This is a genomic window from Pseudomonas sp. NBRC 111124 (genome assembly GCF_001320245.1).
Lineage (GTDB): Bacteria > Pseudomonadota > Gammaproteobacteria > Pseudomonadales > Pseudomonadaceae > Aquipseudomonas.
The window spans coordinates 1-50,245 of record NZ_BCBA01000030.1; the positions used below are offsets into that span (position 1 = coordinate 1).

40 protein-coding genes and 1 pseudogene are annotated in these 50,245 nt (G+C 63.5%); 26 read left to right on the forward strand and 15 right to left on the reverse strand.

What is annotated here, in order from left to right:
- The first annotated feature begins 79 nt into the window (after window positions 1–79).
- The 12 genes from APH28_RS12515 to APH28_RS12570 all read left to right on the forward strand — a co-directional run bounded on the left by APH28_RS12515 (window position 80) and on the right by APH28_RS12570 (window position 11,875).
- A complete protein-coding gene (locus tag APH28_RS12515) occupies window positions 80–649 on the forward strand; it encodes a YqgE/AlgH family protein (RefSeq protein WP_060509726.1) in 570 nt (189 codons plus the stop codon).
- A complete protein-coding gene (gene ruvX / locus APH28_RS12520) occupies window positions 649–1,086 on the forward strand; it encodes a Holliday junction resolvase RuvX (RefSeq protein WP_060509728.1) in 438 nt (145 codons plus the stop codon). The genes APH28_RS12515 and ruvX overlap by 1 nt, the downstream gene beginning before the upstream one ends.
- Before the next feature lie 59 nt (window positions 1,087–1,145).
- On the forward strand, window positions 1,146–1,664 hold the full coding sequence (pyrR, locus tag APH28_RS12525) for a bifunctional pyr operon transcriptional regulator/uracil phosphoribosyltransferase PyrR (protein ID WP_060509730.1): 519 nt from the start codon (window positions 1,146–1,148) through the stop codon (window positions 1,662–1,664).
- A gap of 13 nt (window positions 1,665–1,677) precedes the next feature.
- Window positions 1,678–2,682 carry an aspartate carbamoyltransferase catalytic subunit gene (locus tag APH28_RS12530; protein WP_016395343.1) on the forward strand — a complete coding sequence of 335 codons (1,005 nt, stop codon included), beginning with the start codon at window positions 1,678–1,680 and terminating at the stop codon, window positions 2,680–2,682.
- Window positions 2,679–3,950, forward strand: a complete 1,272-nt coding sequence (locus tag APH28_RS12535) for a dihydroorotase (protein WP_060509732.1) — start codon at window positions 2,679–2,681, stop codon at window positions 3,948–3,950. Before APH28_RS12530 ends, APH28_RS12535 begins: the two co-directional genes overlap by 4 nt.
- A gap of 183 nt (window positions 3,951–4,133) precedes the next feature.
- The gene (hslV, locus tag APH28_RS12540; RefSeq protein ID WP_027920652.1) at window positions 4,134–4,664 is read left to right on the forward strand and encodes an ATP-dependent protease subunit HslV; all 531 of its coding nucleotides are present in this window, start codon (window positions 4,134–4,136) and stop codon (window positions 4,662–4,664) included.
- A 76-nt stretch (window positions 4,665–4,740) separates the two neighbouring features.
- Window positions 4,741–6,084 (forward strand): ATP-dependent protease ATPase subunit HslU, encoded by a 1,344-nt coding sequence (gene hslU / locus APH28_RS12545; RefSeq protein WP_060509734.1) that lies wholly within the window; start codon window positions 4,741–4,743, stop codon window positions 6,082–6,084.
- 87 nt (window positions 6,085–6,171) lie between these two features.
- Window positions 6,172–6,549, forward strand: a complete 378-nt coding sequence (locus tag APH28_RS12550; RefSeq protein WP_060509735.1) for a gamma-butyrobetaine hydroxylase-like domain-containing protein — start codon at window positions 6,172–6,174, stop codon at window positions 6,547–6,549.
- Between the two features lie 352 nt (window positions 6,550–6,901).
- Window positions 6,902–8,581, forward strand: coding sequence for a class II poly(R)-hydroxyalkanoic acid synthase (gene phaC / locus APH28_RS12555; protein ID WP_060509737.1), 1,680 nt, complete (start codon window positions 6,902–6,904; stop codon window positions 8,579–8,581).
- A 63-nt stretch (window positions 8,582–8,644) separates the two neighbouring features.
- Window positions 8,645–9,496, forward strand: coding sequence for a poly(3-hydroxyalkanoate) depolymerase (gene phaZ / locus APH28_RS12560; RefSeq protein WP_060509739.1), 852 nt, complete (start codon window positions 8,645–8,647; stop codon window positions 9,494–9,496).
- Window positions 9,497–9,564: 68 nt separating this feature from the next.
- Window positions 9,565–11,247 (forward strand): class II poly(R)-hydroxyalkanoic acid synthase, encoded by a 1,683-nt coding sequence (gene phaC / locus APH28_RS12565; protein ID WP_060509741.1) that lies wholly within the window; start codon window positions 9,565–9,567, stop codon window positions 11,245–11,247.
- A 13-nt stretch (window positions 11,248–11,260) separates the two neighbouring features.
- Window positions 11,261–11,875, forward strand: coding sequence for a TetR/AcrR family transcriptional regulator (locus APH28_RS12570; RefSeq protein WP_060509743.1), 615 nt, complete (start codon window positions 11,261–11,263; stop codon window positions 11,873–11,875).
- A 105-nt stretch (window positions 11,876–11,980) separates the two neighbouring features.
- Here the strand turns inward: APH28_RS12570 and APH28_RS12575 are convergent, their stop codons facing one another.
- Complete coding sequence (locus APH28_RS12575) at window positions 11,981–12,760, reverse strand: phasin family protein (protein ID WP_060509746.1); 780 nt, start codon at window positions 12,758–12,760, stop codon at window positions 11,981–11,983.
- A gap of 10 nt (window positions 12,761–12,770) precedes the next feature.
- On the reverse strand, window positions 12,771–13,190 hold the full coding sequence (locus APH28_RS12580) for a phasin family protein (RefSeq protein WP_060509748.1): 420 nt from the start codon (window positions 13,188–13,190) through the stop codon (window positions 12,771–12,773).
- A gap of 182 nt (window positions 13,191–13,372) precedes the next feature.
- Between APH28_RS12580 and APH28_RS12585 the strand changes: the two genes are divergently transcribed.
- Window positions 13,373–18,052: a DUF6543 domain-containing protein gene (locus APH28_RS12585; protein WP_060509750.1), complete on the forward strand. Its 4,680-nt coding sequence runs from the start codon at window positions 13,373–13,375 to the stop codon at window positions 18,050–18,052.
- A 29-nt stretch (window positions 18,053–18,081) separates the two neighbouring features.
- On the opposite strand, the gene APH28_RS12590 is transcribed toward APH28_RS12585, so the two are convergent.
- On the reverse strand, window positions 18,082–18,357 hold the full coding sequence (locus APH28_RS12590) for a polyhydroxyalkanoic acid system family protein (protein WP_060509752.1): 276 nt from the start codon (window positions 18,355–18,357) through the stop codon (window positions 18,082–18,084).
- A gap of 124 nt (window positions 18,358–18,481) precedes the next feature.
- Between APH28_RS12590 and ubiE the strand changes: the two genes are divergently transcribed.
- The 12 genes and pseudogenes from ubiE (at window position 18,482) to APH28_RS29485 (ending at window position 28,610) form a co-directional block, all read left to right on the forward strand.
- Window positions 18,482–19,252 carry a bifunctional demethylmenaquinone methyltransferase/2-methoxy-6-polyprenyl-1,4-benzoquinol methylase UbiE gene (gene ubiE, locus APH28_RS12595; RefSeq protein WP_060509754.1) on the forward strand — a complete coding sequence of 257 codons (771 nt, stop codon included), beginning with the start codon at window positions 18,482–18,484 and terminating at the stop codon, window positions 19,250–19,252.
- A complete protein-coding gene (locus APH28_RS12600; RefSeq protein WP_060509756.1) occupies window positions 19,252–19,875 on the forward strand; it encodes an SCP2 domain-containing protein in 624 nt (207 codons plus the stop codon). The genes ubiE and APH28_RS12600 overlap by 1 nt, the downstream gene beginning before the upstream one ends.
- Complete coding sequence (ubiB, locus tag APH28_RS12605) at window positions 19,872–21,494, forward strand: ubiquinone biosynthesis regulatory protein kinase UbiB (RefSeq protein ID WP_060509757.1); 1,623 nt, start codon at window positions 19,872–19,874, stop codon at window positions 21,492–21,494. Before APH28_RS12600 ends, ubiB begins: the two co-directional genes overlap by 4 nt.
- A 72-nt stretch (window positions 21,495–21,566) precedes the next feature.
- Entirely contained in the window at window positions 21,567–21,959 is a 393-nt protein-coding gene (gene hisI, locus APH28_RS12610) for a phosphoribosyl-AMP cyclohydrolase (protein WP_027592414.1), read from the forward strand.
- A 1-nt stretch (window position 21,960) separates the two neighbouring features.
- Window positions 21,961–22,284, forward strand: a complete 324-nt coding sequence (locus APH28_RS12615) for a phosphoribosyl-ATP diphosphatase (RefSeq protein WP_060509759.1) — start codon at window positions 21,961–21,963, stop codon at window positions 22,282–22,284.
- A 90-nt stretch (window positions 22,285–22,374) separates the two neighbouring features.
- Complete coding sequence (locus APH28_RS12620; RefSeq protein WP_060509761.1) at window positions 22,375–22,647, forward strand: twin-arginine translocase TatA/TatE family subunit; 273 nt, start codon at window positions 22,375–22,377, stop codon at window positions 22,645–22,647.
- Between the two features lie 3 nt (window positions 22,648–22,650).
- Window positions 22,651–23,028 carry a Sec-independent protein translocase protein TatB gene (gene tatB / locus APH28_RS12625; protein ID WP_060509763.1) on the forward strand — a complete coding sequence of 126 codons (378 nt, stop codon included), beginning with the start codon at window positions 22,651–22,653 and terminating at the stop codon, window positions 23,026–23,028.
- On the forward strand, window positions 23,025–23,816 hold the full coding sequence (tatC, locus tag APH28_RS12630; RefSeq protein ID WP_060509765.1) for a twin-arginine translocase subunit TatC: 792 nt from the start codon (window positions 23,025–23,027) through the stop codon (window positions 23,814–23,816). Before tatB ends, tatC begins: the two co-directional genes overlap by 4 nt.
- A complete protein-coding gene (locus APH28_RS12635; RefSeq protein WP_060509767.1) occupies window positions 23,813–24,520 on the forward strand; it encodes a 16S rRNA (uracil(1498)-N(3))-methyltransferase in 708 nt (235 codons plus the stop codon). The genes tatC and APH28_RS12635 overlap by 4 nt, the downstream gene beginning before the upstream one ends.
- 99 nt (window positions 24,521–24,619) lie before the next feature.
- Window positions 24,620–26,536 (forward strand): methyl-accepting chemotaxis protein, encoded by a 1,917-nt coding sequence (locus APH28_RS12640; protein WP_060509769.1) that lies wholly within the window; start codon window positions 24,620–24,622, stop codon window positions 26,534–26,536.
- A gap of 133 nt (window positions 26,537–26,669) precedes the next feature.
- Window positions 26,670–27,707 (forward strand): annotated as a pseudogene (locus tag APH28_RS29480) (methyl-accepting chemotaxis protein); the annotation flags it as partial.
- Window positions 27,708–27,905: 198 nt separating this feature from the next.
- Window positions 27,906–28,610: a methyl-accepting chemotaxis protein gene (locus APH28_RS29485; RefSeq protein WP_371263080.1), complete on the forward strand. Its 705-nt coding sequence runs from the start codon at window positions 27,906–27,908 to the stop codon at window positions 28,608–28,610.
- 110 nt (window positions 28,611–28,720) lie between these two features.
- Here APH28_RS29485 and APH28_RS12650 read toward each other — a convergent pair whose 3' ends face one another.
- The 7 genes from APH28_RS12650 to pip form a co-directional block, all read right to left on the reverse strand.
- The gene (locus APH28_RS12650) at window positions 28,721–29,455 is read right to left on the reverse strand and encodes an amino acid ABC transporter ATP-binding protein (protein WP_060509794.1); all 735 of its coding nucleotides are present in this window, start codon (window positions 29,453–29,455) and stop codon (window positions 28,721–28,723) included.
- Window positions 29,448–30,410, reverse strand: a complete 963-nt coding sequence (locus tag APH28_RS12655) for an amino acid ABC transporter permease (RefSeq protein ID WP_060509773.1) — start codon at window positions 30,408–30,410, stop codon at window positions 29,448–29,450. Before APH28_RS12655 ends, APH28_RS12650 begins: the two co-directional genes overlap by 8 nt.
- A gap of 79 nt (window positions 30,411–30,489) precedes the next feature.
- Window positions 30,490–31,287, reverse strand: coding sequence for a transporter substrate-binding domain-containing protein (locus APH28_RS12660; RefSeq protein WP_060509796.1), 798 nt, complete (start codon window positions 31,285–31,287; stop codon window positions 30,490–30,492).
- A 255-nt stretch (window positions 31,288–31,542) separates the two neighbouring features.
- Complete coding sequence (gene mdoH / locus APH28_RS12665; protein WP_060509775.1) at window positions 31,543–34,116, reverse strand: glucans biosynthesis glucosyltransferase MdoH; 2,574 nt, start codon at window positions 34,114–34,116, stop codon at window positions 31,543–31,545.
- Complete coding sequence (locus tag APH28_RS12670) at window positions 34,109–35,845, reverse strand: glucan biosynthesis protein G (RefSeq protein ID WP_218186519.1); 1,737 nt, start codon at window positions 35,843–35,845, stop codon at window positions 34,109–34,111. Before APH28_RS12670 ends, mdoH begins: the two co-directional genes overlap by 8 nt.
- Before the next feature lie 263 nt (window positions 35,846–36,108).
- Window positions 36,109–36,546 carry a D-aminoacyl-tRNA deacylase gene (dtd, locus tag APH28_RS12675; RefSeq protein ID WP_060509779.1) on the reverse strand — a complete coding sequence of 146 codons (438 nt, stop codon included), beginning with the start codon at window positions 36,544–36,546 and terminating at the stop codon, window positions 36,109–36,111.
- Entirely contained in the window at window positions 36,543–37,514 is a 972-nt protein-coding gene (gene pip / locus APH28_RS12680; protein WP_060509781.1) for a prolyl aminopeptidase, read from the reverse strand. The genes dtd and pip overlap by 4 nt, the downstream gene beginning before the upstream one ends.
- Before the next feature lie 169 nt (window positions 37,515–37,683).
- On the opposite strand from pip, the gene APH28_RS12685 reads away from it, so the two are divergent.
- Window positions 37,684–43,203, forward strand: coding sequence for a dermonecrotic toxin domain-containing protein (locus APH28_RS12685; protein ID WP_256249263.1), 5,520 nt, complete (start codon window positions 37,684–37,686; stop codon window positions 43,201–43,203).
- A gap of 60 nt (window positions 43,204–43,263) precedes the next feature.
- Here APH28_RS12685 and hutG read toward each other — a convergent pair whose 3' ends face one another.
- The 5 genes from hutG to hutU all read right to left on the reverse strand — a co-directional run bounded on the left by hutG (window position 43,264) and on the right by hutU (window position 50,111).
- Window positions 43,264–44,067: an N-formylglutamate deformylase gene (gene hutG / locus APH28_RS12690; RefSeq protein WP_060509783.1), complete on the reverse strand. Its 804-nt coding sequence runs from the start codon at window positions 44,065–44,067 to the stop codon at window positions 43,264–43,266.
- A 10-nt stretch (window positions 44,068–44,077) separates the two neighbouring features.
- Window positions 44,078–45,283, reverse strand: a complete 1,206-nt coding sequence (gene hutI, locus APH28_RS12695) for an imidazolonepropionase (protein ID WP_060509785.1) — start codon at window positions 45,281–45,283, stop codon at window positions 44,078–44,080.
- Between the two features lie 15 nt (window positions 45,284–45,298).
- Entirely contained in the window at window positions 45,299–46,690 is a 1,392-nt protein-coding gene (locus tag APH28_RS12700) for an amino acid permease (protein WP_060509787.1), read from the reverse strand.
- A 144-nt stretch (window positions 46,691–46,834) separates the two neighbouring features.
- On the reverse strand, window positions 46,835–48,367 hold the full coding sequence (gene hutH / locus APH28_RS12705; RefSeq protein ID WP_060509789.1) for a histidine ammonia-lyase: 1,533 nt from the start codon (window positions 48,365–48,367) through the stop codon (window positions 46,835–46,837).
- Window positions 48,368–48,437: 70 nt separating this feature from the next.
- Window positions 48,438–50,111 carry a urocanate hydratase gene (hutU, locus tag APH28_RS12710; RefSeq protein ID WP_060509791.1) on the reverse strand — a complete coding sequence of 558 codons (1,674 nt, stop codon included), beginning with the start codon at window positions 50,109–50,111 and terminating at the stop codon, window positions 48,438–48,440.
- Window positions 50,112–50,245 lie beyond the last annotated feature (134 nt).

Sequence of the window (50,245 nt, forward strand, 5' to 3'; positions counted from 1 at the left end):
TTTGCCCGCGAACAGGCCGGCACATCTGACACATATCCGCACCTTGTCAGCCTCGCCACCTGGCGCCACACTATCCTCCATGAAAACCCTCACCCCGAGCTACCTCAAGCATCAGTTCCTGATCGCCATGCCGCACATGGCCGATCCGAACTTTGCCCAGACCCTCACGTACATCGTCGAGCACAACGCCAATGGCGCCATGGGCTTGGTGGTCAACCGACCACAGGAGCTGAACCTGGCCGACATTCTCGAGCAGTTGCGTCCGGACGAGGTACCTCCAGCCAGCACCTTGCAGGTCCCCATCTACCAGGGTGGCCCGGTGCAGACCGACCGCGGTTTCGTATTGCACAGCAGCGAATGCAGCTACCAGGCCACGGTCGAACTGCAAGGCCTGTCGCTGTCCACGTCGCAGGACGTGCTGTTTGCCATCTCCGAAGGTGTGGGGCCGCAAAAAAGCCTGATCACCCTGGGTTATGCCGGCTGGGAAGCGGGCCAGCTGGAAGCTGAACTGGCTGACAACGCCTGGCTCAACTGCCCGTTCGACCCGGAGATCCTCTTCGGCATGGCCAGCGAACAGCGCCTGAGCGCCGCAGCCCGCAGCCTGGGGATCAACCTCAGCTTGCTGACCAGCCAGGCGGGGCACGCCTGATGGCCGAACCAAACCCTCAGTTACGCCTACTGCTGGGCTTCGACTACGGCACCAAACAGATTGGCGTCGCCGTCGGCCAGGTGGTTACCGGCCAGGCCCGCGAGCTGTGCACCCTGAAGGCACAGAACGGCGTGCCGGACTGGGCCCAGGTGGAAAAGCTCATCAGCGAGTGGAAGCCCGATGCCATCGTCGTCGGCCTGCCGCTGAACATGGACGGCACGCCGAGCGACATGAGCGAGCGCGCGGAAAAATTCGCCCGCCGCCTGAACGGCCGCTTCAACCTGCCCGTGCACACCCACGACGAACGCCTGACCACCTTCGAGGCCAAAGGCGAGCGCCTGGCCCGTGGTGGCCAGCGCGGCAGCTACCGTGACAACCCGGTCGACGCCATCGCCGCCGCCCTGCTGCTGCAAGGCTGGCTGGAGGCCAATACCTGATCTTTCCGCGTCTACGTCGGGGCAATCACAACGCCCCCGGCGCCCCCAGGAGATACGCAATGAGCCTACCCAATCCCGCCGAGCTGATCCGGCAGATGGCTATCGACCTTCGCGCCCATCTGGCCCGCCGCAACATCACCGAGCCACGCTTCATCGGCATCCGCACCGGCGGCGTCTGGATTGCCCAGGCTTTGCAGAAAGAAATGGCCGACCAGAGCCCGCTCGGCACCCTGGACGTGTCGTTCTATCGCGATGACTTCAGCCAGAACGGCCTGCACCCGCAGGTGCGCCCGTCAGAGCTGCCGTTCGAGGTCGAAGGCCAGCACCTGGTGCTGATCGACGACGTGCTGATGAGCGGCCGCACCATCCGCGCCGCCCTCAATGAACTGTTCGACTATGGCCGCCCGGCCAGTGTCACCTTGGTCTGCCTGCTCGACCTGGATGCCGGCGAACTGCCGATCCGTCCCAATGTGCTCGGCGCCACCCTGTCGCTGGCTGCCCATGAACGGGTAAAATTGACCGGACCCGCGCCGCTCGCCCTCGAGCGCCAGGACCTCGCCACCGCTTCCGCCCTTTAAGAGTCCCCTCGCGATGACGCCAATCGACGCCAAGCGCCCGCTGCAGCTCAATGATCAGGGCCAGCTGCGCCACTTCCTCTCGCTCGACGGTTTGCCCCGCGAACTGCTCACCGAGATCCTCGACACCGCCGACTCGTTCCTCGAAGTCGGCGCCCGGGCCGTGAAGAAAGTCCCGTTGCTGCGCGGCAAGACCGTGTGCAACGTGTTCTTCGAGAACTCGACCCGCACCCGCACCACCTTCGAACTGGCCGCCCAGCGCCTGTCGGCCGACGTGATCAGCCTGAACGTGTCGACCTCCTCGACCAGCAAGGGCGAGACCCTGTTCGACACCCTGCGCAACCTCGAAGCCATGGCCGCCGACATGTTCGTCGTGCGCCACTCCGACTCTGGTGCCGCGCACTTCATCGCTGAGCACGTGTGCCCGGATGTTGCGGTGATCAACGGTGGTGACGGCCGCCACGCGCACCCGACCCAGGGCATGCTCGACATGCTGACCATCCGCCGCCACAAGGGTAGTTTCGAGAACCTCTCGGTGGCGATCGTCGGCGACATCCTGCACTCGCGCGTGGCCCGTTCGGACATGCTGGCGCTGAAGGCGCTGGGCTGCCCGGACATCCGCGTGATCGGCCCGAAAACCCTGATCCCGATCGGTATCGAGCAGTACGGCGTGAAGGTCTACACCGACCTCGCCGAAGGCCTGAAGGACGTCGACGTGGTGATCATGCTACGCCTGCAACGTGAACGCATGGCCGGCGGCCTGCTGCCCAGCGAAGGCGAGTTCTACCGCCTGTTTGGCCTGACCACCGCACGCCTGGCCGGCGCCAAGCCCGATGCCATCGTCATGCACCCAGGCCCGATCAACCGTGGCGTGGAAATTGAATCGGCGGTGGCCGACGGCAAACACTCGGTGATTCTCAACCAGGTCACCTACGGCATCGCCGTGCGCATGGCTGTGCTGTCCATGGCCATGAGCGGGCAGAACGCGCAACGTCAACTCGACCAGGAGAACGCCCAGTGACCATCAGCATTCTTGGCGCCCGGGTGATCGACCCTGCCAGCGGCCTGGACCAGGTCACCGACCTGCACCTGGACGGCGGGCGCATTGCCGCCATCGGCGCCGCCCCAGCCGGCTTCAGCGCCAGCCGCACGATCGAAGCTGACGGCCTGATCGCCGCGCCGGGTCTGGTCGACCTTGGCGTCTCGCTGCGCGAACCGGGTTACAGCCGCAAAGGCTCGATCGCCAGTGAAACCCGCGCCGCCGTAGCCGGCGGTGTCACCAGCCTGTGCTGCCCGCCGCAGACCAAGCCGGTGCTGGACACCTCGGCCGTGGCCGAGCTGATCCTCGACCGCGCACGGGAAGCGGCCAACAGCAAGGTCTACCCGATCGGCGCCCTGACCAAGGGCCTGGAAGGCGAGCAACTGGCCGAACTGGTGGCCCTGCGCGATACCGGTTGCGTGGCCTTCGGCAACGGCCTGAAAGAGATCCCCAACAACCGTACCCTGGCCCGCGCCCTGGAGTACGCCGCCACCTTCGACCTGACCGTGGTGTTCCACTCCCAGGACCGCGATCTGGCCCAGGGCGGCCTGGCCCACGAAGGCGCCATGGCCAGCTTCCTCGGCCTGCCGGGCATCCCGGAAAGCGCCGAAACCGTGGCCCTGGCGCGCAACCTGCTACTGGTGGAACAGTCTGGCGTGCGTGCGCACTTCACCCAGATCACCAGTGCCCGCGGCGCACAGCTGATCGAACAGGCTCAACAACGTGGCCTGCCGGTGACCGCCGATGTGGCGCTCTACCAGCTGATCCTCACCGACGAATCGCTGCGTGAGTTTTCCAGCCTGTACCATGTGCAGCCACCGCTGCGCACCGCCGCCGACCGCGACGGCCTGCGCGCGGCGGTGAAGTCGGGTGTGATCAATGCGATCTCGAGCCACCACCAGCCCCACGAGCGTGATGCCAAGCTGGCACCGTTCGGCGCCACCGAACCGGGCATCAGCAGCGTCGAACTGCTGCTGCCGCTGGCCATGACCCTGGTCGAGGACGGCCTGCTCGACCTGCCGACTCTGCTCGCCCGCCTGAGCAGCGGCCCCGCCAAGGCCATGCGCCTGCCGGCCGGTGAACTGAAAGTCGGCGGCGCGGCCGACCTGGTGCTGTTCGACGCCAAGGCCTCGACGATTGCCGGCGAGCAATGGCTGTCGCGTGGCGACAACTGCCCGTTCATCGGCCACTGCCTGCCGGCGGCCGTGCGTTATACCTTGGTCGATGGGCATGTCTGCCACCAGGCCTGAGTAAGGCCCTTCGCGGGCTCGCCCGCTCCCACAGGCTCAGCGCAGGCCATGGCCTTGCGACAAACCTGTGGGGGCGGGACCTGCCAAGCGCGACCATTCATCCCCCGCGGTTGAAATCTTGCCCCCCACCCCCATATGAGTCTGCATCAGGCAATTTTGCCCCGCTGCGTGGAGACTCTCCCCTTGACCACCATCGTTTCTGTCCGCCGTAACGGCAAAGTCGTCATGGGCGGCGACGGCCAGGTATCCCTCGGCAACACCGTGATGAAAGGCAACGCCAAAAAAGTCCGTCGCCTGTACAACGGCGAAGTGATCGCCGGTTTCGCCGGTGCCACCGCCGACGCCTTCACCCTGTTCGAGCGCTTCGAAGCCCAGCTGCAGAAACACTCCGGCCACCTGGTGCGTGCCGCCGTCGAACTGGCCAAGGAATGGCGTACCGACCGCTCCCTGAGCCGCCTGGAAGCCATGCTGGCCGTGGCCAACAAGGACGCATCGCTGATCATCACCGGCAACGGTGACGTGGTCGAACCCGAAGACGGCCTGATCGCCATGGGGTCCGGCGGCGGCTACGCCCAAGCCGCGGCCCGCGCCCTGCTGAACAAGACTGACCTGTCGGCCCGGGAAATCACCGAGGCCGCCCTGAACATCGCCGGCGACATCTGCGTGTTCACCAACCACAACCTGACCATCGAGGAGCAGGACCTGGCCGAGTGATCAGCTGTTCTGGCGCCCCATCCCGGCGGTGGGGCTTTTCCACGCTGACACACTCTGCCTCAGGACCGTATTGATCATGTCCATGACCCCCCGCGAGATCGTTCACGAACTCAACCGCCACATCATCGGCCAGGACGACGCCAAGCGCGCCGTCGCCATCGCCCTGCGCAACCGCTGGCGCCGGATGCAGCTCCCCGCCGAGCTGCGTGCCGAGGTGACGCCGAAGAACATCCTGATGATCGGCCCTACCGGCGTCGGCAAGACCGAAATCGCCCGCCGCCTGGCCAAACTGGCCAACGCGCCGTTCCTCAAGGTCGAAGCCACCAAGTTCACCGAAGTGGGCTACGTTGGCCGCGACGTCGAGTCGATCATCCGTGACCTGGCCGATGCCGCGCTGAAGATGCTGCGCGAGCAGGAAATCGTCCGTGTGCGCCACCGCGCCGAAGACGCCGCCGAAGACCGCATCCTCGACGCCCTGCTGCCCCAGGCACGGGCCAGCAGTTTCAGCGAGGAAGCCGCACAGACCAGCACCGATTCCAACACCCGTCAGCTGTTCCGCAAGCGTCTGCGCGAAGGCCAGCTGGACGACAAGGAAATCGAGATCGAGGTTGCCGAGAACACCGGCGTCGAAATCGCCGCGCCACCCGGCATGGAAGAGATGACCAACCAGCTGCAGAGCCTGTTCGCCAACATGGGCAAGGGCAAGCGCAAGAGCCGCAAGCTGAAGGTCAAGGAAGCGCTGAAGATGGTGCGCGACGAAGAAGCCAGCCGCCTGGTCAACGAGGAAGAGCTCAAGGCCAAGGCGCTGGAAGCGGTCGAGCAGCACGGTATCGTGTTCATCGACGAAATCGACAAGGTGGCCAAGCGTGGCAACGTCGGCGGTGCCGATGTATCCCGTGAAGGCGTGCAGCGCGACCTGCTGCCGCTGATCGAAGGCTGCACCGTCAACACCAAGCTGGGCATGGTCAAGACCGACCACATCCTGTTCATTGCGTCCGGTGCGTTCCACCTGAGCAAGCCGAGCGACCTGGTGCCGGAGCTGCAAGGCCGCCTGCCAATTCGTGTCGAGCTCAAGGCGCTGACCCCGGAAGACTTCGAGCGCATCCTGCAAGAGCCACACGCCTCGCTGACTGAGCAGTACAGCGCGCTGCTGAAAACCGAAGGCCTGAACATCGAGTTCGCTGCCGACGGCATCAAACGCTTGGCCGAGATCGCCTACCAGGTCAACGAGAAGACCGAGAACATCGGTGCCCGCCGCCTGCACACCCTGCTCGAGCGCCTGCTCGAAGAGGTGTCGTTCAGTGCCGGTGACCTGGCCAGCACCCACGACGAAGCACCGATCATCATCGATGCCGCGTATGTGAACGGCCACCTGGGTGAGCTGGCGCAGAACGAAGACCTGTCGCGCTACATCCTGTAAAACCGCACGGGGCCGCTTCGCGGCCCCCTTGCACAATGGCCTGAATCACTCGAAGCTTGCACCATCCGCTCCCGAGAGATTCAGACCATGGCCCGCCTGCCCACCGCCATCAACCTGCACAAAGCCTCCAAGACCCTCAGCCTCACTTACGCCCCGGGCGAGGTCTATCAGCTGCCCGCCGAATTCCTGCGGGTGCACTCCCCCTCCGCCGAGGTCCAGGGCCACGGCAACCCCATCCTGCAATTTGGCAAGATCAACGTCGGCCTCATCGGCCTGGAGCCTGCCGGCCAATATGCACTGAAACTGACCTTCGACGACGGCCATGACAGCGGCCTGTTCACTTGGGAATACCTTGAGCAGCTGTGCCTGCGCCAGCAGCAGTTGTGGGCCGAGTATCTCGATGAACTGCACAAGGCCGGCAAGTCCCGCGACCCAGCCGAATCGGTGGTCAAACTCATGCTCTAGCTCAAGCCCTCCAGGCTTTAGAGCGCATTTTCTAATCTCATCTGTTTGAATGCCTTACAGACAACTCTTGAACGGGCTGTCTTGCGCATTACATGAAAGTCGGGTAACCAATGGAGCTGGCAAGTTCCCTGCATCGCCTCGAAGGCAATCAGGCACTGGCCGGTATGTAAAGGTCGCGAGCGAAAGCAGGCTGTCTTCACACGTAGAACCTCCGCAGCTCATCGCCAGACACATCCGGCCCGCAGCACCGCTGTTCCTTATCACTGGTCACCCGAGTAGCAGTACCGGGCTGTCCGCTGTGCCTTGCGCCACAGCAAACCGGTACTCGTCTCAGGACAACGGAGCGTCGTAGATGAGTAACAAGAACAACGATGAGTTGCAGCGGCAGGCCTCGGAAAACACCCTGGGCCTGAACCCGGTCATCGGCATCCGCCGCAAGGACCTGCTGAGCTCTGCGCGTACCGTGCTGCGTCAGGCCGTGCGCCAGCCGCTGCACAGTGCCAAGCATGTGGCGCACTTTGGCCTGGAGCTGAAGAACGTGCTGTTGGGCAAGTCCAGCCTCGCCCCTGCCGGTGACGACCGTCGCTTCCAGGACCCGGCCTGGAGCAAGAACCCGCTGTACCGCCGTTACCTGCAAACCTACCTGGCCTGGCGCAAGGAGCTGCAGGACTGGATCGGCGACAGTGACCTGTCGCCCCAGGACATCGCCCGCGGGCAGTTCGTCATCAACCTGATGACCGAGGCCATGGCGCCGACCAATACCCTGTCCAACCCGGCGGCGGTCAAACGCTTCTTCGAAACCGGCGGCAAGAGCCTGCTGGATGGCCTGTCCAACCTGGCCAAGGACGTGGTCAACAACGGCGGCATGCCCAGCCAGGTCAACATGGACGCGTTCGAGGTCGGCAAGAACCTTGGCACCAGCGAAGGCGCCGTGGTCTACCGCAACGATGTGCTGGAGCTGATCCAGTACAGCCCGATCACCGAGCAGGTGCATGCCCGCCCGCTGCTGATAGTGCCCCCCCAGATCAACAAGTTCTACGTCTTCGACCTGAGCCCGGATAAGAGCCTGGCGCGCTTCTGCCTGCGCTCGCAGCAGCAGACCTTCATCATCAGTTGGCGCAACCCGACCAAGGCCCAGCGCGAGTGGGGCCTGTCGACCTACATCGATGCATTGAAGGAAGCGGTGGACGCGGTACTGGCAATCACCGGCAGCAAAGACCTGAACATGCTGGGTGCCTGCTCCGGCGGCATCACCTGCACGGCACTGGTCGGCCACTACGCCGCGCTGGGTGAACAGAAGGTCAATGCCCTGACCCTGCTGGTCAGCGTGCTCGACACCACGATGGACACCGAGGTTGCGCTGTTCGTCGACGAGCAGACGCTCGAGGCTGCCAAGCGCCACTCCTACCAGTCCGGGGTGCTCGAAGGCAGCGACATGGCCAAGGTGTTCGCCTGGATGCGCCCCAACGACCTGATCTGGAATTACTGGGTCAACAATTACCTGCTCGGCAACGAGCCACCCGTGTTCGACATCCTGTTCTGGAACAACGACACCACGCGCCTGCCCGCTGCCTTCCACGGCGACCTGATCGAGATGTTCAAGAACAACCCGCTGATCCGCCCGGGTGCCCTGGAAGTGTGCGGCACCGCCATCGACCTGAAGAAAGTCCAGTGCGACATCTTCAGCGTCGCGGGCACCTCCGACCACATCACCCCGTGGCAATCGTGCTACCGATCAGCGCACCTGTTCGGCGGCAAGATCGAGTTCGTGCTGTCCAACAGCGGCCACATCCAGAGCATCCTCAACCCGCCCGGCAACCCCAAGGCCCGCTTCATGACCGGCGCCGACCGCCCGGGTGACCCGGTGGCCTGGCAGGATAACGCCGAGAAGCATGCCGACTCCTGGTGGTTGCACTGGCAGAGCTGGCTGGGCGAGCGCGCCGGCGAACTGAAAAAGGCACCCACGCGCCTGGGCAACCGTGCCTATGCCGCCGGCGAGGCTGCACCGGGGACGTACGTCCACGAGCGTTGAGACGCAATGCCGTGGCCGCTTGGAGCGTGCCACGGTACATTTTCAAGCCACAGAGCCACGCGCATGCCGCTACCCTACATATTCCGCACCGTCGAACTGGACGACCAGTCCATCCGTACCGCGGTGCGCCCGGGCAAGCCGCACCTGACGCCACTGCTGATCTTCAACGGCATCGGCGCCAACCTGGAGCTGGTGTTCCCGTTCATCGAAGCACTGGACCCGGACCTGGAAGTCATTGCCTTCGACGTCCCCGGCGTCGGAGGTTCGTCCACCCCACGCCATCCGTACCGCTTTCCCGGCTTGGCCAAGCTGACGGCACGCATGCTCGACTACCTGGACTACGGCCAGGTCAATGTCATCGGTGTGTCCTGGGGCGGCGCCCTGGCCCAGCAGTTCGCCCACGACTACCCCGAGCGCTGCAAGAAGCTGGTGCTGGCGGCTACCGCTGCCGGTGCAGTAATGGTGCCGGGCAAACCCAAGGTGCTGTGGATGATGGCCAGCCCCCGGCGCTACGTGCAGCCATCGCACGTCATCCGCATCGCGCCGCTGATCTATGGCGGCGGTTTTCGCCGCGACCCGGACCTGGCCATGCACCACGCGGCCAAGGTGCGTTCGGGCGGCAAACTGGGCTACTACTGGCAACTGTTCGCCGGCCTTGGCTGGACCAGCATCCACTGGCTGCACAAGATCCAGCAGCCAACCCTGGTGCTGGCCGGCGACGACGACCCGCTGATCCCGCTGATCAACATGCGCCTGTTGGCCTGGCGAATTCCCAATGCCCAGCTACACATTATCGACGACGGCCATCTGTTCCTGATCACCCGGGCTGAGGCCGTCGCCCCCATCATCATGAAGTTCCTGCAGCAAGAGCGTCAGCGCGCGGTCATGCACCCCAGTCCGGCCTCTGGTGGCTGAATTGTTGCTTGCTGTTGCACGAGCACGACTGATGAGTACGACCGTGGCCTGACAAGGGAGTTGTTGCCATGAAAGAAAAGCCGGCCAAAGGATCGTCAACGCTCCCCGCCACCAGCATGAACGTGCAGAACGCCATCCTGGGCGTGCGCGGACGCGACCTGATTTCCACCTTGCGCAGTGTTGGCCGCCATGGTCTGCGCAACCCGCTGCACACCGCCCGCCACCTGCTGGCCCTGGGCGGACAGCTGGGCCGGGTGATGCTCGGCGATACGCCCTATCAGCCGAGCGCGCGTGATGCCCGCTTCAGCGACCCGACGTGGAGCCAGAACCCGTTCTACCGACGCGGCCTGCAGGCCTACCTGGCGTGGCAGAAACAGACCCGCCTGTGGATCGAGGAAAGCCACCTGGACGACGATGACCGGGCCCGTGCACATTTTCTGTTCAACCTGATCAACGACGCCCTGGCACCGAGCAACTCGCTGCTCAACCCGCTGGCGGTCAAGGAACTGTTCAACACTGGCGGGCAGAGCCTGGTGCGTGGCGTCGCTCACTTGCTCGACGACTTGCGTCACAACGACGGCCTGCCGCGTCAGGTCGATGAGCGCGCGTTTGAAGTCGGCGGCAACCTGGCCGCTACCCCCGGCGCCGTGGTGTTTCGCAACGATCAGCTGGAGCTGATCCAGTACAAGCCGATGAGCGAGAAGCAACACGCCCGGCCCGTGCTGGTGGTGCCACCGCAGATCAACAAGTTCTACATCTTCGACATGCAGCCGACCAACAGCTTCGTCCAGTACATGCTCAAGAACGGCTTGCAGGTGTTCATGGTCAGCTGGCGCAACCCCGACCCGCGCCACCGTGAGTGGGGCCTGTCGAGTTATGTACAGGCCTTGGAAGAAGCCCTCAACGCCTGCCGCAGCATCAGCGGCAGCCGTGACCCGAACCTGATGGGCGCCTGCGCTGGCGGCCTGACCATGGCCGCGCTGCAGGGCCACCTGCAAGCCAAGCACCAGCTGCGCCGAGTGCGCAGTGCCACTTATCTGGTCAGCCTGCTCGACAGCAAGTTCGACAGCCCCGCCAGCCTGTTCGCCGACGAGCAGACCATCGAGGCGGCCAAGCGACGCTCGTACCAGCGTGGCGTGCTGGACGGTGGCGAGGTGGCGCGGATCTTCGCCTGGATGCGGCCCAACGACCTGATCTGGAACTACTGGGTCAACAACTACCTGCTCGGCAAGACCCCGCCAGCCTTCGATATCCTCTACTGGAACGCCGACAGCACGCGCCTGCCGGCGGCCCTGCATGGCGACCTGCTGGACTTTTTCAAGGTCAACCCGCTGACTCGCGCCGCAGGCCTGGAGGTGTGCGGCACACCGATCGACCTCAAGCAGGTCGACCTCGACAGCTTCACCGTGGCGGGCAGCAACGACCACATCACCCCATGGGACGCCGTGTACCGCTCGGCCTTGCTGCTCGGTGGCGACCGGCAGTTCGTGCTGGCCAACAGCGGGCACATCCAGAGCATCATCAACCCGCCCGGCAACCCCAAGGCGTACTACCTGGAAAACCCCAAGCTATCGAGCGACCCGCGCGCCTGGTTCCATGACGCGCAGCGCCGCGACGGCAGTTGGTGGCCGCTGTGGCTGGACTGGATCACACCGCGCTCTGGCCCTCTCAAGGCGCCACGCACGGAGCTGGGCAACGCCACCTATCCACCGCTGGGCCCTGCGCCAGGCACCTATGTCCTGACCCGATGAGCACGACGCCTGGATGAAGACCCGCGACCGTATCCTCGAATGCGCCTTGCAACTGTTCAACTCGCAGGGCGAACCCAATGTCTCGACCTTGGAGATCGCCAACGAACTGGGCATCAGCCCGGGCAACCTGTATTACCACTTCCATGGCAAGGAACCCTTGATTCACGGACTGTTCGAGCGTTTCGAGGAAGCGTTGATGCCGCTGCTCGACCCTCCGCTGGAGGTGCGCCTGGGGGCCGAGGACTACTGGTTGTTCCTGCACCTGATCGTCGAGCGCATGGCCCAGTACCGGTTTCTGTTCCAGGACCTGTCCAACCTGACCGGGCGCCTGCCCAAGCTGGCGCGCGGCATGCGCAGCCTGATCAACGCGCTCAAGCGTACGCTGGCGGCACTGCTGGCCAGCCTCAAAGGCCAGGGGCAAGTGGTCAGTGAGACACAGGCGTTGGGACAGCTGGTCGAGCAGATCACCCTGACCTTGATGTTCTCGCTCGACTACCAGCGGGTGCTGGGGCGCGAGGGGGATTCAGGGATCGTGGTGTACCAGGTAATGATGCTGGTGGCGCCGCATCTGCAGGAACAGGCACGGACGGCGGCAGAGGGGTTGGCTGTGCGGTATCTGGAGGGGTAGGCCTGCCGGATCGGTGATATGGCCTTCGCGGGACAAGCCCGCTCCTACAGGTCCTTCACACACCTATAGGAGCGGGCTTGCCCCGCGAAGGGCGTTACACCGCTATCAGAGCAGAGTGCCAGTGCTGGCCGGAGCTGAAGGCGGGTTGCTGGCCGGAGCCGCGGTAGCTGCCGGCGTTGCGGTAGCGGCCGGAGCGGCGCTGGCCGCTGGTGCCGCCGGCTTGGCGGCTGCCGGTTTGGCCGGAGCCTTCTTCACTGCCGGCTTCTTCGCTGCGGCTGGCTTGGCTGCAACAGGCTTGGCAGCCGGTTTAGCTGCGGGCTTGGCCGCTGCAGTCTTGGCAGCTGGTTTAGCTTTAGGAGCTGCAGGTTTGGCTGCAGGTTTGGCTGCTGCGGTTTTGGCCGCTGGCTTGGCCAATGGCTTGGCGGCCGCCTTGGTCGCTGCCGGCTTGGCTGTCGCAGAGCGCGAAGAGACCGGGGTGACCGAAGCGCCGGTCAGTTTCTCGATCTGCTTGGTCAGGCTGTCGACCTGCTGGTGCAGGGCCTTGATCTCGTTGCGGCTCGGCACGCCAAGACGCGAGATGGCGCTGTTCAGGCGCTTGTCGAAGGCTTCTTCAAGTTCGCTCCACTTGCCCAGGGCACGGTCCTTGACGCCAGACACGCGCGAAGTGGTCGAGGACTTGGCGGTTTCTGCCACATCTTCAGCCGTCTTCTTCGCTTGCTTCTCGGCCTTCTCGCCATCCTTCACCAGCGAGTCGAACAGCTTCGGGCCGTCCTGGTCGACTTTCGAATAGATACCCAGCCCCGCCAGCCAGATCTTGCGGGAGTACTTCTCGATCCCGCCGATCCAGGAGCTGCCTTCTTTGTCGGAATTCTTCTTGCCAGCCATCCTGCTCTCCTTATGGTTTGTGCGCGACGCGCTCGAGCAGCTCATGCAGCTGTTCAAGCTTGATGGACAACGCCTCAACGTCATGTTTAGACGGAATGCCAAGGCGATTCAAGGCGCGACCTACCCGTGCGTCGAAAGCTTTTTCGATCTTGTCGAGTTGAACTTCGACCTTGCCGCGTACGCGGCTGACCTCTTCACCGGCTTCCTCGAGCTGGTGGTTGGCGGCATCGAGCTCTTTGTCGATGCGTTTCTTGCCACGTTTCTCGACGCCTTCACCGGCCTTGACCAATTCCTTGAAGTAGTCGGAGCCTTCTTGGCCGACGCGGGCGTAGGCGCCAATACCGGCCAGCCAGATCTTGCGTGCGTACCCTCGCACTTCACCCAACGTGCCCAGGGCTTCGTCTTTTTTCTTCACAATCACTTTGGCCATGCTGTGTACCTCATGTTCATGAGTGGAGGAAAAACCGCCCATGGAGGTTGGGCTTGTGCACAAGGTAGGGCGAAATTTTAGAAACCTCACCCTAAGGTTCAATTCGGGGTATCACATATGTAAGCCCTGCTTGGCAGGCCAGGCCCCTAGCGTTGGCCCCTTTACGACTGGAGCCAAACGCCATGCCCTCTTCGCCTGCATTCCCAGCTGAATCTTTCAAGCACCTGGTCGCAAACAGCTTCGCCCACCGCCCTGGCTTGAGCGAGGTCGTCGCCAAGGAAGGTTTCCTGGGGCTTGTCGCTCGCTACCCTTGGATCAGCCGCAACTATCCAGCCCTGCGTTCGCTCCAACCGTTCAGCGTCATTCGTGCGCACCAGCCCCCGACAGCGCCGTTGCCACTGGTACCGCTGCTGCTTGAGCATTTCCTGACTGGGGAAGCGATGGCGCTTGGCAGCTCCGACACGTTGAGTATCGAGCCGCCGCTGCCGTTCCTGCCCCAACAGCAGCCCGTCATCACGCTGAGCATGGCCCACCTGAACAGCGACTTCGACACGTTCCTGGCTGGCCTGGCAGATACTTTTCAGCAGGCTCAGATCAGCTATTGGGCAGGCGTGGACGAAACGACAGGCGCACCTCGACTCAAGGGCTTGGCCCACCTGCTCAAAGCTGTACTGCTGAGCAGCATCGAAAGACAAGGCCTGGCCGAACCAGACAAGGGCCTTTTATATGCTGCCATTGCAGGCAGCCATGACCTTGTCCAGTTTCACGCTCTCCAGGTGTCGGTCGACAGCCAGGCGCCGCAGACAATTCCAGACCTGCTGATTACAGGGCATGGGCAGCGGACGTTGTGGTGCCAGCCTGGCGGTACGGTGCGCAGCTATGCAAGCCTGCCCGCGTTTGCCAAGGCGCTCGCAGACCGCTACCCGTTGGCAAGCATGAGTTGGGCGCATCAACCCGTTACAGCGGACCCATTCGAACACCAGGCCCTCGCCCTGCTCAATGCCACTCTGGACAACGTCAGACGTCTACAGGTCAGCGCACTCACCAGCGTGGGCGAATTGGAAGCGGCGTTCCTCCAGGCGAGCGATCCTGCCGCCTTCTTCCAGGCCAGCCCATTGCTCGAAGAGCCCTGGCCAGACATCGCGCCGCCCGCCTGGCTCACCGATGCCGAGCCCGCTGACCGCTTCCACTACAGCCAGGCACTCCTGGCTGCCTCCGCCAGCCAGGCCCGAAGCAAAGGGGCGACCTCACTGGATAGAATCGAGCCCATCGAGGTTTACGCGGCGCGTACCCTGCGGGCGCAAATGCAGGCAGATCATCCTGGCAAAGCGGTGTATGACCCCGACCAGCTGGCGGTCGAAGTCTCCGAGGAGGTGCCGCTTTCCTCAGCCGGGCCGGCTCAACTGGTTTTCTCGCGTAACGTCACGCTGACTCAACTCGCCATCGCGCGCCTGCAAGCTGGCGCGAAGGAAGTGGTATCGGGCCTGAGCGACACCAGCGCGAGGCCGATCGAAACGTGGCTGACCCTCGACTACCTGAACGAACTGATCGACACCGTGGATGTGGGGGGCAACTACCCCGGTTATGTCGCTACAGAGCTGAAGGACACCAGCCATACTGCTCAACGCACCCGACTGTTCGCCCGTGAATGGCGATACGCCTTGCTGTTCGCTGCCTTGAAGGCCAAAGCCAGCCAGCAGTTGAGCGATCTCGCCTACCAGGCCATTGCTCGCTTCTGCCAGGCTGAAAACGATCCGGCCGAACTCAGCGTGGCGCAACTGGCATTTCTCGCTGCGCCCGGCGCCTCACGAAGCAACGTGGTGCACGGTGCGTTTCTGCTCAAGATCCATACCACCGGCACGTGGCTCGTCTTCTGGCCACTGCTGGGTGACGAGGCTCTCATGGTATTTGGCAGTCTCGATGAGCTGTTGACCAGGGTTCGTACACAGGCCGCGCTACAACAGAAGTTGCTGCTATGGATGGATGACGACGCCCGGCCTATCTATGAAAACGGTGGCTTCGAGCGACCGCATCTGCACCGAGGCCTTTCGGAAATCGCGCACCTCATCGGGCCGGATTCAGCGCTGGCGGACACCCTTCTGGAACAGCTGCGAAGCCCTGCTACGCTCGCGATCGAGCTTTGGCACACCGACCTTGACGCTTGCCTGTACCAGGCACGGATCGAAACATTGTTGATGCTCGCCGCCAACCAGAGCGTATCCAACGCTCAGCAGCGCTGGGCAATGTTCACCCAGCTGGGCTGGATGCTGTTCAATACCGCCACTGCCTTGCTGAGGGGACCGGCTGCTACCTTGGCTTGGCTGGTGGCTGTGACGGCAGCGCTCAAGGATGATCTGCCCGCGCTTGCGCACGGCAGCACGCAGGACAAAGCACTGGCTGCGACAGACCTGCTGATGAACCTCGCCATGCTGCTGATTCACCGCTCAGGCGGCGAGGTGCCCGCTGCGCGCCCCACGCCAACAGCGAGCCGGCCAGCCCCATCAGCCCCAATCCACATCGCCGAGCCAGAGCTCAAGGAATGGGTACCCGAGGCACATAGTCAGCCGCTCGGGCCTATCAACGTGACCCGCTGGCACGCCAACCAGCGCATAAGCAATCTGACACCTGAGTTCCGCAAGCGCCTGGTCGGCCTGCAGGCTCGTATTTCCCTGGCGGGGCTGGTGGCAGAGCAAAACGGCGCGCTGCAAGGCTTGTACACAGTCGCCGATAAGCATTACGTGATACTGCAAGGCTTGCCCTTCGAGGTGGAAACACGCTGGGGCGGTGTACAGATCATTGGTCCTGACATGACTCAGGATGAGTGGGAAACGCATTGGGGCGGCTCGCCAGACGGCTACTACATCGTCGGGCGCGAACGAAGCAAAGGCCCTTGGCTCACCCGCTGGAATGGCGAGTGGACATTGGACCTGAGCCTGGCGGGCGGCATGCGCAGAAGCCGCACGCAGATAAGCGCGATGAACGCGCAAGCATTTGCCGAGCTGGAAAAGGCCAATGAAAACAACCGCGAGCAGCTTTCCAGACTGGCACCCTTGATGGAGCGCAGCCAGCTGCAACTCAAGACTTACGACAGGACGGTGGCCGAATTCAGCGCAGCCTTCGCTGCCCTGCCGGACCCGGACCTTTCAGCGCTTCCACCACAGCTGCTTCCCCTTCGCCAACGCTTGCTCGCGCTGCGAATCGAGAACATCAACAATCTGACCGCCGTAGCGCTGTACCTGGAACGACAGGCGGCGTTGCTGCAAGACAACCTGGCGATTTTCACCAAGCAACTGGAGCCCCGCTTCCGAAACTTCAAATCAGCAAAACTTGCCCGATCCGAATTGAGTGAATGGACCGAAACGGCTATCGAGAATGACATGGTCCTGCTTCGTCGCCTGATGGAACTGACCGACCACGAAGGTTTGAGGCAGCAGGCCGTCGGCCTGACCGCGCTGCCGCGTAGCACAGAGCAAATCGCGCAGTACACAAGGTTCCGAGAGGCCACAAAAGCATCGCTGCAGGTTTGCCTGAGGCTGCGAACGGTCAGCGAGCGGCTGGACACCGCACTCCCTGCGGCGCTTGCTGACCCGCAAATCACATTCAGCGACAAGAAAATCAAGATCGAAAGGGCAATCAGGCAACGGCCCTATTCGACCCTTATCATTCGCGCCCAGATCCTCAGCGACCTGGCGTACCTGACGCTGGACAAAACCCAGCTGACTGCCGAAACGGCCACCGATCTGCTTCCCTTGCAGCGCAGCCTCAGCGACAAGGACCTGGCGGCGACCCTGTGGAGCCATGATGGCCTGGCCGCTGCCGGGCTATCGGCCGAGCAGCAGGCAGACGCCCTGGGGAGCATTCTGCGCACGTACCGCACAGCGCTGGGCAAAGCGCATTACATGGGACTGTTCGAAGTGCCCGCCGTGGATTCTCCCCTGCTGGAGCAATATATCGATGAACTCCGAGCGCTGGTTGCCAGCACCGAAGCAGAGCTGAGCAGCATACTGACGAGTATCGATACCGGCACAACCCCCACGCCTCGGCCCTTGATCCACCGTGCTGGCGCAGGCAGGCGCACACTGATCCGCACGTCCCAGGGCCGCTCGGTACTGGTGGAGCAGGACCGGCAGGGAAACAGGGCGCTTCAGCAGAACCCACTTACGCAACAACCCGCTGGGGTCTACGAGAAGCGAGAGGGTGAATGGTTCGAAGTGCCCAGCCCTGAACGGCCCATCGGCCATGATCGCGCACAGCTACGCCGCCGTGCGACACACTTGTTGAACCAAACGCAAGCGCGAACGGCAGCGGCGGCGCGCTATGTCGACGAACCGAACAGCCTTGCAGACCTGATGGACTGGCAAATCGAAGACTTGCTTGAGGCGGCACGGCAACTGGAGGCTGGCGGTTCAGACCAAGCGGCTGGGGAACTGATTGCCCAGCTACGCGATGCGGCTACCACCGTCGGCGAAGATAAAAATCGGCTGCTCACTGACAGCTACCTCAACACCCGGCACCCTGACGGCCAAGCCCTGCGTTACCTGCACCGTCAGCAGCGCATCGAGATCAACCAGACCACGAGGCGCAAAGCCCTGCGTAATACCAACGACTACCTGGACGTCTATCAGGTCAAAGATGTGCAGGCTCCCACAAAGGTGCTGTGGGAAATTCACTTTCACTATCTCAGCCCCACAGCGCCTGCTCGCGATTTTGCCAAGGGCCATCTGAAGTTCTGGGAACCCCGGCCCGTTTCACGGGCAGTCGAGCTGGAACGCGCCGACACTGCGCACGAGCGGCTCGCCATCTACCGAGGCAACTTGCGCGTGGCCGATGTGGAGGGCATCGTGCCTTTTCCTGCCAACTGACTGCGTGGAACCTTGACCCTGTCCTGGCCTCAGGCCAGGGCCTTGTCCAGGGCGCGCTCGATCTCACCCTTGATGGTGCCGCTCATCATCGACAGCATCATGCCCAGCTTCAGCTCCACCCGGATGCTGTCATCAAAGATGTGCACGCTGCCATTGGCACCGCTGCGCGCCACGTCGACCCGGTCACCGTTCCAGGTGGCCTTGAGGTCGTACTCACGGCTGAGCTTGTCAACCAGCGCTTCGGCCTTGGCACGAGCCGCATCGCGGCCGAGGGAATGTTTGCGTTCAACGCTGATCTGGGTCATGCGGGTGTTCCTGGGTCTGTAGACATAATCTGCATTATGCCCGCCCCTGCCCCCAGGCACACCCCGCCAAGACAAATCCGCCCGTTCGCCCTAGAATGGCGGTAATTTTTTCCGGTGAAGCGATATGAACGACCAGCGCAAAGGCGACCACGCCGAACCCACCACCCATTTCGGCTACCAGGACGTCCCTGAAAGCCAGAAGGCAAAAAAAGTCGCCGAAGTGTTCCATTCGGTGGCCGCCAAGTACGACCTGATGAACGACGTGCTCTCCGGCGGCATGCACCGCCTGTGGAAGCGGTTCACCATCGAGCTGTCGGGCGTGCGCGCCGGCAACCGTGTACTGGACATCGCCGGTGGCACCGGCGACCTGGCCGCCAAGTTCTCGCGCCTTGTGGGCCCGACCGGCCAAGTGGTGCTCGCCGACATCAACGATTCGATGCTCAAGGTCGGCCGTGACCGCCTGCTCGACCGTGGCGTGGCCGGCAACATCGAGTTCGTCCAGGCCGACGCCGAGAAGCTGCCGTTCCCGGACAATCACTTCGACTGCGTGACCATCGCCTTCGGCCTGCGCAACGTCACCCACAAGGACGAAGCCATCCGCTCGATGCTGCGCGTACTCAAGCCAGGTGGCCGGCTGTTGATCCTGGAATTCTCCAAGCCGACCAACAAGCTGATGTCCAAGGCCTACGACGCTTATTCGTTCGCCTTCATGCCGCTGGCCGGCAAGCTGATCACCAATGACGCCGAAAGCTACCGTTACCTCGCCGAGTCGATTCGCATGCACCCTGACCAGGAAACCCTGAAGAGCATGATGGTCGAGGCCGGCTTCGACCGCGTCACCTACCACAACATGACCAGTGGTATCGTCGCCGTGCACCGGGGAATCAAACCCTGATGCTGCTGGCCGGGCTGCTCGCCAGTGTCGAACATGGCCTGAACCGTGTCCTGCGCATGGACAGCACGGCCCTGCCGCGGCTGGCCGCGCTGGAAGGCAAGGTCATCGAGATCGACTGCCGCCAACCGGCCCTGCAGGTGTTCATCCTGCCCGATGAAGACGGCTTGATGCTCGCCGCCCACTGGGAGGGCGAAGTCGACTGCAGCCTGCGCGCCCCGGCTGGCAGCCTGGTGCAACTGGCCGTGGCCCGGGACAAGACCGCCGTGCTGCACAGCCCGCAGGTCGAGCTGCATGGCGACAGTGCCGTGCTGCTCGACCTGTTCGGCGTGCTGCAAGACCTGGAGCTGGACTGGGAGCATGAGCTGCAACGCTGGCTCGGCCCGGTTGCCACCGCCATGCTCGCTGGCCACATCCGCCTGCGCGCACGCTGGACCCGTCAGGGCCTGGCACGTTTCAGCCAGAACCTGTCCGAGTACCTGGCCGAGGAGTCACGCACCCTGGTGGGCCAGCGCGAAGCCGAAGCCGCTTTCAGCGAGCTCGACACCCTCAAGCTCGATATCGAACGCCTCGAGGCGCGCCTGCTGCGCCTCTCCCGATCCCTTGATACCAGCGATAACGCATGAAGCTGCTCGCCGTCCGCCGTCTTTTTCGCATCCAGCGTGTGGTGATCCGCTACCGTCTCGATGACCTGTTGTTCGAACAGCCCTTGCTGCCCTGGTGGCTGGCCAGCCTGCGCCTGCTGATGCCTTGGCGTTGGCTGCCACGCAAGCCCTCCGAGCTCAGCCGCGGTGCACGCCTGCGTCTGGCGCTGCAGGACCTGGGGCCGATCTTCATCAAATTCGGCCAGTTGCTGTCCACCCGCCGCGACCTGTTGCCCAACGACATCGCCGATGAGTTGATGCTGCTGCAGGACCGGGTACCGCCGTTCGACCCCAAGCAGGCTGTGGCGCTGATCGAGGCACAACTGGGTGCCCCGGTGACGCAAGTGTTCAGCCGCTTCGACGTCGAGCCGCTGGCATCGGCCTCGGTGGCTCAGGTACACGCTGCGCGCCTCAAAACTGGCGAAGAGGTGGTGGTCAAGGTGGTTCGCCCTGGCCTGAAGCCGGTCATCGCCCAGGACCTGGCCTGGCTGTTCCTCATCGCCAAGGCCGCCGAACGTGCCTCGGCCGATGCCCGCCGTCTTCACCCGGTGGAAGTCGTCGGCGACTACGAAAAGACCATCTACGACGAGCTCGACCTGCTGCGCGAGGCGGCCAACGCCAGCCAGCTGCGGCGCAACTTCGAAGGCTCCGAGCTGATGTACGTGCCCCAGGTGTACTGGGACCTGTGCCGACCCAAGGTGCTGGTGATGGAGCGCATCTACGGCGTGCCGGTGACCGATATGGCCACCCTGGCCGACCAGCGCACCGACATGAAGATGCTGGCCGAGCGCGGTGTCGAGGTGTTCTTCACCCAGGTGTTCCGCGACAGTTTCTTCCACGCCGACATGCACCCGGGCAACATCTTCGTCAGCACGGTCAAACCGTGGAGCCCGCAGTACATCGCCATCGACTGCGGCATCGTCGGCAGCCTCACCGCCGAAGACCAGGACTACCTGGCACGCAACCTGATCGCCTTCTTCAAGCGCGACTACCGCCGCGTCGCCCAGTTGCATATCGACTCGGGCTGGGTGCCAGCGCACACCAAGGTCAATGAATTCGAAGCGGCGATCCGCACCGTGTGCGAGCCAATCTTCGAAAAACCGTTAAAGGATATTTCTTTCGGCCAGGTATTGATGCGCCTGTTCCAGACCGCACGGCGCTTCAACATGGAAGTCCAGCCGCAGCTGGTGCTGCTGCAGAAGACCCTGCTCAACATCGAAGGCCTGGGCCGCCAGCTGTACCCGGACCTGGACCTGTGGAGCACCGCCAAGCCATTCCTCGAACGCTGGATGCGCGACCGCATGAGCCCCAAGGCGGTCATCGGTAACCTGTATACCCAGGCTGAACAGTTACCGCACCTGGCCGGCATGACTCGCGACCTGCTCGAGCGCCTGTCGCAGCCGCACCTGGAAGACCCGCAACTGCCGGAGCGCCGTCGTCAGGGCGACCGCTGGGCATTGCGCCTGCTCGGTGCCGGCCTGCTCGGCGGCGGTGCGGTACTGGCCGCCGGTGCCGCCGAGGCCGCCAGCCTCGCTGCGCCTGCCGCTTGGCCGGCGTGGCTGATGCTGGCCGCAGGCCTTTACCTGATCGTGCGCCAATAGCCAGCCGCGCTGCTGGCTGGCACACTAGCGCAAAGGGCCCGGCACAGGAGCGGGCCCGCTTTGGAGTCGACGATGAAAGACTGGCTGGACGAGATCAAGTGGAACAGCGATGGCCTGGTACCGGCGATCGCCCAGGACCACAAGACCGGACGCGTGCTGATGATGGCCTGGATGAACCGCGAATCACTGGCGCTGACCGCCGCCGAGCAACGCGCCATCTACTGGTCGCGTTCTCGTGGCAAGCTGTGGCGCAAGGGCGAAGAGTCCGGCCATGTGCAGAAGCTGCATGAAATGCGCCTGGACTGCGATGCCGACGTGATCATCCTGATGGTCGAGCAGCTGGGTCATATCGCCTGCCATACCGGCCGTGAAAGCTGCTTCTACCGCGTCTTTGAAGACGGCCAGTGGAAAACCGTCGACCCGGTTCTGAAAGACCCGGATGCCATCTACAGCGCAGGACACTGACATGAGCGACACCCTCAATCGCCTGGCCGAAGTGCTCGAAGAGCGCAAACAAGCGGCCCCCGACAGCTCCTATGTGGCCAGCCTGTACCACAAGGGCCTGAACAAGATCCTCGAAAAGCTCGGCGAAGAGTCCGTCGAGACCATCATTGCGGCCAAAGACGCCGCCGTGAGCAAGGATTACAGTGATGTCATCTATGAAACCGCAGACTTGTGGTTCCATAGCCTGGTCATGCTCAGCGCGCTGGGCCAGCATCCTCAAGCCGTGCTTGATGAACTGGAACGCCGCTTCGGGCTTTCCGGGCACGATGAAAAGGCCGCGCGTTAGCCTTCGGCCTGACTGTAGGAGCGGCCTTGCGTCGCGAAAGGGCTGCAAAGCAGCCCCTATGCCTAACATGGAATTCTCAGGAGTACGAATATGGGTATTTTTGACTGGAAACACTGGATCGTCCTGCTGGTCGTCGTGGTCCTGGTATTCGGCACCAAGAAGCTGAAGAACTTCGGCAGCGACCTGGGCGAATCGATCAAGGGCTTCCGCAAGGCCATGAACGAAGAAGAAAACAAGCCGGCCGAGCAGGCCCCACCGCCCGCCCAGCCTGTGCCGCCAGTGCAGAACACTGCGCAGCCGCAGCAGGGCCACACCATCGAGGGCCAGGCGCAGCCGGTCCAAGAGCCACAGCGGAAAGACTGACCCATGTTCGGCATCAGCTTCAGCGAGCTGCTGCTCGTCGGCCTGGTCGCCCTGCTGGTGCTCGGCCCCGAGCGCCTGCCTGGCGCCGCGCGTACTGCGGGGCTGTGGATCGGCCGGCTGAAACGCAGCTTCAATGCGATAAAGATGGAGGTCGAGCGCGAAATCGGCGCCGACGATATCCGTCGCCAACTGCATAACGAGCACATCCTGCGGATGGAAGAGGAAGCCAAGCGCATCCTCAACCCGCTGACGCCACCGGCGCAGCCGCCGGTCACCACGGCCACCGTGCAGCCTCCTGCCGGGCTTGAGGCCAGGCCGATGGAACCACCTGCCGCCCCGGTCCCCCCTTCTGAACCGCCTCAACCGCCGCGAGCCCCATGAGCGAAAATCCGGAACATGATCAGCCGATGCCGCTGGTCTCGCACCTGACCGAACTGCGTACCCGCCTGCTGCGCTGCGTGGCGGTCATCTTCCTGATCTTTGCCGGGCTGTTCTCCTTCGCCCAGCAGATCTACACGCTGGTGTCGGCCCCGCTGCGCGAGCACTTGCCGGCCAACGCGACGATGATCGCCACCGACGTGGCCTCGCCGTTCCTGACGCCGTTCAAACTGACCATGATCGTCTCGCTGTTCCTGGCGATCCCGTTCATTCTCCAGCAGATCTGGGGCTTCATTGCGCCAGGCCTGTACCGCCATGAAAAGCGCATCGCCATTCCGCTGCTGGTATCGAGCATCCTGCTGTTCTACGCCGGCATGGCCTTCGCCTATTTCCTGGTGTTCCCGCTGATGTTCAAGTTCTTCGCCGCCGCCACCCCGGCAGGCGTGGCGATGATGACTGACATCGCCAACTACCTCGACTTCGTCATGACCCTGTTCTTCGCCTTCGGTGTTGCCTTTGAGATCCCGGTGGCCGTGGTGCTGTTGGTGTGGATCGGCGTGGTCGACGTGAAGTACCTGAAGAAGATCCGCCCGTACGTGATCATCGGCTGTTTCGTGGTCGGCATGATCCTGACCCCGCCAGACATCTTCTCGCAGACACTGCTCGCCGTGCCCATGTGGCTGCTGTTCGAGATCGGCGTACTGTGCGGCAGCCTGATCCGCAAGCGCGGCCATGCCGACGACGAAGCCACCAACGACCCTAACGACCAGCCGCCAGCGACCCAGCCGTGAACCTGTTACTTCTTGAAGAGGCCGACTTCGTCGCGGCCGACCGTGTCGTCCTCGCTGATCGGCGTTTTACCCACATGCAGGACATTCACCGTGTCGCCGTGGGTGACACGCTGCGCGTCGGCCGTATCAACGGCCTGATGGGCAAGGCCACGGTGCTGCGCCTGGAGCAGCACGAAGCCGAGCTGGAAGTCGCCTTCGACCAGCAGCCACCGGCCAAGCTGCCGCTGACCCTGGTCCTGGCCGTGCCGCGGCCGAAGATGCTACGCCGGCTGTTCCAGACCGTGGCGACCCTGGGTGTGCCTCGGCTGATCCTGGTCAACAGCTACAAGGTCGAGAAAAGCTTCTGGCAAACGCCCTTCCTCAACCCCGAAACCATCCGCGAGAACCTGATTCTCGGCCTGGAGCAGGCCCGGGACACGGTACTGCCCGAGGTGATCATCGAGAAACGCTTCAAACCGTTCGTCGAGGACCGCCTGCCTGCCATCGCCAATGGCACCCTCGGCCTGGTCGGCCACCCCGGCCCCTACCCGGCCTGCCCGCGGGCCGTCGAAGGGCCCGTTACCCTGGCGATCGGCCCCGAAGGTGGCTGGATTCCCTACGAAGTGGACCTGCTCGGCAAGGCTGGCCTGGCCCCCGTGCAGCTGGGTGATCGCATTCTGCGTGTGGAAACCGCTGTAACGGCCTTGCTCTCAAGGATTTTCTGACGAGCGAGTCAGTTTTCCCCTATCAAGTTTCCCCGGCGCAAGCCGATGGCGTGGCAACACTACAATAATCCGTGCTGCCACGTTGCCGGGGAGTCGAACATGTACCAATGGTTTTCCAAATCGCTGGGGAATGTGAGCGTCAATCGCAAATTGGGGCTGGGCTTCGGCCTGGTGTTGATGCTCACCCTGGTCATCACGTTTACCGGTTGGCAGGGGTTGAACAGCGTGACCGAACGCGGTGACAAGCTGGGCAACATTTCGGTGATCCACCAGTACACCCAGGAGCTGCGCATCGCCCGCCAGCACTACCAGCGTGACCGCAACGATGCGGCGATCGGCGAGCTGGAAAAGGCCCTGGGCAACCTCGAGCGGCAGATCAGCTTGATGCTGGGGCAGATCGAACAGCCGTCCGACCGCCAGCGCCTGCAACAGCAACAGGCCGCCGTCAGCCAGTACCGGCAGGCCTTCAACGACATCAAACAGGCCGGCCAGCGCCGTGAGGCTGCGCGCGATGTACTCGGTAGCACCGCCGACAAGGCCGTCGAGCTGATCAATCGGGTGCAGCAACGCCTGCTGCAGAGCGGCGACATCAGCCAATACCAGCATGCCGTGGACGTCAGTGCGCTGGTCCAGCAGGCGCGCTACCAAGTACGTGGCTATACCTACAGCGGCATCGCTGACTACCAGCAAACCGCGCTGAATGCCGTCGACCAGGCCCTGGCCGAGCTCAAGGCACTGCCCGCCAGGCTGCCAGCTGAATATGCCGCCGGCCTCGACGATTCGGCTACCGCGCTTGCAGGTTACCGCGATGCAGTGGCCCAGTTCGCCAATGCCCAGAGTGCCAGCGAACAGGCGCTGCAACGCATGGCCGACCAAGGCACGGTGCTGCTGCAGACCAGTGAGGCGATGACCCTTTCGCAAACTGAAGTACGCGATGCTGGCACTGCCCAGGCCAAAGCCATGCTCGGTGGTGCCACCGCCCTGGCCTTGGTACTGGGCCTGCTCGCGGCCTGGGTCATTACCCGGCAGATCATCATCCCCCTGCGCCAGACCTTGGCGGCCGCCGAGCGCGTGGCCAACGGTGACCTGCGCCAGGATCTGCATTCGACCCGCCGCGACGAACTCGGCCAGCTGCAGGCAAGCATGCAACGCATGACCCAAGGCCTGCGCGAGCTGATTGGTGGCATCGGCGATGGGGTAACCCAGATCGCCAGCGCCGCCGAAGAGCTGTCGTCGGTCACCGAACAGACCAGCGCCGGGGTCAACAATCAGAAGGTCGAGACCGATCAGGTGGCGACCGCCATGAACGAGATGGCCGCCACCGTGCATGAAGTCGCGCGCAATGCCGAGCAGGCCTCGGAAGCGGCAGCAATGGCCGACCAGCAGGCCCGCGAAGGCGATCGCGTGGTCAGCGAAGCGGTTGCGCAGATCGAGCGCCTGGCCAGCGAGGTGGTCAATTCCAGCGAAGCGATGAACCAGCTCAAAAGCGAGAGCGACAAGATCGGCAGCGTACTCGACGTGATCAAGTCGGTGGCGCAGCAGACCAACCTGCTGGCGCTCAATGCCGCTATCGAAGCGGCGCGCGCGGGCGAGGCCGGGCGTGGCTTTGCGGTGGTCGCCGACGAGGTACGCAGCCTGGCTCAGCGTACCCAGCAATCCACAGAAGAGATCGAAGAGCTGATCGCCGGCCTGCAAAGCGGCACCCAGCGCGTGGCCAGCGTGATGGACGCCAGCCGTCAGCTGACCGACAGCAGTGTCGAATTGACCCGCCGCGCCGGCAGCTCGCTAGAAACCATCACCCACACGGTGTCGTCGATCCAGGCCATGAACCAGCAAATCGCCACGGCCGCCGAGCAGCAAAGCGCCACGGCGGAGGAGATCAACCGCAGCGTGATGAATGTGCGCGATATCTCCGACCAGACGTCGGCGGCGAGCGAGGAGACCGCCAGCTCCAGCGTCGAACTGGCGCGCCTGGGTACCCACCTGCAAGGGCTGGTTGGGCGGTTCAGACTCTGACGCTTCACTGCTTGCGCTGAATTTTCCTACAGAACTTTCAGGTCAAGTCCTACAAGCCCTCCGCCGATTGGCAGGGATGGGATGCCAGCACTACGCCAGCATCCCATCCCCACCCATTGGACGGAGACCTACCATGTTCGGCTACTTCAACCACAAGCTCGGCAACATCAGTGTCGGCGCCAAGCTCGCCCTCGGCTTCGCCGTGGTCCTCGCGCTCACCCTGGCCACCACAATCAGCGGCTGGCGCGCCCTGGACGGCGCCATCAGCCGCTCGGAACAACTCAGTGAAATCGGCCGGATCAATGATCTGGTCAAAGACCTGCGCGCCGAGCGCATCACCTATCGGGTGCTGGCGGACGACGCCAGCAAGGCGCAGATCGCCGGTATTCTGCAGCAACTGGATGCCCTGCTGACCACCCTGCAGCAGCGCAGCAGCGTCGATGAATCTCGCCAGATGCTGAGCCAGAAGCTACAGCTGCTGCAGCGCTTGCGCGAAAGCTTCACCGCCCTGCAGCGCAGTGTCGACACACGTCGCGCACTTCGCGCAGGCATGCAGGCCCAAGAGCAGAAGCTGAATGAGGTCATCGACGCGCTGCAGACCCAGGCCCTGCTGAAGATGCCCGCTGACAGCCAAAGTGGCGTGCTGGGCCTTATGGAAACCCTGAGTCGCCAAGTCGACACCGCCAACCAGCAGAGCCTGGTACCGGCCTATACCTTCTCGCCGCTCACGGACTTCGCCAAGGTTGGCGATACCGCCTTGAACGCTGCCGACACCAGCCTCGGCCAGTTGCTCAGGGGCCTCGCTTCACTGGGCCTGCCCCGCGCCCTGACGGAACAACCCGGTATCGAACTGGCCAAGTACCGTACCAGCCTTGACCAGTACCGCCGCATGGCGCTGCAGGTCGAACAACTGCAGAACGAGATGGAAAAGATGGGCAACGAACTCAGGTCCGTCAGCCTGGAGCTGAGTGAGCGGAAGGTGGAACAACGCGATGCCGAGGCTGTGGCCGCCCGTTCATTGCTCACCAGCGTGGCACTGCTGGCGCTGATCGTGGGTGTCGTCGCCGGCTGGCTGATTACCCAGCAGATCACTCAACCCCTGCGCCAGACCTTGGGCTTGGCCGCGCGTATTGCCAACGGCGACTTGAGCCAGCTCGAACCTGTAAAGCGCCGTGACGAGATGGGGCAGTTGCAGACCAGCATGGGTGAAATGACCGTGAGCCTGCGTGAACTGATCGGCGGCATTGACCAGGGTGTCGGTCAGCTGTCCCAGGCTGCGTCGCAGCTGGCCGCCAGCAGTGAGGACACCAAGCTGCGTATCAACCAGCAACGTGAAGAGACCGACCAGGTCGCCACCGCCATGAACCAGATGAGCGCTACCGTGCAGGAGGTGGCGCAAAATGCCGAGCAAGCTTCATTGGCGGCCACCAACGCCGACCAGCAGGCGCAACTGGGTGATCAGGTGGTGGCCGAAGCCATCGGTCGCATCGAGCAGCTGGCCGGGCAGATGGACGACTGCCTGGGCGCCATGCAGCACCTGGCCGGCGAAAGCCAGCGCATCGGCAGCATTCTCGATGTGATCAAGTCGGTGTCGGAGCAGACCAACCTGTTGGCGCTGAACGCAGCGATCGAAGCCGCCCGGGCGGGTGAAGCGGGCCGTGGTTTTGCCGTGGTTGCCGATGAGGTACGCGGGCTGGCACAGCGCACCCAGCAATCCACCGAGGAAATCGAGCAATTGATCGACAGCCTGCACAGCGGTACCGACGAGGTCACCCGCTTGCTCGACGACAGCAAGCGGCTGACCGAGCAAAGCGTGGAACTGAGCCGCAGGGCCGGCCATGCCTTGGGGCAGATAACCGATACGGTGTCGAGCATTCAGGGGATGAACCAGCAGATTGCCACGGCCAGCGAGGAACAGAGCGTGGTGGCCGAGCAGATCAACCGTAGTGTGATCAATGTACGGGATGTGTCGGAGCAGACCGGCGCGGCCAGTGAGCAGACGGCGGCTTCGAGTGGGGAGCTGGAGCAGCTGGGGCGGCAGTTGCGGGGGATGGTGGGGCGGTTCAACCTCTGAAACCCAGTCGCCTGCTTCGCGGGCTTGCCCGCTCCCACAGGATTCTGCAGTGCCTCAATTGCAATGCAGCACCTGTGGGAGCGGGCAAGCCCGCGAAAGGGTCGGTGCGGTTACAGCACCTGGCGCAGGAAAGCCTGTGCCCGAGGGTCTTTAGGCGCAGCAAAGAACTCGGCCGGGGCCGAATCTTCCAGTAGCTTGCCGTGATCGAAGAACAACACACGGTCCGCCACTTCCCGGGCAAAGCCCATTTCGTGAGTCACGCAGACCATGGTCATGCCTTCCTGGGCCAGGGTTTTCATCACGTCCAGCACCTCGCCGACCATTTCCGGGTCGAGCGCCGAGGTCGGCTCATCGAACAGCATCACCTTCGGGTCCATCGCCAAGGCCCGGGCAATCGCTACCCGCTGCTGCTGCCCGCCAGACAGGCGCGAGGGGAATTCATTGGCCTTCTGCGCGATACCGACCTTCTCCAGCAACGCCCGCGCCTTGGCTTCACGCTCAGCCTTGTTGCGCTTGCGCACCACCTTCTGCGCCAGGCACAGGTTTTCCAGCACGGTCATGTGCGGGAACAGGTTGAAGTGCTGGAACACCATGCCGACTTCGCGGCGGTAGGCGTTGATGTCGGTCTTCGGGTCGGCCAGTTGCAGACCATCGATGGCCACATGGCCCTGGTCGAAATGCTCCAGGCCATTGAGGCAGCGCAGGAAGGTCGACTTGCCCGAACCCGACGGGCCGAGCACCACCACCACTTCGCCCTTGGCGACCTGGGTGGTGACGTTATCCACAGCCCGCACCACATGGCCACGGGTGTCGAAGACTTTCAGCAGGTCACGGACTTCAATCACTTTGCGCAAGCCTCCGCTCGAGCCGGCTGGCGATGTGCGACAGCGGCAGGTTGATCAGCAGGTACAGGCCTGCCACGCAGAACCAGATCTCGAAGGTCGAGAACGACGTAGTGATAGCCTCGCGACCGCTCTTGGTCAGCTCGGTGATGGCGATCACCGACACCAGCGAGGTGTCCTTGACCAGGCTGATGAACTGCCCGGCCAGCGGTGGCAGCACGCGCTTGAACGCCTGCGGCAAGATCACGTGGCGCATCGACTGGCCGGCGTTCAGGCCTAGCGAGCGCGCAGCCTCGTTCTGGCCTTTGGCAATGGACTGAACGCCAGCGCGGACGATTTCTGCGACATAGGCGCCGGTGAACAGCGCCAGCGCGGCCACGCCGGCGAACTCTCGGGACAGGTTGAGCACGGTGCCGATGAAGAAGTAGAAGATGAAAATCTGCACCAACAACGGCGTACCGCGCACCAGTTCGACGTAAACAGTCGACAGGTCGCGCAGGGTCGGGTTGTTCGACAACCGGCACAGGCCGGCAAACAGGCCGATCACCAGGCCCAGCGCGCCGGACACCACCGAGATCCACAAGGTGGTCCACAGGCCCCAGGCCAGCGGGCCAGCCGCCCAGTGCCGGGTCACGCCGATCTGGTCGCCCTCGGCGACATCGTCACCGCGGCTCAGTTGCAGGCTGTCCTTGGCCACGTCGAGCACTTGCGCTTCGCCGTCTTCGTCCTTGAGCGTGACACGCGCGGTGCCACCGGAAACGACGATCTCCTGCACGCTGCCATTACCGGCGGCACGCTGTACTTCTTCGGCCTGGTAGGCGAAGTACTGCGGTACGCGGTTCCAGCGCCACTCGTAGGAAATCATCGAGGTGGCCATGTACAGGCTGAACGCCAGGCCCACCAGGACCAGGGCGGTCAAGCCATGCCAGGGCCACTGGGCTTTCTTGTGTTTGATCACGTGGGGTACTTCCGTAAATGCGAACGCGCAGGGTTTGCCTGCGCGTCGGGGTCATAAAGCCGGGCTTGTGGCCTGGGCCTTATTCCATCTCCTTCAGCCAGTCCTTGTTCTTGAACCACTTGTCGTGAATACGATCGTAGGTCCCGTCATGCTTGATCTGGTGCAGGAAGTTGTTGATGAAGTTGATGCTGTCGTAGTCGCCTTTCTTCAGGCCGAAGGCCAGCGGCTCGTAGGTGAAGGGCTCTTCGAGGAACAGCAGCTTGCCGGCACCGGCCTTCTCGACTGCCACCACGTTGTACGGCGCGTCGTAGACGAAGGCGTCAGCCTTGCCGTTGACCACGTCCATCACCGCTTCCTGCTCGTTGTCGTAGCCGTGGTACTTGGCTTTGCCGATCAGCTTCTTGGAAACCATCTCGCCGGTGGTGCCGAGCTTGGAGGTGAGGCGGTACTTCTCGTTGTTCAGGTCCTTGTACGACTTGATCTCGCCAGCCAGTTCCTTGCGGATCAGCAGGGTCTGGCCAACCACGATGAAGGGTTCGCTGAAGTTCAGGCGCAGGTTGCGTTCCTGGGTCAGGGTCATGCCGCTGCCGATGATGTCGAACTTGTCGGTCAGCAGGGCCGGGATGATGCCGTCATAGGCGGTGGAAACAGCCTCGAACTTGACGCCCATGGACTTGGCCATGGCTTTGAGGATATCGACTTCGAAGCCGATGATCTCGCCGCGCTTGTTGGTCATCTGGAACGGCATGTAGGTTGGGTCCATGCCCACCCGCAGGGTGCCGCGCTTGACCGCCTCATCGATGGCGCCGGCCTGGGCCGCAGTTACGGCGACCAGGGCGGTGACACCGACCAGCAGTCGCGAAAGGTATTTCTTGATCATCACCAAGTCCCCTAGCAAGTAAAGAAGCGAATCTTATTGTCTTGGCACGGCCGTACCGGCCAATGCGCATTATCGGAGAGGGATGCTAACGCATGGCGGCGCTCGGACCTAGAGCCGGGGGGGACTTTGTTGGCCAAAATCGGCCTGGGCCCTTAAGAGCTTCGCGGGCACGCCCGCTCCCACAAGGGACTGCACAGCCTTTGAGGCATGCGCTGTACCTGTGGGAGCGGGCGTGCCCGCGAATAGGCCCTATCAGGCGCCGACGAGTGCCGGTTGGCCTTCATTCTCCGGATGCAACGGCAGCAGCGGCGAATGCGGGTCGTTCTTGATGGAAGCACGCCACACATCGATCCAGGCCGCATTGTGCTGCGCCCAGACCTGCTCGTGCAGGCGGCTCAAGGCCACCGGGTCGCTGAGCAAGGCCAGGCGAGTGTTGAGGTCCAGCCCTTTTGGCCCGGCTTCGAGCGCTTTGGCCACGCGCTCTGCTCGCATCGCTTCGATCGGTGCAGCCTGACCGTGACGGGCCGTGGCCATGGCGCAGGCCAGGGCATTCTGCCGCGGGTCGACCACCGCACGCACGAAGCCGTCATGCAGGGCATGCCAACGGTTTTCGTGGGTGTACTGGTCGGTCGCCAGCAGCTCTTGCGGCGTCGCGTATTCCTCGGGGATGAGGAACAGCTTCTCGTCCTTGGCCGCCAGGCCCAGCCGCGTGCGGCTGGAGATGACCGAGACCGGGATCGACAGCACCAGCGAGCCGACGATCGGCGCCAGCCACCACAGGAAGGCCGGGTTCAGCCAGGCAACCAGCCCGGCCCAGGCAAAGCCCAGCAGAGTCTGTGGACCATGGCGGCGCAGCGCTTCACTCCAAGGGGTCGAGTCGTCGTCACGCTGCGGCGAGTTCCAGGTCGCCGCCCAGCCGAGGAACGCGGCCAGCACAAAGCGAGTGTGGAAGATCATCCGCACCGGCGCCAGCAGCATGGAGAACAGCATCTCCATCAGCATCGACAGGGTGACCTTGATGCGCCCGCCGAATTCGACGGCGCCTTTGGCCCAGATCAGGATGACGCTGAGCAGCTTGGGCAGGAACAGCAGCACGATGGTGGTGGAGAACAGCGCCACCGCCTTTTCCGGGTGCCATTGCGGCCACAGCGGATAGAGCTGATACGGCTCGATGAAGTACTGCGGCTCCATCAGGGTGTTGGTTGCAAGCAATGCGGTCGACAGCACCAGGAACAGGAACCACAACGGTGCCGACAGGTAAGACATCACGCCGGTGAGGAACACCGCACGGTGCACCGGGTGCATGCCCTTGACCAGGAACAGGCGGAAGTTCATCAGGTTGCCGTGGCACCAGCGGCGGTCACGCTTGAGCTCGTCGAGCAGGTTCGGCGGCAGTTCTTCGTAGCTGCCCGGCAGGTCATAGGCAATCCACACGCCCCAGCCGGCACGGCGCATCAGCGCGGCTTCGACGAAGTCGTGGGAGAGAATGGCCCCGGCGAACGCACCTTTGCCCGGCAACGGCGCCAGGGCGCAGTGCTCAATGAACGGCTTCATGCGGATGATCGCGTTATGGCCCCAATAGTGCGACTCGCCCAACTGCCAGAAGTGCAGGCCGGCGGTGAACAGCGGGCCGTACACGCGGGTGGCGAACTGCTGCATGCGCGCATACAGGGTGTCCATGCCCGAGGCTTTCGGCCCGGTCTGGATGATGCCAGCGTCCGGGTTGGCCTCCATCAGGCGCACCAGGCTGCTCAGGCACTCGCCGCTCATGACGCTGTCGGCGTCGAGCACGACCATGTACTTGTACTCGCCACCCCAGCGACGGCAGAAGTCGTCGAGGTTGCCGCTCTTGCGCTTCACGCGGCGGCGGCGACGGCGGTAGAAGATGCGGCCGAAGCCCTTGGTCTCGCGGCACACGTCCAGCCAGGCCTGTTGCTCGGCCACGGCGATGTCGGTGTCGTTGGTGTCGCTGAGCACGAAGAAGTCGAAGCGGTCAAGGTTGCCGCTGGCTGCCACCGACTCGAAGGTCGCCCGCAGGCCGGCGAACACGCGCGGCACGTCTTCGTTGCAGATCGGCATCACCAGCGCGGTGCGCGCCTCGGGTGCAATCGGCTCATTGCCGGCACTGCTACCCGAAATCTTGTACTTGTCACGCCCGGTGAGCAGCTCGAGGAAGCCCATCAGTGCGGTCCAGAAACCTGCCGAGACCCAGCAGAAGAGGATACCGAACAGCACCAGGATGGACGTCTGCAAAGCATACGGCCAGACCTGCACCACGGTGTCCCACAGCGGCTGGTGGACGACTTCGTCGAGGTCGACGAACGACCACCCCTGGTACGGCAGGATGCCCTTCATGTACCAGCCGGCGACGATGGTCTGGCCGATCATGAGGGTAAGCAGGATGTAACGGCGAATCGAACCCACCGTGCGCCAGCGCGCCGCAGGCAGCTCACGCTTGGGTGGCTGCGGGGCGTTGGGGCGACCGGTCATGCGGCGCCACAGACGGATCAGCACGTTGGTGCGCCACGGCTCGGGCACGACCTTGGTGCGCTTGATCGGCGGTGCGATTTTCAGGCACAGACGGCCGCTGCCGTCGACGCCGAGCATCTCGGCGTCTTCGAGCTCGGCGGCGCTGCCCACGGTCAGGCGCGGGCCGACCGAGGCCTGCACGGCCTCGGTGGCGTTGGCGGCCGGGTTGGCCGCCAGACGTTGGTGCAGCTCACTGAACGACGTGCAGCTGGCGAGTTCCGCGCGCTGCTCATCGCTCAGTGGGAGGTGGGCCAGGTACTCGCCAAGCGATTCTGGCCTTGCGCTTGAGTTACTCATCGGCAGGCAACTGATAGCTCCAGGTCTCGGTCAGCACTTGTTCAGTGGTGGCCGGGGTCCCGTTGGTGGGCGCCGCATCGGCGGCAGGTTGTTCGGCCTTGGCTGGTTCCGCCTTGGCGGTCTTTTCATGCTTGGCGTGCTTGGCTGCAGCCTTTTCCTGCTTGGTTTCAGCAACAGGCTTGGCCGGCTCGACCGGGACATCACGCACCAGCGCTGCGCGCATTTCGGTGGACTTGTTGGCTTCCTTGACCTTCAGACGCAGGGTCAGGCGCCAGCCTTTGGTCTCCGGGTTATAGCGCAGATTGTTCTCGACCACCTCGGCGTTGTCGCCAACGCTGATCTGGCTGCGCACTGCCGTGTCTTCCGGCAGGGCGGCCAATGCCGGGCCGGCGAAGTCGACCAGGAAGGCGACGCTGCCGTCTGGCTGGCGGATCAGGTTGGACTGCTTGACGTCACCAGTGGAGCGCAGGGTCTGTTTGACCCAGCCCAGGTCAGGGGCCTGGAACTGCTGCTCGTCGATGGTCCAGTGCAGGCGGTAGGCGTACTCGAACGGCTTGCCTGGCTCAGGCAGCTTTTCGGGGCTCCAGAAAGCAACGATGTTGTCGTTGGTTTCATCGGCAGTCGGGATCTCGACCAGGTCGACGGTGCCTTTGCCCCAGTCGCCCTTCGGCTCGATCCAGGCGCTCGGGCGCTTCTGGTAGTTGTCGTCGAGGTCTTCGAAGTCGCTGAAGGCGCGCTGACGCTGCATCAGGCCGAAACCACGCGGGTTCTCGACACTGAAGTTGCTCACGGCCAGGTGTTTCGGGTTGTTCAGCGGGCGCCACAGCCACTCGCCGTTACCGGCGTGGATCGACAGGCCTTCGGAGTCATGCAGGGCCGGGCGGTAGTTCAGCACCTTGGACGGCTGGTTGGGGCCGAACAGGAACATGCTGGTCAGCGGGGCGATCCCCAGGCGGCTGACCTGGTCACGCAGGAACACGCGCGACTGCACGTCAACCACGGTATCGGTGCCTGGGCGCAGGATCAGCTTGTAAGCGCCGGTGGAGCGTGGCGAATCCAGCAGGGCGTAGATCACCAGGTGCTTGTCGGCCGGCTTGGGCTTCTCGACCCAGAACTCGGTGAAGCGCGGGAACTCTTCACCCGACGGCAGCGCAGTGTCGATGGCCAGGCCACGGGCCGACAGGCCGTATACATGGCCCTTGCCGACCACGCGGAAGTAGCTGGCCCCCAGCAGGGTCATGATCTCGTCCTGCTTGTCGGCCTTGTTGATCGGGTAGAGCACGCGGAAACCGGCGTAACCGAGGTTCTTGACGGTTTCCGGGTCGTGCGGCACGTCACCGAACTCGAAGCGGCTCGGGTCGTACTTGATTTCATCGACACTGTTGGCGGTGACTTCGTTGATTTTCACCGGGGTGTCGAAGTGCATGCCCTGATGGTAGAAGGACAGCTTGAACGGGGTTTTGTCCTTGGCCCACTCGGCCTTTTCCTGCAGGAAGTGGATCTTCTGGTAGTCCGCGAACTTCATGTCGCGGAAGGCAGCCGGCAGATTGCTCTTCGGTGCTTCGTATTTCTGGCCGGCGAGATCCTTTGCCTTGGCTGCAACATCGTCAAGATTGAATGCCCACAGCTGGCCCGCGCTCATCAGGCCGACCAGTGCCACACTGGCCATCAGGGCCTTGCGCAGCCCGGTGCCGGGGATTCTTGATGCTTTTTGGGGACTAACAATCACGAGCAACCCTCGCCGAAAACAGATCATGAAACCAACGGCCAGCGACAAATGCCGGGTTGGCGAGCACTGTTCGGACCCCATGAGGGCGTAATGATTCCCCAAACAGGTCCAGACAATGCTCGAGTCAGAGTGAAACGAACCTGCGAACGCAGGCTCACGCAGCGCGCGATTATCCAGCAGGATGCGTTACAACGCATCAGTGTGGACTAACTATTTATCGTACAAAACCCCTTGTTTTCCTATAAACAGAGGGTTTTTCGACCTCATATTTGTAACAAGAATGTCACGGGGCCATCATTGACCAAGTGCACCTGCATGTCTGCACCAAAGCGCCCGCTCGCCACATCGGCATGCTGGCCACGGGCCTTGTTCAAAAGATAGTCGAACAATTCGGCCCCGAGCGCCGGTGGCGCTGCCGTCGAAAAGCTCGGACGCATGCCGCTGCGGGTATCGGCAGCCAGGGTGAACTGGGAGACCAACAGCAAGCCGCCACCGACATCCTTGAGCGACAGGTTCATCTTGCCCTGATCGTCGCTGAACACACGATAGTTCAGCAGCTTGTGCAACAGCTTGTCGGCGTGTTCGCGCGTATCTTCAGGCTCGACGGCCACCAACACCAGCAATCCCTGGTCAATGGCACCGACTATCTCCCCGCCGACTTCCACGCGTGCGCCGCGCACGCGCTGCAGCAAGCCCTTCATGCTTCTTCCAATGGCAGGTCGAGCAGACGGCGAGCCATCTGGTCGGCCGCACGCACCAGCGCATCGGTGATACCCGGCTCAGAGGCGGCGTGACCGGCGTCGCGGATCACTTTCAATTCGCTGTTCGGCCAGGCCTGGTGCAGCGCCCAGGCGTTGTCCAGCGGGCAGATCACGTCGTAACGGCCATGAACGATCACCGCCGGCAGGTGCGCGATCTTCGGCATGTCGCGAATGAGCTGGTCTGGCTCCAGGAACGCATTGTTCATGAAGTAATGGCATTCGATGCGGGCGATCGACAGCGCGCGCTGGGGCTCGGAGAAGCGGTCGACCACCAGCGGGTTCGGGCGCAGCGTGGCGGTCCGGCCTTCCCAGGTGGACCAGGCCTTGGCCGCATGCATCTGGGCAATCTGGTCGTTGCCGGTCAGGCGCTTGTGGAAGGCCTTGACCAGGTCACCCCGCTCTTCCGGTGGGATCGGCGCGATGTAGTCCTGCCAGTAGTCCGGGAACATGCGGCTGGCACCTGCCTGGTAAAACCACTCGATTTCCTGCGGGCGGCACAGGAAGATGCCACGCAGGATCAGGCCGTGCACGCGCTCGGGGTGGGTCTGGGCGTAGGCCAGGGCCAGGGTCGAACCCCAGGAGCCGCCGAACAGCACCCATTTGTCGATTCCCAGGTGCTTGCGGATGCGCTCCAGGTCTTCGACCAGATGCCAGGTGGTGTTGTTTTCCAGGCTCGCATGCGGTGTGGAGCGGCCACAGCCGCGCTGGTCGAAGGTGATGATGCGGTACAGGTTGGGGTCGAAGTAGCAACGGCTCTGCGCATCGCAACCTGCGCCCGGGCCGCCGTGGATGAAAACCACTGGCAGACCTTCCGGCGAGCCGCTTTCATCGACATACAACACATGCGGCGCTTCCACGGCCAGATCATGCCGGGCGTAGGGTTTGATCTGCGGGTAGAGGGTCTGCATCGCGCACTCCGTGTGAGGTTTGGGTCGGCCGTGGGCCATCATAAACCTGAATTGCGCTTTCAGCACCGTCCTCTCTGACACGTCCGCTGCGCAGCGGCAGACATATCTACCTCCCACAGGCCAGGCAACCCGCTGATAGTCCCTTGCCCTATCATGCAAGGCCATCAATATGCCAAACCCAGCGATTTCCCAGCCCGGCGTTCATTACGCCACCATTGAACGCAAGATCCCCGCCTGGCTCAAGCTTGCCCCGCCCGAAACCCACCGCGCGATGCGCAACTGGCAACAGGCCCCCACCTGGCTGCCGGCAGCGATCCAGCGGCAACCGGACATCGCCAGAGCATGGCAGGAAGAACACGCCCGTCATCGCGAGCATCAGGCGCAGGTGCACAAACTGTTCGAGCAGCTACCGGACCTGGAGACCTACGCAAGCGAAACGCTGACTGCTGCCATCCGGCAGCGCTTCGGGCTTGACCTGGACGTACGCAATACCTACCTGGTCGATACCCGTCTGATCAACCCAGGCAATGCCATCGGCAGCCGTCAGGCGATCGACCGGGCCACCCGTTCGCTGCTCCACTGCGCGCTGCACAACTTCGACCAGGACGCCGCTGCAGAGCATGGCATGGACGTGCCCGGCGCCTTGCTGGAAAAGTCGGTTATCCTTGATCACCGCCGCTTCATGGGCACGGTGCCGATCACCAATGCCGTGGCAATCCCCGCCGAAGCTTTCGCCGACTTGTGCCGTACCCTCGATATCGGCGGCAAGTATTACGAGCTGTTGCATGCCATCTATTACCCCGCGAGCATGCCGCAAGCAGAGGCCGACGAAACCGCACTGGCCGTCTATGAAACCCTGGGGCGCGCCGAAGTCTCGGCGTTCAGGCAGACCCTGCATCTCGCCCGGCTCAAGGGCGATATCAGCGAACAACTGTACACCGCTGCCCTTGCCGCGCCCCTTGACCAGGCGCCGTCGACCCGCTCGGCTGTAACGTTCAGCCTGCTCAACTTGTGGGAGGCGGAACTGACCGGCGTGGTGCTCATCACCCTGCAAGCCGTCGATCATCAGGCCGTGGCCCTGTACATCCCGGAAGATAGCCTGCTGCCGCTCAAGGAGTTCACCAGCCAGGAAGCCTTGATGGCCGAGCTCGGGGAACGGCTGCAGGCCGATATCCACTATCTGGACAAACACATCGCCGACCGCGACAAAGCCTCGATCACTGCCCGCCTGAGAGACCGGCTCACCCCGCTGGGCTGGAGCATCCGAGGGGTCCGTGAGCCTGTGGTCAACCTGCATGCCACCCTGTATCCCGTAGCAACACCGTTCAGCCATGCATTCCAGGGCGTCATGGCGTTTCAGAAAGCCCAGCGCCATGAAAAAGATGCGCTGTTCCATGCCGTGCCGACCGAAATCGTTGACCGGCGCACCGCGCAGGCGCACCGGGAACTGCTAGCCGGGCGTGTACTCACCGCCCTGAACATCGCCGGTTTCTTCGTGCCCGGGCTGGGCGAGGCGATGCTGGCTGTGTGTGTGGCCCAGCTGGCTTTCGAGGTGTATGACGGCATCGAAGCCTGGGAAAACGACGAACGCGACATTGCCTATGGCTACCTGGTCGATGTCATCGAAAATGTGGCGATCATGGCGGCCCTCAGCGCGGCGGCCAAGGCCTTGCGGGAAGCGCAGGGCAGCGCAGCGGAGGCGCCAGCAGTTGATGACGTCGATGAGGAAGAACCGGAAGTAGAGCGTATTCCCGTTGAGACGCCGTCATTCATCGAGGAACTGGACGATGTGGAAATGCCCGATGGCCAGGTTAAGCTGTGGAAACCTGACCTTGCCCCGTACCGTAGCACCGAGGCGCTGCCCGCAGGCCTGGAAACGGACGCGCTGGGCCTGCGCCAGCACAACGGCAGGCACTGGCTGGTTGTGCAGGGTGAGCAATACATTGTCAGGCAGGAAGCAGCAACCGGCGAATACCGCCTGCAACATCCGCAGTACCCTGGGCGTTATCAACCACCCTTGCGGCATAACGGCGCCGGCGCCTGGCTTCTCGGAGCGGATCGGCCGCTGCGCTGGACAGGCACGCAGTTGCTGCGCCGTATCGGCCACTTGAACGCGCATTTCGACGAGGCGACGCTACAGCGCATCGTCGCCATCAGTGGTAGCGACGAAGACCAACTGCGCCGAGCCCTGGCGACCAACCAACGGCTGCCGGCATTGCTCGAAGACACCTTGCAGCGTTTCAGGCTGGACGACACCCTCCGCCTGCGTCCTGGCGCCAGCACGCGACCTGCCGAATTCCACAGGGCCTATAGCGCCCTGCCGATCGCACCCGCGCCGGGTGCCGAGGCCCTCCTGCGGGTCTACCCACGGTTGCCAGCAGTGGTGGCCAATGAACTGGCCCGCGCCGCCGACAGCAACGAACTGCAGATGCTCGACAACGGCAAGGTGTCACTGCGCCTCAACGAAGAAATTCGCGTCTACCAACAACAGATCCGCCTGGCCCGATCCTACGAAGGGTTGTACCTGTCCTGCGTGGCGAACTGGGACAGCGACCGCCTGATCGTACATACCCTGGCGCAGCTACCGGGCTGGCCCGCCGCAACTCGAGTGCGGCTGCTGCAGCGTCTGACCTGGCCGGCACAGGACTATGAGCTGGGCCCGCTGGAGGGTCACCCGTACAAAACCATTACCCACGCCGAGGCCGGGTACATCGTTCACGACGATCGCCAGCCGGATGCAGTGGTGAGCCTTTACCCCAGCCTTTATGCGGCCTTGTACCAGGCTCTGCCAGCAGCCATGACGGAAATGCAGATTGCCGACCAGCAGGCGCTCGAGCAGCTGATCAAGGAAAGCCCGTTACTCCCCCGCCCGGCGCTGAGGGCGCTGCTGCGCATGCAGCCGGTGCGCCCCGGTTACCGCTCGCCCATGCGCCTGGCCGATGGCCGCCTGGGCTACCCGCTCAGTGGCGGTGGCGCAGCTGCACAAGGCGTTAGCCGCGCACGCCTGCTCGAGGCCGTCGAGGCGACCGGGCTGGCCGCACGTACCGGCCGCTCGGCAGAGCAGATTCTGGGCGATCTTTCCCGCAGCCGAACACCGCCGCAAGTGCTCGAGCATCTGCAGACATTGCTCGAACAGCGCAACGAACTGCAAAGCCGGCTGGATGACTGGAGCGAAGCCATATCACCGGCAACTGACCAGGCAGCACGCGACTACGACAGCCTGCGCGAGTCGATCCTGCAGCACTGGTACGACATCGCGCTGGACGAAACTGCCGAGCGTGCTGCCGAGCTGCGTATTACCCGCGTCCCCCTGGTCGATATACCCCTGACCCTGCCCGACTTCTTCACCACCCGGGTGCGTAACCTGAGCCTGGTCGACCTGCCATCAGGATCCCTGGCAGGCTGGGCGCAGAACGAGCGCCTGCTGCAACGCCTGCTCGGCCAGATGCGAAACATCGAGTCACTGGAGATCAGCCGACCCTACGCCCCCAGGGCAACACCCTCGTCCTTCTTGTTCAGCGTGCCGACCATCACCGAGAGCCTGCCACGCTTGCAACGCCTGACATTGACCCATCAGAACATCGCGCTGTCCGAGAGCGACCTGAACCTGTTGTCCGGGCTTGGCCATTTGCGCTATCTGGACTTGAGCGGCAATCGGCTGGCGCCGAACAACAGCCCCAGCTTTCACGAGCTGACCCTCGATTACCTGGGCCTGAACCAGATGCAATTGTCACAATGGCCCATCGGCATCGGCAGCGATGCCCTCGGCCGCATTGGCCACCTGTCCCTGCGCGACAACAACCTCCGGGGCTTGCCTGCGTTTCTGCTCAATGAAGCAGCGACCCTGGCCACCCCACCCGTCATTTCGCTGCAGGGCAACAGCATCAATGCAAACGATCTGCAGCGCTTGCTGCTCACCGAGGGCGTCGACCTGTCCGGAATCGCCATGGACCAGCCCGTCGCGCTCAGCGAACAACTCAGCCGTATCCGCAACGAGCGCCAGCAGATGCACGACGCAATCGATGGCTGGGCCCACGCCTCCAGTTCGAGCAACCCACTGACCCAGGAGGCACTGGCGGACAGGCAGCGCATCGAGGCCGCGATCAGTGAGTTCTGGCAACAACAGGAGCGGGGGCAGCAGTACCTGCGCCTGCAACTCGAGGACGTGGCCATCGAACATTTCCCTCGACGGCTGCCGGCATTCTTCGGCGAGCGCGTACGAGCGCTGAGCTTGACACGCCTGCGTGGCAGCGCTTCGCAGCTAGACGAACTGCTGCGTCGTTTTCCCAATGTCACCCGGTTGACCATCGATGCCCACCAGGCAGCTACCCCTGCGCTGACCTCTGCCCTGGCGCGTGTATCTCAACTCACCTACCTGGAGTTTCGCAACATGGACCTGGAGGTCGACCAGTCCATGCTCGACCTCTTCGCGCGGCTGGAACACCTGACCTCGATAGACCTATCCGGCAACCGCGCGGGCAGTATCAGTCAGGTGCCCGCACAGCTGTCGCGCAACCTGCAGTCACTGGCGCTGACCAACATGAACCTGCAGGCCTGGCCAAGCTGGTGTGACAGCCTGTTGCCCCTCGAACTGCTGGACTTGAGCTCGAACAATATCAGCGAGCTGCCCGAGCACATCCTGTCCAACCTGAACAACCCGATGCCGATCTCGTCAATCGCCCTGTTCGATAACCCGTTGCCGCTAGATACCATCCTGCGCGTAAGGGCATTTTCGGACAGCCAGCACAGTTATTCCTTCGCCCTGGATATCCCAGGCAACCTGCAGTTGGTCAACTCCTCGAGTGAAGGCTCACTCGACCACCCCCACTTCCCTCTGCTGGGCGACGATACACCTAGGCTGGAGGACTGGCTGCTGGGCAACGAGGCGCAGAACGAAGCATTGCAGGATTGCTGGCAGCGGCTGGAGGACAGCGACCTGCTGCGCCTGGTGGGCCGCTTGCACAATGCTGCACCCTATGTCGACCCGAACACGCGAAACACCTTCTGCGAGCGGGTACGCCTGATGCTGGTGGCGGCGCTCAGCAACGAGGTAGAACGCGCAACGATGGAGCAGATCGCCCAGGAAGGCTTGCCCCACCCTGTGACCGGGGCGCAGACCTGCCATGATGGTGCGTTGCAGACTTTCAACAACATCGAACTGTATCTGATGAACCAGCACCTGCTGGTCGACGCAGGCGATACGTTGCAAGCGCTGCGTCGGCGTCTGCTGCAACTGTTCCGGATCGATCAGCTGGAGGAACTGGCCGAACACAGGACTGGCTCGGGAGACATAGTCTCGGTGAGACTGGCCTACCGCCGCGACCTGGCCAAGGAGCTGGACCTACCGATCGCTGACAGCATGCGTTTTCGCGGTGCAGCGAACCTGGCGCGCGGTGAGCTGACCAGCGTACTGGACAAGGTCCGCCAGCGTGAGCTGAGCGATGCACTGGTCGACTATATGCTGGCGAACAGCGACTGGACCACGCGCCTGCGCGCCGAACATGCCGATCGCTTTGCCGAAATAGAGGCTCGCTTCCGTCTGCGCGTTCTTGAGCTGGCCAGCATGGACCACCCGCTTCAGGATGAGTTGAACCTGCAGCAAGGCCTGCTGGAAGACAAGCACCACGAAGAGCAAGAGTTGCTGCGCGAACTTACCCTCGCGCAGATCAACAGCGTCGCTGACAACTGATGCCTGCTGACTGGCGACGCGCACGCCCTGCGTCGCGTCGCCGTTTTCAACCGGTGAAGGTCACCGCCCGTACCGCTCCGTGCCCCACGCCAGCATTGCCTGCAACAGCGCCCTCAGTACCTGCTGCGTCGGCCGGGCCAGGTCTTCACGGTAGGTGAACGGCTCGGTTTCATCCATATAGGTGCTTTGCGCTAGCTCCAGCTGTACCGCGTGAACATGGTTGGCCGGGGCGCCGTAATGACGGGTGATATGCCCCCCCTTGAAGCGCCCGTTGAGCACCTGGCTGTATCCTTGCGCCTGGGCACATACCGCTTGCAACCGCTCGGCCAGTTGCGGATCGCAACTGGCACCATTGAAGGTGCCCAGGTTGAAGTCCGGCAGCTTGCCGTCGAACAGGTGCGGGATCAGCGAACGGATCGAGTGGGCGTCCCACAGCAATGCATAGCCATGGGCTTCACGCAGGCGCGCCAGCTCGCTCTGGAGGGTGTTGTGATAAGGGAGCCAGATCGACTCCAGGTAGGTCTTGCGCGCCTCGGCAGTCGGCTCCAGCCCGTCCTTGAACAGCGGCTCGCCATCGAACAGCGTGGCCGGGTACAGACCCGTGGTGGCACCGGCGTACAGCGGTTTGTCGTCGTCCGGACGGTTCAGGTCGATGACGAAGCGCGAATACTCCGCCGCCACTACGCTGGCGCCCAGCTCACGGGCAAAGTCGTACAGGCGCGGGATATGCCAGTCGGTGTCGGGCAGGCTGCGGGCTTGGTCGACCAGGCCCTTGTCCACGGCCGGGGTCAGCTTGAGGCCGGCATGGGGCATGCTGATCAACAGCGGCAGGCGGCCTTGGTGGAAACTCAGTGCCTTGTCCATCGTGCCTCGCTCAGTTGGAAATTTCATGGCCCTTGCGCACCACGCGCTTGGGCAGGTCACCGCCCAGCCAGTAGGCCAGGTCGGCGGGGCGGGCGATCTGCCAGGCGACGAAGTCGGCGACCTTGCCGGCCTCCAGCGAGCCGTGGCTATCGCCCAGGCCGAGTGCCGTGGCAGCATGCAGGGTGACACCGGCCAGGGCTTCTTCAGGGGTCATGCGGAACAGCGTGCAGCCCATGTTCAGCATCAGGCGCAGCGACAAGCCTGGCGATGTGCCAGGGTTGAGGTCGCTGGCCAGGGCAATCTTCACGCCGTGACGACGCAGGGCATCCATCGGCGGCAGCTGGGTTTCACGCAGGAAGTAGAACGCGCCCGGCAGCAGCACGGCGACAGTGCCGGCCTTGGCCATGGCGATGGCATCTTCCTCGGTCATGAACTCCAGGTGGTCGGCCGACAGTGCCTGGTAGCGCGCTGCCAGGCTGGAGCCGTGCAGCGAAGACAGCTGCTCGGCGTGCAGCTTCACCGGCAGGCCCAGTTCATGGGCCTTGATAAACACCTTTTCGACTTGCGCCGGGGAGAACGCCAGGTGCTCGCAGAAGGCGTCCACCGCATCCACCAGGCCTTCAGCGGCCAAAGCGGGCAGCATTTCGTCACAGATATGCGCAATGTAGTCATCCGCCCTGCCGACATACTCCGGCGGCAAGGCGTGGGCGGCCAGACAGGTAGCGCGCACTGCCAGCGGCAGCTCGTCGGCCAGGCGCCGGGCCACGCGCAACATTTTGCGCTCGTTGGCCAGGTCCAGGCCGTAGCCGGACTTGACCTCGATCGTGGTCACGCCATCGCGCATCAACGCCTGAACCCGCTGGCGAGCACTGGCGAACAACTCATCCTCGCTGGCCGCGCGGGTGGCCCGCACGGTGCTGGCGATGCCGCCGCCCTGGGCGGCGATCTCGGCATAACTCACGCCTTGCAGGCGCTGTTCGAACTCGCCGCTGCGGTTGCCGCCGAATACCGCATGGGTGTGGCAATCGATCAGCCCCGGGGTGACCCAGGCGCCGCCCAGGTCCACCGTGCGGTCAACTTCGAACGGCTGCAGTTCGGCGCGCGGGCCGATCCACTCGATGAGCCCGGCACGGGTGACGATGGCCGCGTCCTCGATGATCGAGTAACGGCCATCACTCATGGTTGCCGCGTGGCAGTGCTGCCAGAGGGTTCTCATGTGCAATCTCCTTGACTAGCGGTGCAGCTCGGCCGGTACGTGCTTGCCTGCGCGCGGCTTGCACCACAGCAGGTAGGACGCCACCAGGAACACCACCCAGATCACGCCAACCAGCAAGGCCGCCTGGGTATCCGGGAAGTAACCGAGCACACCGAAAATGAACACCATGAAGGCAATGGCCATGGCCGGGCCGTAAGGCCAGAACGGTACCGGGAACTGCAGCTTGGCCGCTTCTTCACGGCTCATGCTGCGGCGCATGGCCACCTGAGTGACCAGGATCATCAGCCACACCCACACGGTCGCGAAGGTGGCGATGGAGGCGATCAGCAGGAACACGTTTTCCGGAATCAGGTAGTTGAGCAGCACGCCGACCAGCAGCGCCGCCCCCATCACCACCACGGTCATCCATGGCACACCGTGTTTCGACAGCTTGCCGAAGCTGCGCGGTGCATGGCCTTGCTGAGCCAGGCCATACATCATGCGGCCGGCGCCGAAGATGTCGCTGTTGATGGCCGAGATCGCGGCCGAGATCACCACGATGTTCAGCACGGCAGCGGCCGAGCCGATGCCCAGGTGGCTGAAGATCTGCACGAACGGGCTGCCTTCGCTGCCGATCTGCGGCCATGGGTACAGGCACATCAGCACGAACAGGGTCAGCACGTAGAACAGCAGGATGCGCAGGGGCACGGCGTTGATCGCCTTGGGGATGACGCGCTGCGGGTCCTTGGCCTCACCGGCAGTGACGCCGATGATCTCGATGCCACCGAAGGCGAACATCACCACGGCGAAAGAGGCGATCAGGCCACCGATGCCATTGGGCATGAAGCCGCCATGCTCGATCAGGTTGCTGATGCCCACGGCATGTTCGCCACTTACCTGGCTGAAGCCGAAGGCCATGATGCCGAGGCCGGCCAGGATCATCGCCACGATGGCGCCGACCTTGAGCAGCGACAGCCAGAATTCCATTTCGCCAAACACCTTGACGTTGCACAGGTTGAGGCCGCCGATCACGAAGACGATGCCCAGCACCCAGATCCAGCGGGCCACTTCCGGGAACCAGAAGCCCATGTAGATACCGAAGGCGGTGATGTCGGCGATGGCGACGATGACCATCTCGAAGGCGTAGGTCCAGCCGAGGATGAAGCCGGCCATGGGGCCGAGATAGGTGGTGGCGTAGTGGCCGAAGGAGCCGGCCACCGGGTTGTGCACGGCCATTTCGCCAAGGGCGCGCATGACCATGAACACTGCGGCGCCGCCAATCAGGTACGCCAGTAGCACAGCCGGGCCGGCCATCTGGATGGCCGAGGCGGAGCCGTAGAACAGGCCGGTACCGATGGCAGAGCCAAGGGCCATGAAACGGATGTGGCGGGCCGTTAGCCCGCGCTTGAGACCTTGAGCTTGTTGCATGTCACGTCCTTAAATTGTTTTTGTGGTCGTGAGGTCGATGGGGGCTGCTTTGCAGCCCTTTTTCGCGGGGCAAGCCCGCTCCTACACGCACTGTAGGAGCGGGCTTGCCCCGCGAATGGGCCGCAAGGCGGCCCCGGGATGGCATCACAGGCTAGGCAGGACACCAGCAGGCAGCAGCCCGGTCAGGCTGCCCTTGGCCAGCAGCTCGACAGCTGCCTCGATGTCCGGTGCGAAGAAGCGGTCACGGTCATAGTGCGGCACTTCACGACGCAGCGCCTGACGCGCCTGCTCCAGCTTCGCCGAAGTCTTCAGGCCTTTGCGCAGGTCCAGCCCCTGACACGCACCCAGCCATTCGATAGCCAGTACGCCACGGGTGTTCTCGGCCATTTCCCACAGGCGCTTGCCAGCAGCCGGGGCCATGGACACGTGGTCTTCCTGGTTGGCCGAGGTCGGCAGGCTATCGACACTGTGCGGGTGCGACAAGGCTTTGTTCTCGCTGGCCAGGGCGGCAGCGGTGACCTGGGCGATCATGAAGCCGGAGTTGACCCCGCCGTTTTCCACCAGGAACGGCGGCAGCTGGGACATGTGCTTGTCCATCATCAGCGAGATGCGGCGCTCGCTCAGCGAACCGATTTCGGCGATCGCCAGGGCGATGTTGTCAGCGGCCATGGCCACTGGCTCGGCGTGGAAGTTGCCACCGGAAATCACGTCGCCTTCGGCGGCGAACACCAGCGGGTTGTCCGACACGGCGTTGGCTTCGATGCCCAGCACCTCGGCGGCCTGGCGGATCTGGGTCAGGCAGGCGCCCATGACCTGTGGCTGGCAGCGCAGCGAGTACGGATCCTGGACCTTGTCGCAGTTCTTGTGCGACAGCGACACTTCGCTGGAGTCGCCCAGCAGGTCACGGAAGCAAGCAGCGGTGTCGATCTGGCCACGCTGGCCACGCACTTCGTGGATACGTGCATCGAACGGCGAACGCGAACCCAGCGCAGCCTCGACGCTCAGGCCACCGCAGGCGATAGCGGCGGCGTACAGGTCTTCGGCGTGGAACAGGCCGCGCAGGGCGTAGGCGGTGGAAGCCTGGGTGCCATTGAGCAGCGCCAGGCCCTCTTTGGCAGCCAGGGTCAGCGGCTCGAGGCCGGCGACAGCCAGGGCTTCGGTGGCCGGCAGCCACTGGCCTTGGTAGCGGGCCTTCCCTTCGCCGAGCAGTACCAGCGACATGTGCGCCAGCGGTGCCAGGTCGCCGGAAGCGCCAACCGAGCCCTTGAGCGGGATGTGTGGGTACACTTCGGCGTTGACCAGGGCGATCAGCGCATCGATGACCTTGCGGCGGATACCGGAGAAACCGCGGCTAAGGCTGTTGATCTTGAGGACCATGATCAGCCGCACCAGGGCGTCATCCAGCGGCGCGCCGATACCGGCAGCGTGCGAAAGCACCAGCGAGCGTTGCAGGTTCTCGAGGTCATGGCTGGCGATGCGGGTCGAGGCCAACAGGCCGAAACCGGTGTTGATGCCGTAGGCGGTGCGGTCTTCGGCAATGATCTGCTCGACGCAGGCAACGCTGGCGTCGATGGCCGGTGCGGCGCTGGCATCCAGTTGCAGGCGCACGGGCGCGGCGTGGATGGCGCGCAGCTGGGCCAGGGTCAGGGTGCCGGGCTTGAGGGTCAGTACGGTCACTTCGCTACTCCAATTTTGTCAGGGGCCCGCAGGCCCCTCTTGTTATTCAGTATCACTCAAAGCGCAGCGATCAGCCCGTGATCATTGGCAGGTCGAGGCCCTGCTCCTTGGCGCAGTCGATGGCGATGTCGTAACCGGCATCGGCGTGGCGCATGACGCCGGTCCCCGGGTCGTTGGTCAGCACGCGGGCGATACGCTCGGCAGCTTCATCGGTACCGTCGCAGACGATGACCATGCCCGAGTGCTGGGAGAAGCCCATGCCCACGCCGCCGCCGTGGTGCAGCGAAACCCATGTGGCGCCGCCTGCGGTGTTGAGCAGGGCGTTGAGCAGCGGCCAGTCGGAAACGGCGTCGGAGCCGTCGCGCATGGCTTCGGTTTCGCGGTTCGGGCTGGACACCGAGCCGGAGTCCAGGTGGTCACGGCCGATCACCACTGGCGCCGACAGCTCGCCGCTGCGCACCATTTCGTTGAAGGCCAGGCCCAGCTTGGCGCGCAGGCCCAGGCCAACCCAGCAGATACGTGCCGGCAGGCCCTGGAAACTGATGCGTTCGCGGGCCATGTCCAGCCAGCGGTGCAGGTGGGCATCGTCCGGGATCAGTTCCTTGACCTTGGCGTCGGTCTTGTAGATGTCTTCGGCCTCGCCGGACAGCGCCGCCCAGCGGAACGGGCCGATGCCGCGGCAGAACAACGGACGGATGTAGGCCGGGACGAAGCCTGGGAAGTCGAAGGCGTTGGCCACGCCCTCTTCCTTGGCCATCTGGCGGATGTTGTTGCCGTAGTCGAAGGTCGGGATGCCCTGCTTCTGGAAGTCGAGCATGGCCTGCACGTGCACGGCCATGGACTGCTTGGCGGCCTTGACCACGGCAGCCGGCTCGGTCTGTGCGCGGTCACGGTACTGTTCCCAGGTCCAGCCGGCTGGCAGGTAGCCGTTCAGTGGGTCGTGGGCGCTGGTCTGGTCGGTGACCATGTCCGGGCGCACGCCACGCTTGACCAGCTCTGGCAGGATTTCGGCGGCGTTGCCGTGCAGAGCGATGGAGATCGCCTTGCCTTCGGCGGTGTATTTGGCGATGCGCGCCAGGGCGTCATCAAGGTCAGCGGCCTGTTCGTCGACATAGCGGGTTTCCAGGCGGAAGTCGATGCGGCTCTGCTGGCATTCGATGTTCAGCGAGCAAGCACCGGCCAGGGTTGCCGCCAATGGCTGGGCGCCGCCCATGCCGCCAAGGCCCGCGGTCAGTACCCACTTGCCTTTCAAGCTGCCGCCGTAGTGCTGACGACCGGCTTCTACGAAGGTTTCGTAGGTGCCCTGGACGATGCCCTGGCTGCCGATGTAGATCCAGCTGCCGGCGGTCATCTGGCCGTACATGGCCAGGCCCTTGGCGTCCAGTTCGTTGAAGTGTTCCCAGTTGGCCCAGTGCGGCACCAGGTTGGAGTTGGCGATCAGCACGCGCGGGGCGTTGCTGTGGGTCTTGAACACGCCGACCGGCTTGCCCGACTGCACCAGCAGGGTTTCGTCGTCTTCCAGGCGGGTCAGGGTCTCAACGATCTTGTCGTAGCAGGCCCAGTTGCGTGCGGCACGGCCGATGCCGCCATACACCACCAGCTCTTTCGGATTTTCCGCGACCTGCGGGTCGAGGTTGTTCATCAGCATGCGCAGTGGCGCTTCGGTCAGCCAGCTTTTGGCGGTCAGCTTGTTGCCACGTGGGGCACGGATTTCAACGTCACGGTATTTGTTGTTGTCGGTCACGGGAAGGTCCTCGGCGGTTGTCCGCGGGCAGATGTGTCGTGGTAGATATACAAACACATCTTTACTTGTATGTACAAGCATGGACAACCAAATTTAACGAACCACTCCTCCGAATTCATGAATGCACTGGGGCC

Excerpts from the sequence above, each read along its gene's own strand:
- phaZ (WP_060509739.1), top strand. The coding sequence starts at position 8,645 with ATGCCGCTACCCTACATATTCCGCACCGTCGAACTGGACGACCAGTCC.
- APH28_RS12700 (WP_060509787.1), bottom strand. The coding sequence starts at position 46,690 with ATGCAACAAGCTCAAGGTCTCAAGCGCGGGCTAACGGCCCGCCACATC.
- APH28_RS12530 (WP_016395343.1), top strand. The coding sequence starts at position 1,678 with ATGACGCCAATCGACGCCAAGCGCCCGCTGCAGCTCAATGATCAGGGC.
- ubiB (WP_060509757.1), top strand. The coding sequence starts at position 19,872 with ATGAAGCTGCTCGCCGTCCGCCGTCTTTTTCGCATCCAGCGTGTGGTG.
- phaC (WP_060509741.1), top strand. The coding sequence starts at position 9,565 with ATGAAAGAAAAGCCGGCCAAAGGATCGTCAACGCTCCCCGCCACCAGC.
- APH28_RS12620 (WP_060509761.1), top strand. The coding sequence starts at position 22,375 with ATGGGTATTTTTGACTGGAAACACTGGATCGTCCTGCTGGTCGTCGTG.
- phaC (WP_060509737.1), top strand. The coding sequence starts at position 6,902 with ATGAGTAACAAGAACAACGATGAGTTGCAGCGGCAGGCCTCGGAAAAC.
- hutI (WP_060509785.1), bottom strand. The coding sequence starts at position 45,283 with ATGAGAACCCTCTGGCAGCACTGCCACGCGGCAACCATGAGTGATGGC.
- APH28_RS12615 (WP_060509759.1), top strand. The coding sequence starts at position 21,961 with ATGAGCGACACCCTCAATCGCCTGGCCGAAGTGCTCGAAGAGCGCAAA.
- APH28_RS12580 (WP_060509748.1), bottom strand. The coding sequence starts at position 13,190 with ATGGCCAAAGTGATTGTGAAGAAAAAAGACGAAGCCCTGGGCACGTTG.
- tatC (WP_060509765.1), top strand. The coding sequence starts at position 23,025 with ATGAGCGAAAATCCGGAACATGATCAGCCGATGCCGCTGGTCTCGCAC.
- APH28_RS12640 (WP_060509769.1), top strand. The coding sequence starts at position 24,620 with ATGTACCAATGGTTTTCCAAATCGCTGGGGAATGTGAGCGTCAATCGC.
- APH28_RS12550 (WP_060509735.1), top strand. The coding sequence starts at position 6,172 with ATGGCCCGCCTGCCCACCGCCATCAACCTGCACAAAGCCTCCAAGACC.
- dtd (WP_060509779.1), bottom strand. The coding sequence starts at position 36,546 with ATGAAGGGCTTGCTGCAGCGCGTGCGCGGCGCACGCGTGGAAGTCGGC.
- APH28_RS12570 (WP_060509743.1), top strand. The coding sequence starts at position 11,261 with ATGAAGACCCGCGACCGTATCCTCGAATGCGCCTTGCAACTGTTCAAC.
- APH28_RS12575 (WP_060509746.1), bottom strand. The coding sequence starts at position 12,760 with ATGGCTGGCAAGAAGAATTCCGACAAAGAAGGCAGCTCCTGGATCGGC.
- mdoH (WP_060509775.1), bottom strand. The coding sequence starts at position 34,116 with ATGAGTAACTCAAGCGCAAGGCCAGAATCGCTTGGCGAGTACCTGGCC.
- tatB (WP_060509763.1), top strand. The coding sequence starts at position 22,651 with ATGTTCGGCATCAGCTTCAGCGAGCTGCTGCTCGTCGGCCTGGTCGCC.
- APH28_RS12590 (WP_060509752.1), bottom strand. The coding sequence starts at position 18,357 with ATGACCCAGATCAGCGTTGAACGCAAACATTCCCTCGGCCGCGATGCG.
- ruvX (WP_060509728.1), top strand. The coding sequence starts at position 649 with ATGGCCGAACCAAACCCTCAGTTACGCCTACTGCTGGGCTTCGACTAC.
- APH28_RS12515 (WP_060509726.1), top strand. The coding sequence starts at position 80 with ATGAAAACCCTCACCCCGAGCTACCTCAAGCATCAGTTCCTGATCGCC.
- APH28_RS12600 (WP_060509756.1), top strand. The coding sequence starts at position 19,252 with ATGCTGCTGGCCGGGCTGCTCGCCAGTGTCGAACATGGCCTGAACCGT.
- APH28_RS12585 (WP_060509750.1), top strand. The coding sequence starts at position 13,373 with ATGCCCTCTTCGCCTGCATTCCCAGCTGAATCTTTCAAGCACCTGGTC.
- pip (WP_060509781.1), bottom strand. The coding sequence starts at position 37,514 with ATGCAGACCCTCTACCCGCAGATCAAACCCTACGCCCGGCATGATCTG.
- hslU (WP_060509734.1), top strand. The coding sequence starts at position 4,741 with ATGTCCATGACCCCCCGCGAGATCGTTCACGAACTCAACCGCCACATC.
- hutG (WP_060509783.1), bottom strand. The coding sequence starts at position 44,067 with ATGGACAAGGCACTGAGTTTCCACCAAGGCCGCCTGCCGCTGTTGATC.
- hisI (WP_027592414.1), top strand. The coding sequence starts at position 21,567 with ATGAAAGACTGGCTGGACGAGATCAAGTGGAACAGCGATGGCCTGGTA.
- APH28_RS29485 (WP_371263080.1), top strand. The coding sequence starts at position 27,906 with ATGAGCGCTACCGTGCAGGAGGTGGCGCAAAATGCCGAGCAAGCTTCA.
- ubiE (WP_060509754.1), top strand. The coding sequence starts at position 18,482 with ATGAACGACCAGCGCAAAGGCGACCACGCCGAACCCACCACCCATTTC.
- pyrR (WP_060509730.1), top strand. The coding sequence starts at position 1,146 with ATGAGCCTACCCAATCCCGCCGAGCTGATCCGGCAGATGGCTATCGAC.
- APH28_RS12685 (WP_256249263.1), top strand. The coding sequence starts at position 37,684 with ATGCCAAACCCAGCGATTTCCCAGCCCGGCGTTCATTACGCCACCATT.